We start from the raw sequence: 57671 nt of genomic DNA on the forward strand, positions 1-57671 counted from the left end.
TTCTCAATTTCTAAACTTAATTGGTGAACGGCAAAAGTATCGGCTCCCTTATATTTTTTGGATACACTATGGATATGGATCACCGAATTCTGCATTTTATATCGTTTTCTTTAATTTTTTAAAAAATATCTCTTCCCTATTTGATAAATCTACCAATTGATCCGCCACCTTATTGTAAGCATCTAACTCAGAGCTTCTGTTCTTATAAATTCGGGATGCATCCACAGCGAAATCACGCCAAGAGTCGCCTATTTCGGTAATCTCTAATGATAATTCCTTTAGTTTTGGATTATTTAAAACAACCGCAGCTTCTTGTAAAAATGCTCCATAAATAAAACGAAATCCGCCACCACCAGTGCCAATTTCTTCTTGCATTCTAACCAATTGCCCTAAATAGTGATTGGCAACTTTGATTCCTTTCTTTTTAGGCCACTTCCGTATCAGTTTTGCAATGGTACGCATTCCTCTAACTCCCACATAAGGTACAGGTGCTAGCATATCTCTACAAACGGTTTTAATACCTTTTTTTATGGCATTTTCCAATTTTAGTTCCTCAGGGAATTCAACAGGGTAATACATATGTCCTTTAGGAGCCATTGCCCCTTTAGCAAAACGTACTCTATTTAATTCTTTTTTAGTCAGCGTTGTAGTAGTTTCCATTACAGGATCACTAATTAAATAGGTATCTGCTTCTTTTCCATAAACCACTAAGTTATGGGCATTGAAATGGAAACGGTATTCATCAGGAAAATAGGTTAAATTATAAACCCCAACCTGTAAGCCAACTGGATTTTTACGCTGTAACTCAGTTTCTAAAGCCTTTTCTGCATTGCCTTCATTTCGGAATTTAAATCGTTTTATTTTTATGCCAACGCGTTTTGCAAAACGTTTAAAAATAATACCTGGCATAGGTCTAAAACTTACCACGGGAGCGTGATTCACCTTTAAAAACGGTATATAAACGAAGAAAAGTCCAGAACCAATACCAAAAACCATTGGCTCGCTAATCTGATGTCCTTTGTGCTTAAGTAAATTTGAAACCACTCCATTTTCACAATGTGCAGATTGATGATGTGTAAAGTCTATCTTCATATTTTTTTGATACCTATTTCTTAGGTTGTGATATCTAAATTAACCACCCCGCCCTTTATAATTCTCTAAGATTTAAAATGGCGGCTGGATACCCCTCCTTAAAAAAAGGAGGGGAATTTTCGTTTTACTTTTTATCTTATGCCTTCTAGCCTTTTTCTTACTTAAGTCAAATCTACTTCTCAATATTCTTTAATTGCTCAATGGTAATATCAAAAACATCAGCATATTTCTGCAATAGCGTATTGCTCAATTTTTTAAATATTTTGGGCTTAAAATGCCTTTTTACCCGCCATTGCCAGAGTCCGACATAACTTGCTAAAATGGGCAAATCCATTTTGTGGACTTCCATATAATATTCTATGGGACTTGTCTCATTATTTAAAACACGTTTTTTAGCATTAGCTACACGCTCTTCAATTTCTTTAATGGCATTGTTCAACGCAATGGTCTTGGGATCCCAACCTGAGCTGTTTGCCGTGGTATATTCCCCATTTTCATCAACAGCATAACAGAGCTCCTTAAAATTGGCAGACTCTAAATTACTTTTATCTTGTGGGACTTCACTTTTTTTCATTACTTACCTTTACTTCCTGAATAAACAAATTCATTTCGCATTCCGCTAAAACGGAATTTTCACTTTCGATATTACATTTTATAGCACAGATACTATACCCTTCGGCATCAAATCTTGAAATTAAATTGGCTGTGGTGATAATAGTTTCTTTTAACAATGGCAATTTAATGATATTAAACGACTTAACCCCACTAATAAAACCAACTACTTGATTGTTCTTACCTTCAACATCTTCCTCATCAAAAAAACTTTTACCAACTATTGCTGAACAAGTTTGTGCAGCATTCTCTATTAAGCCAGACTCCGAAAGTCCATCTTCACCCACAAATATACAATCTGACTTTATTAAAAAATTGGTTTTAACACTTTGGTCATCAATAAATAACACATTATCTACCATTAACATAGGTGGTCTATGTGGTAAAAAATTTTTAATATCAATATGCCTGGTGTTATTTTTCAATTATTTAGCAACTACCGTTTTCATTTCGCCGGTAGCTATTGATTTTCCATTTAAAGTTACATCAACAGCAACTAAGGTAACTCCCATTATTTCATGTAAAATAGAAGCCGTTGTTATCAAAGTATCATTTAATTTTGGCAAGTTAACAATTTCTACGCTTTTTATCGAACCAATATATCCGGTAGGTGAAGGTTTGTTCTGTAAGTAATATTTATATCCGGTATGGAGTGCCACGGTTTGAGCCATGTGTTCGATCAAACCAGGTTCAGTGAAGATATTGTTTTTAGTAAAAATATTAAAATCTGTAATGGTAAGTTTTGAGGTAACTTCAGCATCGGAATATCGTAACAGCGTATCTACCATTACAATCGGTGCTTTTTGGGGAATTAAATCTGTAACAGGTATGTCAATTGAACTATTATCCAAATTAACAAACAGTTAAAAGTGCATAATTATAAGCGAATCTGGCACTTTCAGGAACGTGCAACAAAATTTTATCTCCTTTTTTCAACTTTCCAGAATTTACCAATTCTTCTAACATAATATAAATTGATGCCGCCCCAACATTTCCAATTTTGTCTAAATTCATAAACCACTTCTCCAAGGGCACAACAAAATCTTGGTTCACCATTTCTTCATATAATTTATTTTTAAAATAAAAAGAAGAAATATGTGGCAAGTAATAGGTTAAGTCTTCAGGTTTTAAATTATGTTTATTTAATGCCTGTTTTAAACTATCAACACCTTTTATTAAAATATTTTCGCTAAGCAATTTTACATCTTGTTTCATTGCGAATAAAGATTGCTCGCTCCACTCATGAGCCGAAAATTCACTCCATGGTTTTAAATGTCCATTTTCCAACTTATCTCCACCTGCATACATACAGGTTTCCAGTTCATGAGCGTAAGAATATCCCTCAATCCATTCAATCTTAAGAGGTTGTTTTCCTTTGGGTTCACTTTCCAATAAAAAAGCCCCTGCTCCATCCGAAAGCATCCAGCGTAAAAACTCTTTATTAAAAGCAATAATGGGTTGCTCCTCCAAAGATTTTAAGTGATTAACCTCCTCTTCAAAAGTATTTGCCATCATCCAAGAAGATGTGCGTTCTGAACCTGCACAAACTGCATTGTTAACCTGTTTGGCCTTAACGGATAAAAATCCATATTTTAAAGCATTCATACCTGAACAACATGCACCCGAGGGTGAATTAATTTCTAAATTTCTGTTTTTGAGAAAACCATGAACCATTGAGGTATGTGATGGTAAAATTTGATCAGGACTAGAGGTGCCACATGAAAGCAGTTCAATATCTTTTGTGGTAAACTCAGAATCACAAAGTGCTTCAATTGCTTCTTTGGTTAATTGGGCGTTATTATGCGTAATATTTCCATCATCGTCAATTGCATAATATCGAGTTTTTATTTTATTATTGCGTAGTACTACTCCTTTTGCTTTAGAAGATTTTCCGTTTAAGATACCCAACTTTGCTTCCATTTCATCATTTGATATAGGATTGTTAGGTAAGTATTTTGCAATTCTAGTTATGTAAACGTCATTCATCTTTTAAATATACTATTTATGGTTTACAGACGCATAATATTTTTGGTCTTTTTTGATCTTACCAATAAAAGGCAAATAAGTCAGCAAAAATACAATAAAAAGTATAGGACCAAAGCACCAAATGGCAAATTTAAGGTATTTATCAAAAACCCGAACCCATTTTAATCTTTTGCGTTCACCGGGTTTACCCTTTTTTATGATGAATTTAGACCATTTGTCAAAAATAACATTGGCCCTTTTATCCATTGTAATTAAAAATGGTTTTACTTTTACCGCACCTATTTTCAGCAAATTATCTTGTAAATTTTCATAATCATTTTTACAAATACTTTCTAAAATAGGTTTACCAAATCTTATGGATTTGTCAATATCCTTTTGAGAAACCCCTGGTTTTGGAAAAACACCCAAATACTTTTCCTTTTTTCCACTGAACATCCACTTTTCAATGGTTATAACACTTATGTGATTAATATTTCTATCCACCAAAGCAATATTACCTACCAATTTTGCCTGATTTTCCAATAAAAGAACCTTCATTTTTTCCTGAGCTTTTATCCACATATTTCTACAACCAATTACGGTAACTACAGGAGTATCCTTCAATATTTTTTTAGCTTCTTCTGATTTTAAAAATGAGTTTATTGGTATTGAAGGTGTCAAATACCAAACTTGATACGCTATAATAACTAAATCATATTTTTCTGATAAAATTTCTGGATCTGGTTTTACCAATTCGCAAGGAATTTGCAAAAAAGATTCTGGAAAAGCATCAAAAAATTTATCAGCTTTCCAAGGAAACTTATATTCTTCTACTGGTTTTATTTGATGATATGCAACGTTTACATCATCGGCATCTTCAACATCTCGTACCACATTTTGGGCAATTTCCAATAACTGCCCTGATTGTGTATAATATATGATGAGTACGTTTTTCATAGTTAGATATTAGACGTTAGATTTTAGATGTTAGATGTTAGATGTTAGATGTTAGATTAAAAAATTTACTTCCATTAAAGGTTTTCGACATCCTCAAAAAAAAAAAGCGGAAAGGCTATTTTTTCTAGGGCTATCGCCTATAAATAAACTCGAACTTAAACCCGTTTAAAACTTTTACTTTCTTTTTGAATGTCTGTATAATAACTTTTACAACTTCACTTTTACCAAATGCTAAACTTCCGTCTTCGGACTTCTAGCTACTTTTCCTCCCAAAAATCGAAATAGTTGAACCATTGTAATGGATATTGATTCAAAATCCATTCTATACTTTCAGTATAATTCTGTAATAACCCTTGAGCATCTCTTTGCTTTGCGGTTGCCAATCGTGTAAATAAATGATAATGTTTGTTGGTTTCTTTCATTACATAAACGAATGCAACCGGGACTTTAAGTCGCGAAGCCAATAAAAACGGACCCGCTGGGAATTTAGCTTTTTTACCTAATAATTCTTCTTCTAAAAAGCGTGTGCCTTCAAAATACCTATCACCTGTAAAACAAATCAGCTCATTATTGGCTAATGCTGTGTTAATATCAAATATATGTGATAAATCTTCTTTTATCAAAATCAATTTAACACTTGATTTTTGTGAAACTGATTCTAAATATTCTTTAATATCATTATGTTCCTGATCGGTTGTTACAATATTAATCTGTGCGTTAAAATCAACTTCTTTTAAAAAGAAATCGGCTATTTCGAAGTTACCAACATGTGCACTGATTAAAATCCCGCCTTTTTTATCTGCAATCAGTTGTTTGAGCTTATCTATTCCATCAAAATCGTAAGTGAATTTATTCCTTAATCCCGAACGTATAGCAACTTTGTCAATAATAGTTTGACCAAATTTATAATAACTTCGATAAATATTAAAAATACTTTTTAAAGGTGAACAACCCAGTCTTTTTCTAAAGTAATAATAAGATGCCTTCGTGCCTTTGGGCGAGAATAACAAGAAGTAAAAAGCAACAAAGTATAAAATAAAATAAGCCGAGCCCAAGCCCAACTTTTTCATAAAAAAAATAAAAATTTTATAGCCTAAAACGGTACCTCTGGATTTCCCTTCCCATTGAGCCATAGTAGTTTTTTAACCTAGCTTTCTTTCTATAAGATTATAAAAATCTTGAAGTGTAGTAATATTTACAAAATCTTCGCCCACTAATTTTACGCCAAAATTTGATTCGACAGCAACAACTAAATCTACAAAATCCAAGCTATCCAGTTCTAACGTATCCTTTAAATTAGCGTCAGGACTAATATCATCTTCTTCCACTTCAAACTCATCAATAAGGAAGTCATTAATCTTGCTAATGATCTCTTCTTTCTTCAGAACCATAGTTATATTTTTTTAATAATCAATGCAGAGTTTGTTCCACCAAACCCAAAAGAATTCGACAAAAATACATCAATTTTTTTATCTACGGTATGTCTTGCAATGTTTAATTTGGCAGCATCTTCATCAGGTGCTTTCAGATTAATATTGGGAGCCACAAAGGAATGTTGCATCATTAACATGGAATATACAATTTCACTTGCACCAGCCATCCAGCACTCGTGACCCGTCATGGATTTTGTAGAACTCACATGAGGTCCGTTATCTCCGAATATATTATAAATAGCCTTAGCTTCGTTGGCATCACCAACTGGTGTGGAAGTGGCATGAGCATTTACATAATCAATAGCTGACACCTCTATTTTGGCTTCGTCTATTGCTTTTTGCATCGCTTTTGTTGGACCATCTGCATTTGGAGTTGAAATATGATCGCCATTAGATGAAAATCCGTAACCAACTATTTCGCCTAAAATAGGTGCTCCTCTTTTTACAGCCGATTCATAGCTTTCTAAAATAACTGTTGCAGCACCTCCGCTTGGAACCAATCCGTCTCTTTCTGTATCAAAAGGTCTTGACGCTTCGACAGGATTATCCTCTCGAACAGAAAATACGCCCAATCCATCAAAACTTGCCATGGCCAGTTTGTTAATTTCTTGGGCACCGCCACAAATAATAGTGTCTTGTAACCCACTTTTTATAAGATGGTAACCTACACCAATGGCATGAGAACCACTAGCACAAGCTGCACTTATTGTGAAATTAACACCCGTTAATCTAAAAATGGTAGATAAATTCATGTTAACGGTAGAGTTCATTCCTTTAAATATAGCTCCTGAACCTACGAGCGTAGTATCTCTTTTCTCTCTTACAGTGTCAATGGATTCAATAACAGATTTTGCCGTGCTATCGTTACCAAATAAAATCCCTACTTCATTGGAATCTAAAAAATCTTGTGATATTCCCGCATTTTTCAATGCTTCAATCGTGGAAACATAAGCATATTGAGCTTCTTCACCCATGCTGATACGTTGCCTTCTGGAAAGTAATTTTTTCAAATCAGGTTCGGAAACCATACCAGTTAAGGCAGAACGATATCCAAAATCTTTACGTTCGGCATCAAAGACAATTCCTGATTTTCCTTTGTATAAAGATTCTTTTACTTCTTCTAAATTACCCCCAATACAAGAGTATATGCCCATTCCCGTAATTACAACTCTGTTCATGTTTGTTTAAGCGGTTAGGAGTAAATCCCACCATTAATATTTATAACCTCACCTGTAATATAAGAAGATTTTTTTGAAGCTAAAAACGAAACTAAATCGGCCACCTCTTCGGCTTCGCCGAATCTATTAACAGGAATCATTCTTTTTAATTCTTTTTCGTCCAAATCAGCGGTCATATCAGAATTGATAAATCCCGGGGCAACAGCATTAACAGTAATTTTGCGTTTTGCAACTTCTTGTGCCAAGGCTTTGGTAGCCGCAACAATAGCACCTTTGGCAGCGGAATAATTGGTCTGACCGGGCGTACCTTTTACACCTGAAACAGATACCATATTTATGATTCTACCATAACGGTTGCTTAACATTTTCTGAATTAAATGATTTGTTACATTGTAAAAACCATTTAAACTAGTATTAATTACATTGTGCCAATCCTCAGCCGGCATCCACATAAAAAGACCATCTTTGGTAATACCAGCATTGTTTATCAATACTTCAATAATTGAACCTTCATTATTACTCATCCAAGAGTCCAGAGCATTTTTAACAGCATCAGCATCAGCAACATCAAATTGAATTATTTCACCCGTGTTACCAAATTCATTAACTTGCTTTAAAGTATCTAAAGCGGCTTCTTTATTGGAATTGTAATTAATAAGTATATGGTAATCAGAATCTTCTGCCAATTTTTTGCAAATAGCTTTTCCTATTCCCCTTGATCCTCCTGTTACTAAAGCACATTTCATTCAGTTAATAATTATGGTTATTGGGAAGTAAGTTTTTTATTTTTTCGAAAAGCATTATAAAAGTATATATAGTTAGTTAATGTCTACAAAGGCTTCGGCATTATCGAACCATTTCCCATTCAAAGGATTACCGTTTTCGTCAATAAAACCCCATTTTTTGTCTAAACTAACCCTTGCATATCCGTCTATAAAACCTTTTGCTTCGGTTTCTGAAAACATAGCAAAAGGATTAAAACCGGTAATTCTATATTTATCTTCAATAACCAACTTTCCTGTTTTATCTATAAATCCCCAAAGTTTATTCACTTTTACAGGAGCCATTCCGTTGCTGCTAAAAATTTCAGCATCCCTAAACTTCTCAGGTATTACCATCTCACCTTTAGGATTGATATAGCCCCATAATTTACCATCGGTAGAAGCGGGTGCCAATCCGTTGACAAAAGCCTTTACTTTTTTAAATTTTGGCTCAATTACCCATTCACCTTTTCTATTAATAAACCCTGCAATTTTTTCAGAATTGTTGGCATAAGTAAGTTCTTCACCATTTCTAAACGGCCAAATTTTAACGGCACCTTCCACTCTAACAAACTGACCATCTTTTAAAATTCCATGTACATCGTTTTTTTCTGCGGTAATAATTCCATCTGACCAAACGCCCAAACCTTGGTAAATAGGTTCAATGATTTCCTTTCCGGTTTTGTCTATCAACCCCCAACTTTCACCTACTTGTACTTTGGCATATCCATTACGGAATTTCTGTATTTCGTCATATTTAGGTTCAAGAATTATTTCTCCTTTAGGGTTTAACAAACCCACCTTTTCGCCACGTTTTATATACGCCAAACCATCAACAAAGTCAAATAATTTTTCTGAGGATGGCATATCTACTTCTTTTCCTTCTTTATTAATGTAAAACCAGCGTTTGTTGTTTTCTACAAGTGCCAAACCGCTATCAAATGCTTTTACCCTGTCAAATTGAAAATCGATAACCAAATCGCCATTGCCATTAATAAATCCCCATCTTTTATCTTTGTTAACAGGTGCTAGCCCATCAGAAAATTCACCTCCTTTGTCGTAGGTCGGTTCAATAATCCAATCTCCAGAATGGTTTATATAGCCCACTTTTTTATCTTCCGTTATCCTTGCTGCTTTTTGGGCAAAAATAAATTGACTCATTACAGCAAATACAAGTAGAAATACTATTTTTTTCATAGAAATTTTATTTAAAGTTAGAACACAATAAAGTAATTAAAAAAAAGTGAATTTACAAAATGTAAATCTTAATTTGATTTCGTCTCCATTAAATATTCTTTAATGGCTCCGACATAAGGGTACATAATTAAATCTTCCTTAAATGCTGGTACAAGATTTCGAACAGCATCAAACAAGGTTTTGGTAGTTGATGAAACTTTATCTTGAAATTGCAAATATTCAATGGCCTGAATAATGGTAATCATTTCAATAGCAACCACTTCATAGGCATTTTCAATCACTTTTTTGGTCATTAAAGCGGCATTGGTCCCCATGCTAACAATATCTTGATTATCGTTGTTATTCGGAATGCTGTGTACGTACATTGGGTTTGACAAGGTTTGACTTTCAGCAGTTGTAGATGTTGCCGTAAACTGAACACCTTGCATGCCAAAATTTAATCCTAATTGACCTAAATTAACAAACGGTGGTAAAATATCGTTCAGCTTTGAGTTCAACAAATAATTCAATTGACGTTCTGCTAACATTGTCATTTTTGTGGTAACAATTTTGAGTTTGTCCATTTCTAATGAAACATAATCACCGTGAAAATTACCACCATGATATACCTGTTGTTTTTTAACGTCAACAATCGGATTGTCATTAGCTGAATTTACCTCCTCAATCAATATTTTTTGAACGCTTTTTAAAGTATCCAACACAGGGCCTAAAATTTGAGGTACGCAACGCAATGAATAATATTCTTGCACCTTTTCTTTGAATACAGCACTATCGGCATCGCCATTGCCATTGTACAGGTACTCTTCTCTATTTCTTATCAAAGAGCTATCTTTTAAATGCTCCCTCATTTTTTTGGCTACCTCTTGCTGCCCTTTATGCTTTTTGGTGTTATTTAATTCTTCTGATAGATGATCTCCATACGCTTCAACCACTTCGTTTATGGCAGCAGAACATTTTAACACCCAATTTAACAAGCGTTTGGTGTAAATTACGTTTACAATGCCAATACCTGTCATTACCGAAGTACCGTTTATCAATCCCAACCCTTCACGCAGTTCAACGTTTATCGGTTTTAAATCTTCAATTTTAAATACCTCAGCAGTTGGTAATCTTTCTCCCTTATAAAAAACTTCTCCTTCTCCAATTAACACAAGAGCTAAATGTGCCAATTGTACTAAATCACCACTTGCACCTACTCCTCCGTGTTCATAAATTAAAGGTGTAATATCTCTGTTGATAAATGCTGCCATCAATTTAACTACGGAAGGATGTACGCCTGAATTTCCTAAACTCAATGTATTTAACCTGGCCAACATGGCAGCTTTAACATACATTTCAGGAATTGGATTTCCTACACCCGAAGCATGACTTCTAATTAAGTTATACTGAAGTTGAATTCGGTCTTCATCCTTAATTTTGTATTGAGCCATCGGCCCAAACCCCGTATTTACTCCATAAATTACTTTGTTTTCAGAAAATTCTTTGAGAAAATTGAAGCTATCTTCTACTCTTTTTAGTAAGGTTTTGTCAAGCTCAATACTGCTTTTATTAAAAATTACTTCGTAAAAATCTTTTAAATCTAGTTCTCCTTTAATGTTAAGCATTCACTGCAGGTTTATTGGCAAATAATTTACCTTTTTGATATTTTGAAGCGACAAATTTAATACTTTTACAAAGAATTTACCTAATATTAGTGATGATTACTGAAAATGTAGACGTTTTAATAATCGGTGCGGGTCCTTCGGGATGTGTTTCTGCCGCATATTTACATAAAAAAGGGTTTTCGGTTCAAGTAGTAGAAAAGTCAAAATTTCCAAGATTTGTTATCGGTGAAAGTTTGTTGCCAAGGTCAATGGAACACTTTAAAGAAGTGGATTTGTTCGATTGTTTAAATGCAATGAACTTTGAGAAAAAACGGGGGGCTCGATTTATCCGTGGTACAGAGGTTTGCCTTTTTGATTTTAGTAAAAAATACACCGAAGGTTGGAACTGGACTTGGCAAGTGCCCAGGGCAGATTTCGACAAAGCCTTGGCGGATGAAATTATTAAAAAAGGTGTAAATATTGCTTTCGAATGGGCCGTTACAGCTGTTGATTTTGATGGTACACATTCGAAAACCACCATACAAAATGATAATGGAGCAGAAAAAGCCATCAATGCCAAATTTATTATAGATTCCAGTGGATATGGCAGAGTTCTACCGCGATTACTCGATTTAGACAAGCCCTCCACCCTACCCAAACATTCCTCAATATTTACCCATGTAGAAGATATAAATAGACCCGAAGGAACTGAAGGTACGCTTATTACTTTTGATATTGTAAAACCACAAGTTTGGTTATGGGTAATTCCCTTTTCTAATGGAAAAACGAGTATAGGTATTGTTGGGCCCACTGAGTTTATGGAATCATACCAAGGAAATACTTCAGAAATGTTTAGGGAAATGCTTAAACTTTCTACACATTATTACGATAGGTTTAAAGATGTAGATTTTGAATTTGATCCTATATGTATTAAAAACTATTCAAAATCCGTTAAACAATTATATGGCGATGGATATGCCTTGACTGGTAATAGTTCGGAATTTTTAGATCCTGTTTTTTCATCGGGCGTTGCTTTTGCTACAGAATCTTCTTTATTAGCCGCCAAACTTGTAGCTAGACAATTAAATGGTGAAAAAGTTGATTGGGAAAATGAATATACCAATTATATTAAAAGAGGGGTAAATGTATTTTCCACTTATGTAAAAGAATGGTACACGGAAAATTTACAAACTTTATTTTTCCATAGACCTGAAAACCCCGAAGTTAAAGAAAAAATTTGTGCGGTGTTGGCTGGTTATGTTTGGGACGAGACCAATCCGTTTGTAAAAAAGCACGATAGAGCTATTAGTTCTATGGCTCATTTATTAAAGATGGAAAGTTGATACTTCTAAATTTATTAAAGATTTAGAATGCTTTCTTTAAAACTAATTTTGCCAGTGACTTCGCAGTCTTAGCATAACCTTCTCCAACCCTACTCTCATTGCTATAATTATTGCCCCATTGGTCGCCTGGTGCATTTTTGCTACTCACTTCCGCTAGAACGTTATCCTTATTTGCAGTTTCCACAAATTTAAGCTGAGTGGTTACCTTGGCATGTTGTTTCATAATACCGGCATCCCATCCCGGGTAAAGCCATACCGTTTCAACAATAAGGGTGTATTTAGCATCTTCAAGACCCTCCGCGAAATACATATTCTCTTTATCTCCCAAATACTTATTCATCAATTCTAAAAATTTTGGATTCCATATAAGTTCCCTGCTTGAATCTCATTTTTTCTTCCAAACCTCACCTTTCCCTCTTGATTTTTCTTCCAAATCCGCAGAACGTTTTTCAACATATTCATCATTCGTCATTTTTTCTTTCATCAAAGTCATGTTATCATAGACAAACTCTACATTAATCTCTTTTTGATCTTTGATAAAGTCAAAATTCCCTTCTTCAATTTTCATTTTTTGAGAGTGAATTAAGGATACAGTAAATAAAAATGTTAATACTATTGCTATTTTTTTCATGATACAAATTTTATATTATCAAATTTAAGTTTTTATTAATTTAAAATGAGTTTTTTTAGTATCAATTTTCAACTCCAGCCAATACATACCCGGTGACAGAAAAGATAAATCTACCTCAGCTTTTGAGTTATTTAAGGCTTCATCGTGTTCAAAAACCAATCTACCTGTTACATCAAAACATTTAATTTTTAAAATTTCATCCTCAAATAAAGTGTTTTCAATAAAAATTTTATCAAAAAACGGATTTGGATAAATTTTAAAATTTCGTAGAAATTCATCATCAACACCCAACACCGCACAATTATCAATAAGATCTTTTACTCCCGTTCTGATGGCTGGCAACATATCATATACTTTATGCCCAGGGCACTCGGTAGCATTTGGTCCGTCTCTGTGTCCTGAAATCGTTTTTAAATTCAATCCTGAAGAGGCATGATAGGCTGTTGCCGTGGGATCAATATTTTTTACACAGGCTTTCCATGCCAACAAACTTTTTAAAGAATCAATCATTACCGTGGTTGGTGTAACCGTATTGTATGTCCCCATCAACGAAATACCTGAAGTACCACTATTTCTACCAGAAAAATGTGCACCCATCGTATCATCTTCCCTACCTTCATACACATTGCCAGTTTTATCCAGCAAAAAATTATAGCCTATATCTGACCAGCCATTGGTATTTACATGATAATTCCAAATAGAACGCACAACCGCAGCCCAATCTGAAGAAGAATTTGCCCCTGCGGTATGGTGAACTATTAAAAACTTGACATCAGTAGAAGTTGGATTGCTATTTGGCGGACAATTATTAGTTGGGCACCAGGTACTTCTTGTTGTTACGGTAGGTGAAGCACAATTGCAGGATGCCAATGTTTTTGTTTCTACTTTATCAATATTTGCAGTTTTTTTCTCTGCCTCTCGTTTTAAAAACTCCGTTTTGTAAGGGTAATAAAAGTTGAACTTTATATTATCCATCAACACGGGTTTATTAAAAACTATTTTTACTTGTGTTTGTTTAGAGGCTACATCTAAATACGCCAACCCATGCCAATTGTCAACTTCAAAATTGTTTTCACCAACAGGAAATAACTGCCAATTATTTTCAAAATCCTTATAATAAACAGTTTCAATAGCATTGTTTATAGAATTACCCGATACGCGAATAGAAAAAGCAACAAAAGGGTTGTTTGCAACATTTTCCACCTTTAGTATATCCGAAATATAAGTGTGTTGAAATTGTTTTTCAACCTTCAATAGCGTTGTTCTAGATTCTTGAGCGTTAAGCACAAAATGAAACAAGCTCAAAACCCACAATAATTTCTTCATCTAACGAAGATATAAAATAATCTATAAAGCATAAATCGTTTATAAATTCTTATTTTTGTTCAAACCCTAAAACTAACGTCTTGTCAGATTATCAATTAGGATTAGAATACGCCAAAGTACAGGATAAGGAAGATCAATTGGCTCCTTATCGAGATCAGTTTCACATCCCGAAAGATGCAAAAGGAAATGAACTGATTTATTTTACCGGAAACTCATTAGGTTTACAGCCAAAATCAACAAAATCTTATATTGAACAAGAGCTTAAAGATTGGGCTGAATTAGGGGTTGAAGGGCATACCGAAGCTAAAAATCCTTGGTTACATTACCATGAGTTTTTGACCGAAAACATGGCAATGATCGTAGGTGCAAAACCCATTGAAGTTATCGTAATGAATACCTTAACTGCTAATTTGCATTTTATGATGGTTTCGTTTTACAAACCCACCAAAACTAGGTATAAAATAGTGATTGAAGCTGATGCTTTCCCGTCGGATAAATTTGCGGTAGAATCGCAATTACGGCATCACGGATTTGATGACAAAGAGGGTCTGATTTTATGGAAACCCCGCAAAGGGAATGAATTGGCCAGATATGAAGATTTGGAGGCTATTTTTGACCTGCATGGCGATGAAATTGCATTGACGTTAATTGGGGGTGTTAACTATTATACTGGTCAGTTATTTGACTTAAAAAGAATTACAGCATTAGCTCATTTTCACGATTCCATGGTTGGTTTTGACTGTGCACACGGTGCTGGAAATGTAAAACTAAATTTACATGATTCGGGTGCTGACTTTGCCGTTTGGTGTACTTATAAATATTTGAATTCTGGTCCCGGTAGTTTAGCTGGATGTTTTGTACATGAGCGTCATGCGAACGACAGAGAACTCAATCGTTTTACAGGATGGTGGAGCCATAACAAAGAAACACGGTTTAATATGCGTAATGAGTTTGATCAACTTCCCGGTGCAGAAGGTTGGCAATTGAGTAACCCCCCTATTCTATCAATGGCCGCTATCAGAGCATCATTGGATATTTTTGCTGAAGTTGGAATGGATAAATTAGTAGAAAAATCGCAAAAACTAACGGGATATTTTGAATTTTTAATAGAAAAACTAGACAATCCTAATATTAAAATCATAACACCAAAAGATCCGTCAGAACGAGGTTGTCAGCTTTCTATCCAAGTAAAAAATGCCGATAAATCATTACATAAAAAATTAACTAAAAGTGGTGTGATTTGTGATTGGCGTGAACCAGATGTTATACGTTGTGCTCCTGTTCCATTATACAATTCATTTATGGATGTATATACCATGGTTGAACGTCTATCCTCAATCCTTTCCTCAGGAAAAGAGGCTTAAAATAAAAAATATTGAAGTCAAATAAAAGAAATACAAAAAAGAAAGTCCTCCCTATTGTGGAGGATTTAGGAGGGGCTTCTATACTAATAATCGGTGCGGGACTTTGTGGTTCACTCCTAGCCTTACGTTTGGGACAAAGAGGTTATAAAGTTTCTGTATATGAAAAACGTCCAGACCTACGTAAGGTAGATATTAGTGCAGGACGATCTATCAACCTTGCTTTTTCGGATAGGGGGATTAAGGGTATGAAATTGGTTGGTTTGGAAGAAAAAGTCATGTCCTTATGCGTCCCAATGAATGGTAGGATGCTACATGATTTAGAGGGCAATACAGTGTTAGCTCCTTATAGTGGACGTGAACATGAATATATCAATTCCATTTCACGTGGTGATTTAAATGCCTTGTTACTGGATGAAGCTGAGGCATTACCTAATGTCACTATACATTTTAACCATAAATGTACTCATGTAGATTTTGAAAATACTATAGCTTATTTTTTTCAATACGAAACAAAAACTAAGGTTTCAGTTAAAGCCGATGTCATTTTCGGAACCGATGGAGCAGGCTCTTCTTTACGAAAAAGTTACTATTTAGGTAAAAAATTCTTGTTCAGTTTTAGTCAAGATTATTTAACACATGGTTATAAGGAATTAAGTATTCTACCTGAAGAAAATGGTGGATATAAAACCTATAAAAATGCACTTCATATTTGGGGTAGGGATGCTTTTATGCTCATTGCACTTCCAAATTTAGATGGTAGTTTTACGGTAACTTTATTTTTAAGTTATGATGATGGTGAATACAATTTTAACAATCTAACAACTGAAAAAAAAGTATTGGAATTCTTTACCAAATATTTTAAAGATGCATTGGAGTTAATGCCAAATTTAATAGATGATTTTTTTAAGAATCCTACTTCACCCCTCGGAACTGTAAAATGTTCGCCTTGGCACTATAAAGGCAATACACTCTTAATGGGCGATGCCGCTCATGCTATTGTTCCGTTTTATGGACAAGGCATGAATGCTTCGTTTGAAGATGTTGTGGAATTTGACAAGTTTTTAGATGATGATAAGGACCTGTCTGCCGACAAGGCAGGCTGGGAAACCATTTTTAAAGCCTTTGAAAAATCAAGAAAAAAAGATACAGATGCCATTGCCGATTTAGCCATTGATAATTTCCACGAAATGAAAGGGCATGTAAATAATGTAATCTTTAGAGAAAAGAGAAATCTAGAAATGGCATTGGAGAAAAATTTTCCTGAAGAATATTCTTCCAAATATTCTTTGGTTACCTTTAATGAAAATATTGGGTATTATGAGGCAATGACCCGCGGACGTGCACAGGACAAAGCACTTTTAAATATGATTGCGGATCATGACATCTCGACTACGCTCGATATTACAAAAGAAGAATTGGAAACCGTTTTAAAAAAAGTAAAAACCGAAACCGAAGAAATTTTGGAAGAAGACAGAGTTGCGAAGAATTTAAAACATTGAAGCTAGAGAGACCTCACAGGTTTTCAAAACCTGTGAGGTCTTTCATACTCATCAACAATTTATTAAATGAAATATGATTCTCTTACTGCTTCTGGTTACTACCATATTTTTAACAAAGGAAATAATGGTGAAGGTATCTTTATTGAAGAAATGAATTATTTTTATTTCTTAAATTTAATTAAAAAGTATTTGATTCCAGTCGCCGAAATTTGGTCTTACTGTTTGCTTAAAAATCATTTTCATTTATTGGTTCGAATTAAGGATGAACTGGAGGATAAAGATATTTCAAAAGCATTTTCTAATTTATTTAATGCCTACTCAAAATCCATCAACAAAAAATACAACAGAAATGGCAGTCTTTTTACGGACAGATTCAAAAGAATAAAAGTTGAAGATGAAAAATACTTAATAGCAATAATTTTATACATACATTTAAACCCAGTTCATCATGGGTTTGTATCTAATTTGGATAAATATCAACATTCATCCTACAACGCAATAATTTCCGACAAACCAACCTTGATAGAAAGATATGAAGTATTGGAAATGCTAGGTGGTTTGGATAATTTTATCCATGTAATTAAAAATAAGAAATTACAAATAGATGAACAATTAGAATCAATGATTTTCGAATAAAATAAAGACCTCGTCGAAGAGACCTCACAGGTCTTGGAGACCTGTGAGGTCTAATAAACTTGACAAAATGGAACAAAAAGTAACACCAAGAGGAGCTTACCCGCACACCAAAAGTGTAGGCGATTTTATATTTGTATCAGGAGTAAGTTCACGTAGGGCTGACAACACCATTGCAGGTGTAGATGTTATAGACGAAATGGGGACAAAACACCTGAATATTGAAGTACAAACCCGTGAAGTTATAAAAAATATCGAGCGTAATTTAGCCAATGAAGGGGCAACGTTGGCCGATGTGGTGGACGTAACCACTTTTTTAGTAAATATGAATGATTTTTCAGGGTACAATAAAGCTTATGCCGAATTTTTTAATAAGGAAACCGGACCAACAAGAACAACTGTTGCGGTACATCAATTACCGCATCCGGATTTAGTGGTTGAGATTAAGGTGGTAGCCTATAAAAAGATATGAGATTTTAGACTTGAGGTATTAGATGGTTATAATTGGAAGAATTGTCCCCTTGAGTGGACTTCAGGGGTGTAAAAAATAAACTTTTGAAATCAAAAACGCATTTGTCATTGGAACAATTAGAAAATGAAGTTTGGAGTAAACCAAATTACGATTCTAATTTGGTTGTAAAATGTCATGAACTAAGAAAAAAGGCAGTAAGAGACTTTTCTATTGAAGATTTAAGATTAATGATTGGTCAAGAAATTGGACTCAAATACTTGATGCCTTTGGCAATTGAAGAACTTGAAAAGAATATTTTAGCTGAAGGAGATTTATATGAAGGCGATCTTTTGGCAAATGTTTTAGGTGAGCAAACCAAGAAATATTGGAGAAATAATAACTCAGCTTGGAAAAATATAGTAAAATTAATTCATCTCAGTAAAGATAAATTTTCTGAAAGAGATTATGAAAAGATTCAGAATAAAATAACGCTAATAAATGCATAAAATCCAAAACTACATCAACGGCAAATTTTTACCTCCCATAAATGGTGGTTGGCTAGACAACTATTGCCCCGCCAGAGGTGAAGTTTATGGACAACTGCCAAATTCATCTAAAGAAGATATTGACAGGGCTGTTGAAGCCGCAAAAAGAGCATTTTTAACTTGGTCACAAACTAGTTTGGAAGAACGCAGTCGGATTTTGATAAAAATTTCTGAATTATTAGAAAAAAATTTAGAACGTTTTGCAGAAGCCGAAAGTAAAGATAATGGTAAACCCATTAGTTTAGCAAAGTCAGTTGATATACCAAGGGCGGCGAGTAATTTTAGATTTTTTGGCAATGCCATTACACAATTTGCAAGTGAAAGTCACGAGAGTATTGGTCAAAATGCCATCAATTACACCTTACGGCAACCTATTGGAGTGGTGGGCTGTATTTCCCCTTGGAACCTCCCACTCTATCTCTTTACTTGGAAGATTGCCCCTGCCCTAGCCGCTGGTAATTGTGTAATTGCTAAACCTAGTGAAGTTACGCCAATGACTGTTTATTTGTTAGGTGAAATTTGTAATGAAGCAAGATTACCTAAAGGTGTATTAAACATAGTTCACGGATTGGGAACTACTGCAGGTCAAGCCATTGTTGAGCATCCTGAAATTAGAGCGATTTCTTTTACGGGAGGTACTGCAACAGGGGCGGCAATTGCTAAAATTGCAGCACCTTTATTCAAAAAATTATCATTGGAACTTGGAGGTAAAAACCCCAATATCATCTTTGCAGATTGTGATTATGACAACATGTTAGAAACTACCGTTCGTTCCTCATTTGCAAATCAAGGACAAATATGTTTGTGTGGAAGTCGTATTTTTGTGGAAGAAAATATCTATGAGAAATTTAAAACCGATTTCGTTAAAAAAGTAAAAGCGTTGAAGGTAGATCATCCTTCGAAAGATAAAACTGAAATTGGAGCATTGGTTTCGAAACCACATCTTGAAAAAGTGCTAAAGTATATTGATATTGCAAAAAATGAGAATGGCACTATCCTCTGTGGAGGAAAAAGGGTTACTGTCAATAACTTTGAAAATGGGTATTATTTAGAACCAACGGTTATTGAAGTTAAGTCGAACAATTGCCGCATCAATCAAGAAGAAGTATTTGGACCAGTTGTAACTATAATGCCGTTTAAAAATGAAGAAGAAGTCTTGCAACTAGCAAATGATGTAAAATATGGTTTGTCATCAACATTGTGGACAAGCAATTTGGCTAGAACCATGCGAATGACCAAAAAATTAGAAGCGGGAATTGTATGGGTAAATACTTGGATGTTACGCGATTTACGAACACCTTTTGGTGGTATAAAAGCTTCCGGGGTTGGACGAGAAGGCGGATTTGAAGCCTTGCGGTTTTTTACGGAAGCGAAGAATGTGTGTATAAAATACTGACGATTCATCGTCATGCTGAACTTGTTTATTCATCAATTTTCTATTATTTTAAATTGAATTCATGAATCTTCGATTTCAGCATCTCATTACAGAAAGAATCAAGAAGACGAGAATCAAGATTGGTAAAAAAAAGAGAATTGTAGATGATTAGCGAAAATTTTTGTCAAATACTAGAACATAAAATAACACAGACTTTTTCCAATGAAAATGATAGAGAGTTAAAATCTTTTTGGTGTGATGGCGTGGCTAAACCTGAAAATGAAGTAAATTTCAACTCAGAATATGTTGAGCAAAAATCAGAAGTAGAATTGAGAGCATGGTTTGGGGAGACTGGTCAAGAAGTTTATAAAGTAATTCTAAGACTTGGTGAAAATTCAAAAAATAAAATACTCAATAATTCTGAAATAATTGATTGTATACCTGAAGTGAATGAAAATTGGATAGAATTAAATGAGGAAAACAAAACATTAATTATTAATCTTAAATAAAACTCCTTCCCTTAGGGAAGGTTGGGATGGGAATGAACATAAAATTAGAAAACAAGAACGCACTCGTTTGCGGCAGCACACAAGGAATTGGAAAAGCCTGTGCCATGGCATTGGCTGAATTAGGTGCAAATATTACATTGGTTGCCAGAAATGAAGAAAAACTAAAACAGGTATTATCAGAATTGCCAAATACCTATCAAAATCATTCGTACATAGTAGCCGATTTCCAAAACCCCATTGAATTAGGTCAAAAAATTGCCCAAAAACTAACTGAAGTTGATACTTTCCACATTTTGGTCAATAATACTGGTGGTCCTGCAGGTGGAACAGCTTTTTCTGCAAATTTATCTGAATTTGAAAATGCATTTACTCAACATTTAAAAGCTAATCACATGTTGGTGCAAACAGTGGTACCAAAAATGAAAGAGGCTGATTTTGGCAGGATTATCAATATCATTTCTACATCTGTAAAACAACCCTTGGATGGATTGGGTGTAAGCAACACGATAAGGGGTGCAGTCGCCAATTGGAGTAAAACATTGGCCAATGAGTTGGGTGAATACGGGATTACAGTAAATAATGTATTGCCAGGAGCCACAGCCACTACCAGATTAACAGAAATAATCAATAATAAGGCAGAGAAAACCGGTAAATCGGCCGAAGAAATTTCGAGAGCGATGAAAAATGGTATCCCCGCCAAGCGTTTTGCCCAACCCGGTGAAATTGCAAATGCGGTGGCTTTTTTGGCCAGTGAGGCAGCCAGCTATGTTAACGGAATTAATCTTCCTGTAGATGGTGGACGGACTAAAAGTTTGTAAACCCCAATCCTTCATAAGGGACTGAAATAGGAATGTAATAATTCCGTATCTTTATATTTGAAAAATAGTATGTTTAACAGTAACTCAATTCCCCGCATTGAGTTTCTCCCTTAAGGGGAGATTAAGAGGGGCTTTTTATGAGTAAATTAGTTTCCCCCATAAATTTTAAAGAATGGATCGAAGAAAATAGACATTTACTAAAACCACCAGTTGGCAATAAGGTTGTCTGGAAAGATGGCGATTTTATTGTTATGGTTGTTGGAGGGCCAAACAACAGAAAAGATTATCACTATAACGAAACTCCGGAATTTTTCTATCAAGTGGAAGGTGATATTGTCTTAAAAATAATTGATAACGGCACGCCAAAAGATGTCCATATTAAAGAAGGTGATATTTATCTGCTACCACCAAAAGTGCCACATTCCCCTCAACGTGGGACCAATACGGTTGGTTTGGTCATAGAGTACAAGCGTCCCGAAGGTATGCGAGATGCTCTGCTTTGGTTTTGTGAAAATTGTACGACTAAACTCTATGAAGAAGATTTTACCGTAAAGAATATTGAAACTGATATGCCAAAAATATTTGATAAATACTATGGCGATAAAGAAAAAAGACATTGCCCTAATTGTGGTGAAGTAATGGAACCTCCGAAGAAAGTAAAAATTGATTAGGTTCTGCGAAAACAGGAATTTTACAGAATAAATTTAACTAACATTTAAAAGATTCCCGCTGGAGTTTATCCTGAGTGAAGACTAAGGGCGGGGAATGAAATATGGAAAAAAGAAAACTACGTATTAACGGACATTCACATTTATTGCCTTATCCTGAGGAGATACCTCAATACATGAAAGATAAAGGTATTTTTTGGGTGGATAAAGACAGGAAATTTATGCTTCAAAAAGATTGGAGCCGTCCTGTAACGGATTCTAGTTTCTTTTTACATGAAAAATTAGCTTGGATGGAACGTTTTAAAATAGACCATGCGGTGGTGCTGAATTTATCGCAATTGTACGGTAACGGTCTGCGTGTCGAGGAAATGAAACAGGCTTTGCGTTTTCAAAACGATTTTAATGCTAAAATTCAAAGAGAGCACCCCAGTAAATTTACCTGTGGTTTTGTAGTCCATCCTGGTTTTGTAAAAGGTGCATGTTGGGAAATTGAACGTTGTGTTCATGAACTTGGGATGCAATTGCTGTGTTTACCAACCCATTATATGGATACCATTGGCACATGGCGGTGTATTTTTGATGAGGAAAACGAACCCATTTTTGAATTGGCAAGTCAATTGAATTTAGCGGTGGAAATCCACCCTTATGATGGGGAAAAATTTATAAAACTAGAAAATACATCATGGCGTTTTCATCTGATTTGGATGTTGGCCCAATGTGCAGATGCTTACCATTTTTTCACGTTAAACGGTTACCAAGAGCGTTACCCAAACATGCGTACCTGCTTTGCCCATGGTGGGCAATTAGCTCAAATCAATTTAGGTCGTCGTATTCAAGGTTTTGATGGTCGCCCAGATTTATTTGAAGGCAAACATCATCCTAGAAAGGCGGTTGGGCACAAAAATATTTTCTTCGATACACTAGTGCATGACACTGGATCTTTAAAATTACTCATTGAAAATCAAGGATCAAAACAGGTACTTATCGGTTTGGACGACCCTTACCCGTTAGGTGAAATGGAAAGTGTAAAACAATCTTCCTATCCCGGGAAAATATTAGATCTTGCTATTGACAGAAAAATAATTTCCGAGACCGAAAAAGATGCAATGTGGGAAGATAACGTGATACAATGGCTGTGTGGGGAGGATCAAGAAGCTAAGGATAGTTTGGTTAAGAGGATATTAGGTTAAAGAACCGCACCGCCCTGCCCACCAGCAGGCGGGCTTGAAAAAATGAGGGAAATTACTACTTCAAAGATTTTAATTTATTTTTCTTGTACCTTAAAAAAGTGACTGTTGTTCTGGCGGATTTTCATGTTCCAACAGCCAACGTTTACGCCATATACCTCCAGAGTAACCTGTTAATGAACCATCCGAGCCAATTACACGGTGACATGGCACAACAATCCACAACGGATTTTTACCATTGGCAGAAGCTACTGCCCTAATTGCTTTTACATCACCTAAAGCCTCACTTTGCTTTTGGTAAGACCTTGTGGTTCCGTAGGGAATCTGCTGTAAACTTTGCCAAACCTGCTTTTGAAATTCTGTGCCTTGTGGATTTAATTTTAAATTGAAAGTAGTTCGCTTTTTCTGAAAATATTCATCAAGTTGTGTAACGCAATCTTGTAAACTCTTGGGAATATCCGTAGAACTTTTTTCATCTCCATCAATAACCGTTATGGAAGATATACCGTTGCTATCTCCAACAATTCTTGCCATACCTATAGGCGTTTTGTAATATGTTATGCTTTCAAATTCCAAATACTTGTTTTGAGTTTTCGGTAGTTATTGTGGCTATTTCTTCAGGGCTTAAGTTATAAATAGTTACCAGTTTTTCCAAGACATTTATCATATAACTACTTTCGTTGCGTTTACCGCGATAAGGAACCGGTGCCAAATATGGCGAATCGGTTTCCAGCACAATATGTTTTAAGTCAATTTTATTTAAAAATTGATCTATTTTCCCATTTTTAAAAGTTATAACCCCACCAATTCCCAATTTCATATTGTAAGAAATGGCTTTTCCCGCCTGCTCGTGGTTACCCGTAAAACAATGAAAAATGCCATGTAATTTATCATCATTTACATCTTCTAACACTTCAAAAATCTCATCGAAAGAATCCCTGCAATGAATAACTATGGGCAATCCCTTTTGTTTAGCCCATTCAATCTGTGTTTTAAAAGCATCTTGCTGTTGCTGCAGAAAAGATTTATCCCAATATAAATCTATCCCTATTTCGCCTACAGCATAAAAATTTCGTTTGTCAAGCCATTGTTTGACCAAAGCCAATTCTTCTTTATAATTTTCTTTTACACTTGTAGGATGCAGACCCATCATCAAAAAAACATTTTCTGGATAATCTTGCTCTAATTGAAACATGGCATCATTATAACTTGAATCAATTGCAGGAATAAAAAAACGTGAAATACCAGCATCAAAAGCACGTTTCATCATTTCTGGGCGATCATCTTCAAATTGTTCCGAATATAAGTGGGTATGTGTATCGGTTAGTATCATTTATCAACTTTAAGATTGCAAAGATATGATGTTATGTCAGTTTTTAATAGCTTTGCACTTTAAAAAAGTAAACATGAAAATATACCATAACAACCGTTGCAGCAAAAGTAGAAGTGGACTGGAAATTTTAAACAGTTCAAAACAAGATTTTGAAGTTGTGGATTATATTAACAATCCGCTTTCGGAAAAAGAAATCAAAGACCTTTTAAAAAAATTAGACTTTACTCCAATTCAATTGATTAGAAAAAATGAATCTGTTTGGAAAGAAAATTATAAAGGTAAAACCCTTTCCGATGCTGAAATTATCAAAGCAATGTCTAAGCATCCTAAATTAATTGAAAGGCCTATTGTGGTTAAAGGAGATAAAGCGGTTTTAGGCAGACCACCTGAAAATATTAACGTGTTGCTTGATTAATTTTTGTAAAATAATCAAAACTCGAACTACCCAAAAACCACTATTTTTTATTTTATTTTAAACACTTAGCTTTGTAAGCAAAGGGAATTGTATTGAAAAAAATAGGCCTACTTCTTGTTACAATAGCGTTTACCTTGTCATTATATGGGCAAAAAACTCTCGAAAAAATAACGATTACCGGTAAAATAATTGATGCTGCATCAAGTAGCCCTATTGAATTTGCAACTATTTCCTTTAAAAAGGACTCGCTAGTTTTTGGAACAACAAGCGATAAAAAAGGAAATTTTTCAATAGCAATTCCACCGAATAATTATACGATAAAAGCTGAGTTCCTTTCCTTTGATCCTTATATTTTAGCCAATAAAAATTTAACTGAATCTTTAGATTTAGGTACCATCGTTCTATTTTATTCATCCGAAATTTTAAAAGAAGTTGAACTTACCGCTCAACAACGACTTACCGAATTTAAAATAGACCGAAAAATATACTTTTCATCAAAAGATGCGATCAATTATGGAAGTAACGCCTTAGAGGTTTTAGATAACGCACCATCCGTAACTATAGATCAAGATGGTAATGTGACTATGCGAGGGGCTTCCGCTACCATATTGATTGATGGTAAACCCTTGTTTGGTTTGGGTAATGGGTTGGATTTATTAAGTGCCATGCCCTCAAATAATATTGAAAAAATTGAAATAATAACCCGTTCTGCCAAATATAGTGCTGAAGGCGGCGGTGGTATTCTTAATATTGTTACTAAAAAAGGAAAAGGTAATGGACTTAGCGGTTCTATTGATATTCACGGTGGAATACCTGAAAATAATGGTGGTTCTGTATTTTTAAATAAAAGTACGGATCATATAAATTTGTTTAGTACCATCAGTTTTAACAATCAAAAGAAAATTAAACATACTGATATTGACCAAACTTATTTTGACGATTCTTCAAATATTTTAGGTTTTTTTGAACAAAACAGAACAGATGAAAATCAACGAAATAGCTATTTGTTCAATATTGGCAGTGACTTTTATTTGAATGAAAAAAATACAATAACGGCATCATTTTTAATTAATAACCACAATAAAGATTTTCTTTCCAAATTAGATTTGAACGATTTTGATTCACAAAAATCGGTGAAACGAACCGCAAAAAGAAACGTAGATGATCACGATGATATTATCAAAATTGAAACTTTACTGAATTACACCAATAAAATTAGCAAAAAAGGCGAAAGATTATCTTTTGATTTTAAATATAGTAATACTATTTCAGATAATAAAGCCAAAATTTTTGAAAGTGTTTCTGTACCAAATCCTGAAAACATTCAGCAAAAAGTAACCAAAAATCAACACTTAAATGATTATTTATTTCAATTGGATTATACCTTGCCTTTTAAGGAAGATAAAAGACTGGAAGTAGGTTATAAAAGTACATTACGATTCTATAAAAATGATTATAATCTTTCAGAGTTCGATAGCAATAGTGGTAGTTTCACAACCATTGGCGGATATACGGATATAGTTAATTACGATGAAAAAGTTCATGCCTTATTTGCACAATATACTGCAACACATGGTAGTTTTTCTTACGCCCTCGGCTTACGTTCAGAACTTTCTGATGTTACTATCGGAACAGACTCCAACAATGAGAATTCTAAAAATTATACAGATTTTTTTCCGTCAGCATCATTTGGTTATGAATTTGAAAATGAAAATTATCTGTCTTTAAATTATAGCAGGTCTATCAATAGACCAGAAATCTATCAAATTAATCCGTTCATATCGTTAAATGACGAACGTTACCAATCGGTTGGAAATCCAAATTTAGACCCCTATTACACTAATTTCTTTGAGTTATTGTATGATATGAGTTTTGAGAAATTACTAATAACCTCATCGTTATACGCAACTTATGCTGAAAATCAGTTTTTAACCGTTTTACAAAGTGCGGGACAAAATACTAATGGTTTGGAAATTTTTAAAAGAACACCTATAAATAGCGGAAACAAATTAAGCATAGGTGTTGATGTTGATTTGACATATACACCTTTTAAGTGGCTTAGATTGAATACTTATATAAGCCCGTACAGAGAGGAAACTAAAAAGGCTTTAGATGAAGCTTACAACGTTTCAAATACGGTTTGGTATGCAGAAGCTTCGGCATTAGTAACCTTAAATAATGGTTTACGTTTTAGGGCTCAACATTATTATCAATCGCCAATGATAGATGGTTTAGCAAAATATGAGACTATAAACTTTACCAATTTAATGGTTAGTGTACCGCTTTTAAAAAAGAAAGCCTATTTAACTTTTAAAGTTACTGATGTTTTTAATACCAAAAATTTTACTACACGGTCTTTAGAAGCCGATAGTAATACATACCGACAAGTAAGATTTGATCAGCAGTTTTCGTTGGTATTTACCTATCAATTTAAACAACAAAGTAAAAATAATAAAGATAGAAGTACTGATATTAATAAAGATGAATTAGAAGATAAACAGGATATTAAAATGTAAAAAAAAATAAATTTACGCATAAAAAAAGGTTGACAAAAGTCAACCTTATTTATTTCCACTTATAAATTATAACTATTATTTTTTATTCTTTTTAGCTTCACGCTTTAATTTCATATTTTCCATAATGGTTCCAAAAAGCCAATAAGGCACAATAAAAGCCAACGAAAAAATCAACAACCAAAACCCCATGGTAAATACCCCTAAGAAAATTAAAAATCCTATAAATTGCTGAAATTCCATTTTAATGTTGATTTATATTAATGGGTCAAAAATAATAATTTTTTTCGATTATTATGTTCTCAATATTGTATTTCTTATTTTTTTTAAACTAATTTAGAAAATAATTAAACCTTTTTTATTTTTTGAAGTCATAATATATGCTATGAGCTCAAAAAAACAAAGAAAAGCATTATGAAAATTACAAGATTATTTTCAATATTCCTACTATTAACAACTGTATTGCTGTGCCAGTATAGCTATGCTCAAAAAGAAGAAAATACGGATAAACATCTCCAATATTTAACCAAAGAGCAAAAGCAATTGTTAAAAGAACAGCAGGAATTATTAGATAAGACCAGAGCCATTTTTAAAGAAAATTTGACCGAAGCCCAATTAAAAATTTTACGAAATAAAAGTCTTAGCAAAGAAAAAAGAACAGAACTGCTCAGAAAAACCATATCTAAAAAACAATTGGATATTATAAGTGCTAATCAGAATTTATTAAAACGAAAAAAAGATGTTTTTAAAAAATCTTTAACTAAAAGACAAAAATTAAGATTGCGAAAGTTTATAAACAAAAGAAACATAAATGATAGAAAGCGATTGGTTAGAAGGTTAAGAAGACTTATCCGTGATAATATGGATAGATAGTATAAAAAATTTCTTGAAACCGAATATCCTCTATTTCTATTGAGGTATTTCACCAATTAAGTTTTGGTCTTTAAACCTAAAAACTGAAATTTTTTATTTTACCTCACCCAGAACTACCAAAAAATGTAGTTCTGACCTCTCCGAAGGAGAGGTAAACTCGTAACCCCGAGGCTGAGCCTTCGGGGAATATTTTAGATTGAATAAAAAAATAATATGAATCGAATTTTAGTTGTACTTGCTTTTATCTTCATCAATCAACTACTGTTTTCGCAAGAAGACCCTGAAGTTGATAAAGAAATTGATGAAATAATTGATAATTTAATAACTCTTGATGATGCTTACCTCATCGACCTGATTAATGAGGTCAATAACTATAAAATTATAATAGCTTCTTTGGATTTTAATGATAAAACTTATTTTTTAGGTCGTGATTTAGGCATTAATCAATTTAGTATATCACCTCAATTGATGTATAAAAATTCCAATGGGATTTATGCAGGAGTAGCTGGAGCATATTATGACAAATTTGACCCAAAATGGGACTTGACCATACTTACCGCTGGTTATGGGAAGTTTTTCGGGAAACATAAAAATCTAAAGGGGGAATTGGGGTACAGTAGGTATATTTTTTCAGATACCGATTCCAATGATTTTGAAAATAGTATTGACGGAAGTTTTAGTATACGTAACAAGAACGATTATTACGGGTCTATAATTGATGCCTCTTATTTATTTGGTAAAAGAACCGGTTTCCAAACCAATATTGCGGTGTACGGCACTATTAAGTTATTCGATTTGGGTACAACATCAGATGCTGAATTTGTGCTAGTTCCAAATGTCTCTTTTTTACTAGCCAGCGAAAATATCGACACTTCAAGAATCGATAGGCTTGGCATCGATTTACCTTATATAAATAGGGTGGTAAATTCTTTTGAAAAATTTAGTTTAAGAAATGTTCAGTTAAACCTTCCAATTCAATTAGATTACGATAACTTCTTATTAGAATTAGGCTATAATTTCAATTTCCCCAGTAGTTTTGAATTTGAAAGAGAAGTTAAAAACACCTCTTTTTTTAATCTTGGGTTTACTTATTTTTTTGACCTCAACTAATCCCTAACCTTTTAACTTTTATTTAACGGTGGTACAATATTAACTTTATTGGCCCAATACCCTACTCATCAATCTTTATCAATCCGCCAAGGCCTTATAAAATAAAAACCTCATTAACAATCGTTAACACAAATTAACCCTTGCTCAAGCTTTAAGTGCTTATTTTTGTCAAAACATAATTAAGGATTATAAATCACCATAAAGCACATGAAAAATTTCATATTATTAATAATTTTAAGTTTTATCTCATTAACTTTAAATGCCCAAAAATTTGAAATTTCGGGTACCGTAATTGATCAAGAAACCAATCAACCTTTAGAGTATGCAACAATCGTATTAAGACCAACTAATGGAGATCAAGTTGATGGTGGATTAACAGATGCCGAGGGAAAATTTAATATTGATGTAAAAAAAGGAACTTATAATATATCTGTGGAATTCATTTCTTTTGAGTCATATAAACTTCCCAACAAAGAAATAACCAGTAATTTGAACTTAGGGAAAATTGTACTACATGCAGCCGCTGAAGCATTAGATGAAGTTGAAATTATTGCTGAAAAAACCACGGTAGAAATTAAACTTGATAAAAAAATATACAATGTTGGTAAAGACTTAACAGTAAGAGGTGGTACAGTAAGTGATGTTTTAGATAACGTCCCTTCAGTTTCCGTCGATGTTGAAGGCAATGTGGCTTTACGTGGTAATGAAAGTGTTACCATATTAATTAACGGTAAACCATCCGGGTTGGTTGGTTTAAACTCAACAGATGCTTTGCGTCAGTTGCCTGCAGATGCTATAGAAAAGGTTGAAGTTATTACCTCGCCATCGGCCAGGTACAATGCTGAAGGTACCGGTGGAATTTTAAATATTATTTTACGCCGTAGCAAACTACAAGGATTTAATGGAGCAATAACAACAAATGTAGGCTACCCATTTCAAGCTGGTATTTCAGGAAATATTAATTATAGAACGGGCGACTTTAACTTTTTTAATACCACAAGTTATGGTTATAGAGAATCACCGGGATTGTCAACAACTGAAACGCAATACTTTAATAAAGAATTTGATGATGATGGAAATTTACTTTTTGACAACCCTGATACTTTTTTGAATGAAAGAAGGGAAACAGAAAGAAAAGGGAATAGTTTCAATACAAATTTTGGTGTAGAATACTATATCAATGAGTCTACCTCAGTAACTGCTGCCGTATTATTAGGTAATAGAGACAGTGATAGCGAAACAACCAACTCCATTAAAGAATATAACGCAAACGGAGATTTAATAAAGGAATCCTCACGTTTTGATCCAGAGAATGACATAGATAAAACAACGGAGTTTTCATTCAATTTTAATAAAGATTTTAAAACAGATGGGCATAAACTAACTGCAGATTTTCAGTACTCAGATGCCAGTGAAGATGAAAACTCACTAATTAGTGAAGATGGTGAAGACGCAGAAAAAGTACGAACATTTGAAATTCAAAAAGAAATTCTTATTAAAACCGATTATGTTTTGCCTATTGGAGAAAAAAGTCAATTTGAATTTGGATACCGAGGTGAATTTAATGATTTAGATACAGATTATACATTAGCCTTTAATGAAAATGGTACGTTTGTAACGGACACTGATGTAAGTAATAATTTATTGTATAAAGAAAATGTAAATGCCCTTTACACACAATATGGAAGTAAAATAAAAGACAAGTTTTCTTATTTATTGGGCTTACGATTTGAAACTACAGATGTTACAATAGATCAAAGAACGAGCAACGATTTTCAGAATCAAAATTACTCAGGTTTTTTTCCAACTCTAAATTTAGGTTATGAACTTAATGAAAAACAGAGTTTAACTTTTGGGTATAACCGTCGGATTAGAAGGCCTCGCTCTCGATATATTAATCCTTTTCCTTCAAGGAGCAGTGCCACAAGTTTGTTTCAAGGAAACCCGAATTTAAAACCGAGTTATTCTAATAGTGTTGATTTCGGTTATCTGAATAGATTTGGAAAATTAACATTAAATTCTTCAATTTATTACCAAAAAGCAACAGATGTCTTTACTTTTATAAGCGAAGATACAGGTGGAACGGCTACTGTTGGAGGTACTGAAATTCCTGTAATTAGACGTACACCTATTAATCTGGCTACAGAAAACAGATTCGGGTTTGAATTTACGGTAACCTATAGGCCTACACAAAAATGGAATCTGAACGGTAACTTTAATTTCTTTTCGAATGAAACCATCGGTGAGTACAATGATGTTGATTATGGGGCAAATAACTTAAGTTGGTTTGTAAGGTTAAACAATAAAGTAACTTTACCAGCCCAAATTGATTGGCAAACGCGTTTATTTTATATGGGCCCAACTGAAGATGCCCAAAATATAAGAAAAGGAATGTTTTCTACGGACTTAGCCTTTAGTAAAGACCTTTTCAATGAAAGGGCTTCTATCACATTTAATATTAGTGATGTGTTTAACTCTCGTAAACGTTCAATGGAATCTTTCACCCCCACATTTAATAGTGACAGTGAGTTCCAATGGAGACAACGTAGCTTTAATTTAGCTTTTACCTATAGGTTTAATCAGAAAAAGAAAAGGCAAGAAGGGCGTCAAGAAGGTTTTGACGATGATGAAGGCTTTGGAGGATAAATTCTGAAACGGAAAATAGTTTAAAGGTTGGCAAATGCTGACCTTTTTTTATACGTTTAAGGTACATATTTTGTACCTTTGTATACCAATTTATTAATCATTATCAATGGAATACAGAATAGAAAAAGATACTATGGGCGAGGTAAAAGTACCTGCCGGCAACTATTGGGGAGCACAAACCGAACGTTCAAGAAATAACTTTAAAATAGGCCCATCGGGTTCCATGCCCTTAGAAATAGTTTATGGTTTTGCCTACCTCAAAAAAGCGGCAGCCCATGCCAATTGTGAATTAGGTGTCTTGTCCGAAGAAAAACGCGATCTTATTTCCAAAGTCTGTGATGAAATTTTAGCTGGCAAATTAGACGACCAATTTCCCTTGGTTATTTGGCAAACTGGTAGCGGTACACAAAGTAATATGAATGTTAACGAGGTTATTGCCAACCGTGCCCACGAAATTGCGGGCAAAAAAATTGGTGAAGGTGAAAAAACAATTCAACCGAACGACGATGTGAACAAATCGCAATCGTCTAATGATACTTTTCCTACAGGAATGCACATTGCCTGTTATAAAATGATTGTTGAAACTACCATTCCTGGCGTTGAGCAATTAAGAAATACCTTAGATAAAAAAGCCAAAGACTTTGCAGGTGTGGTTAAAATTGGCCGTACCCATTTAATGGATGCTACGCCCTTAACCGTTGGTCAAGAATTTTCAGGATATGTTTCACAACTAGATCATGGATTAAAAGCATTAAAAAACACCTTGGCACATCTTTCTGAACTTGCTTTGGGTGGAACAGCAGTAGGAACTGGATTAAATACTCCAAAAGGATATGATGTTTTAGTGGCCAAAAAAATAGCTGAATTTACTGGACTACCTTTTATAACAGCTGAAAATAAATTTGAAGCCTTGGCGGCTCATGATGCACTGGTAGAATCGCATGGTGCTTTAAAGCAATTGGCGGTATCTTTGAATAAAATTGCCAATGACATTAGGTTAATGGCTTCGGGTCCTAGAAGTGGCATTGGAGAATTGATTATTCCCGCTAACGAGCCTGGTAGTTCCATAATGCCCGGCAAGGTAAATCCAACACAGGCAGAGGCTTTAACTATGGTTTGTGCCCAAGTAATCGGTAACGATGTTGCTGTTACCGTAGGTGGTATGCAAGGACATTACGAACTTAATGTTTTTAAACCCGTTATGGCAAATAACGTATTGCAATCCGCTAGGTTATTAGGTGATGCTTGTGCCTCGTTTGATGAACATTGTGCCACGGGAATTGAACCAAATAAACCAAGAATTGAAGAGTTGGTAAATAATTCTCTTATGTTGATTACTGCCTTAAATACTAAGATAGGATATTATAAAGCTGCCGAAATAGCAAATACCGCTCATAAAAATGGAACAACTTTAAAAGAGGAAGCTATCCGCTTAGGATATGTTACCGCTGAGCAGTATGACGAATGGGTAAAACCCGAGGAAATGACTAGTGGACTTTAATTAGATGTGAGATGTTAGACATTAGATATTAGAAGTTTTTATGTTTAAAATTTTACGTCTCAAATCTAATATCTACCAATAGTCTAACGACCAAAGACCACCGACTAAAGACTAAAAAATGTGTAACCAATTCAACAAAAAATTTCTGGATGAAGCCGCAAAGGCTCAATCAGATAATGAAAATTTATCTGATCATGAACTTTTTATGAACGAGGCCATACAATTGGCTATTGATGGAATGAATGCCAATGAAGGTGGTCCTTTTGGTTGTGTAATTGTTAAAGATGGTAAAATTGTTGGTCGTGGAAATAATAAAGTTACTTCGAATAACGATCCCACAGCTCATGCGGAAGTTACTGCCATAAGAGATGCTTGTCAACATTTGAAATCTTTTCAATTAGAGGGCTGCACTATTTATACTTCTTGCGAACCTTGCCCTATGTGTTTGGGTGCTATTTACTGGGCAAGACCTGATAAAGTTTATTTTGGTTGCAATCATGCTGATGCTGCCAAAGTTGGCTTTGACGACTCTTTTATCTATAAAGAATTGGACTTAGATTTTGATAAGCGAAGTATTCCGTTTCAACAAATTTCTCGAAATGATGCTTTAACTGCCTTTAAAAAATGGTCTGAAAAAGAAGACAAAACCGTTTATTAATTATTTTTTATCGGTTCATTTTGCTTTTGCCATTGTTTAATTATACGACGATTTTGATACGTATTCCATATAAAATGATTCGTATTTCTAGTAACATCATATTTATTTAACTCAGCCTTATTATAATTGTCCGTTATATCTTCAAAAGAAGCGTATCTTCCAAAATTCCGTGTATCTATGGAGATGGAATTCATATGGTTATAGGAAAAATCATTGTTAAAAAAATCAACAATTAAAAATTTATACCCTGTTAAACGTAAAGGACCGACTACCTCGTTATTTTGTTGGTAATTTAGAGACCCAACTGCAAATATACTTGTAGGTACTGCAACGCTATCCTTACTGACAACATTTTCTTGTTGTGAAAAAACTGTAAGTGTAACTAAAAAACAAGTTATTATAAATATATTTCGCATAATTGAAAAATTAAATTACGAACTGATTTAATTTTTTCGCATTTAAGCGAAAATTAATTTTTTTTTTAACGAATGGAAAAAGTTTAAATCAGTTCTGTACTCAAATATAAGAAATATTATTGAAAATCTAAATGATTGTTTCCCTTACTGAACAATTCAATATTATTTAGGTAATTTTCGTACTCGATTAATTTAGATAAAGCGTATTTATCTTTTTTGTGAGGTCTAATATTCTTTTTTCTTCTTTTTTTGCGACGGAAAGATTCGTCGTTCTCAGCATCGTAGTTTTTATTCATGTCTAGCGTATTTTTACTAAATAACGTAAACAACAGACTAATTATTATCTCTAAATTAAATACCTATCTTCTATTATTTTTAAATGATGTAATAAATGACCCGAAATAATATATCCTAAAACATTGACTGATATTGTTTTACCACTTGCCGTTCCTTTACTTATTAAATCTGATTCACCAAAACTTTTAAATAGCAAAACCGTTGAAGCCCTTACCAATTTTAATTCTTCCAATAATTCTTTGTAACCTCTATCATTGGCATTTGAGTGTAAAACGTAATTGTTCTCGTCAAAACCAGGTAACGGCGTCGTATCTTTTCTAGCAAAGGTCAACGCTCTGTAACCAAACACGCGTTCAGAATCAATAATATGCTGAACTAATTCTTTAATAGTCCATTTACCCTCAGCGTAACGATAAAGTTGTTTTTCTTCTGATGCGTCAGATAATAAATTTAGAGATTTCTCTAAACTACTTTCTAAATGCGTTACAATAGATTTTACTTCCGTACCCAATATTTCTACGTAAGGTTTAAAGTATGCGGGATATTGGCTTTCTGTTAATTTCGACATTTTTGATTTATCTTTACCGTAAATATAGTCATTTATGCCCACATTAATTACTAATATAAAGGAGTTGCTACAAATAAGAGAAAGTTCTGTCAGCATGGTTTCAGGTGCTGAAATGAAAATTCTACCCACGTTAAAAAATGCTTATGTAATAGTGGAAAACGATACTATTAAAGATTTTGGTAAAATGGAAGACCTTAATGGAATTGTAGTAAATGAGGTAATTGATGCCAAAGGAAAAATGGTATTGCCCGCTTGGTGCGATAGCCATACACATATTGTTTATGCCGGAAATAGAGAAGGTGAATTTGTTGACCGAATCAATGGACTTACCTATGAAGAAATTGCAGCAAAAGGCGGCGGTATTTTAAATTCTGCCAAAAAGTTACAAGAAACAAATGAAGAGGAACTATATAAACAGTCCGCCAAGCGATTAGAAGAAATTATAGCTTTGGGTACAGGTGCGGTCGAAATAAAATCAGGCTACGGATTAACGGTTGAAGCCGAATTAAAAATGCTACGTGTTATTAAAAAATTAGCAGAAAATTATTCCATAACCATTAAAGCCACATTTTTAGGAGCACATGCTTTTCCAGATGAATATAAAAATAATAAAGAAGTATATATTGATTTGATAATCAACCAAATGCTACCTAAAATAGCCAACGAAAATTTAGCGGAATTTATAGATGTTTTTTGCGAAAAAAGCTATTTTTCGGTAGCACAAACAGAAAAAATCTTAGAGGCTGCCAAAAAGTATGGATTAACACCAAAAATACATGTTAATCAATTTAATAGTATAGGTGGGGTTCAAATAGGCGTGAAATACAATGCCTTGTCCGTTGACCATCTTGAGGTTATGACCCCTCAAGATTTGGAAGCCCTAAAAAATACCAAAACAATGCCCGTGGCACTTCCCTCCTGCTCATTTTTTTTGGGGATACCTTATACACCTGCGAGACAAATCGTAGATTCGGGACTGCCTTTAGCTTTAGCCACCGATTACAACCCAGGTTCTACGCCTAGTGGCAATATGAATTTTGTAATTAGCACTGCATGCATCAAAATGAAAATGACACCTGAAGAAGCCATTAATGCTGCCACCATTAATGGAGCGTATGCCATGAACTTGTCTAAAACCCATGGAAGCATCACCAAAGGAAAAAAAGCGAATTTGATAATTACCAAAGAAATTCCTTCTTATGGATTTTTACCATATGCTTTTGGCAGTAATTTGATTAAGAAAGTTATAATTAACGGAAAGATAATTTAAAATTAAGCTAATGAAGATTCATGGTGAATGGTATTTCCCAGATTTAAGTAATAAAAGATTTTACGGAACACTTGACTCTGAACATAAAAACATTTTCAAATTAAATCTTTTAGCTAACTTACCAAAATTCAAGGATACAATCAAATTTCCCATCGTTTATGGAAAAACTGCTGAAGGCAATATCACTTTATTGGATTGTCTATGGAAAGGAGGTTATAAAGCTAACTATGAAAGCGGTATAGTTGAGAACAAACTTTCTTGTAGATCTATTATAAGAGAACATTGTTTTACAACCGTAGAGGATTTAAAGTTCAATGATTTTAAATTTAATTTTGATGGATTAAAAGAATGGATGGATTCACCTTCCTTATCCGAATCTTATGGCCATAATGTAATATCTGCCAAATATGAAAATCCAGAAACTATTCATATAGAAATTAGAAATGGTATGCACCTAACAGTTGAATTCGAAATGGATTCGTATTCAGCTGAAAAAAATGATGTAATCTTCCAGATTAATCAATCCGTCTATTTAAAAATTCATAATGAAAGACCTAAAGAAATTGATTGTTTTCTTACATTAAGAAACCAAATAATAAATTTTTTCTCGCTAGTAATAAATAGGAATATTGAATCATATATTCAACGCTTTTTCAGTAACTCTATTTTAATTAATCCTAATTCCGAAATCAAAAAAGAACTAGTATTTTTTGAAAATACTAAAGCGAAAATTAATGAATTCCCTAAAAATCATATTTTCCCTTTTAAATATAACGATATCAATAATTTAAATGAAACATTAAATTTATGGTTTGAAAAATATGAAGATTTAAAGCCTGCTATTAATATTTTTCAATATTTCTTAAAGGAAAACTTAAATGTTGAAAATAAATTCATTCTAGTTTGTCAAGCATTAGAAACCTTTCATGCTAGATTCATGGAGGAAAATGAAGAATATAGTGATACTGAGACAGGTCTTTTTGGCTCACACTTTAAGGTAAGAATAAAGAGATTATTACGATTTTATTATTGCAACATTACGGTGAAAACTTTTTCTAAATCTGACTTACAAGAATTTCCAGAAAAAATAATGAATACTAGACATTATTTTACTCATTTTTCAAGAAAGCGAGAATCCAAAAAGTGGAATAGAACTAGTCTATACACAAACACTCCCAAATTAATATTATTGTTACATTCATTATTGTTAAATGAGATAGGAGTTTCAACGGATGTTATTAAAGGATACTCGGAAAAAATGTATTTTGGAGAATATAAAAAGATTAAGGATATATCAAATTATAATGATTGTAGTTAAGCTAGGGTGCTCTTTACAGTTTATGTCCATTTATGATTCTTAACAAAAATTATTAAAATAAAAAGCCTTTTCATCATAAGAATTTTACCATATGCTTTTGGCAGTAATTTGATAGACAAGGTTTTAATTGATGGAGAAATAGTTTAGTTGTTTAAAATAAATGGTATCTCATTCATACAACTATTGATTCTATAAAAATTGCTAATTTCGCTTCATAATAATTTTAATTAAAAAAGTCATTTTATAAATGTCTAAAAAAATATTCTGCTTCTCTTTTTTCCTTTTTTTAAATAGTTTAGTTTTTGCTCAAACACCTCAAAAAACGGTTATCGCCGTCAACGGTGATGGTGTTTATTCAATTCTTCGCAAAAATGGTTTGGAACCAACAAAATACTTTAAAGAATTTATTAAACTTAATAAGAAAAAGCTAAAATCCAATAATGGTTTAATTATTGGCAGAGCATATATCCTACCTACAGTTGTAGAAGAAGCTATAATTAAAACAGAAACCCTTGCTACCGTTGATAGTATTCAACCTAAAGCAATAGAAAAACCTACAGATACTCTGACTACAATTGAAAAACATTACGACCCTATTTTTGGCGAAAAATACAATTCAATTGTATTGGAGAATGACAATCTAAAAGGTGCCGTTTACTATTTAATTTCCGGTCATGGTGGTCCAGACCCTGGTGCTACCACAACTTATAACGGCAAACTAATATCGGAAGATGAATATGCCTATGATGTAACTTTACGGCTTGCTCGTATGCTAATAGCCAATGGTGCAAAAGTTTACATCATTATAAAAGATAAAAATGATGGAATTCGTGATGATAAAATTTTAGAAGTAGATCATGATGAATTTTGTCACCCCAACGAGCCTATTCCCCTAGACCAAAATTTAAGATTAAAACAACGTACAAAGGCAGTAAACAATTTATATTTAAAACATAAAGGTGCCTATCAAAGATTAATTGTAACGCATGTTGACAGCCGAAATAAAGGTAAAAATATTGATGTATTTTTCTATCATGATAGCAAAAGTAAAAGTGGAAAAAAGTTGGCCGAAAACATTCTAAATTCATTTAAAGATAAATATAACGAACACCAACCAAATAGAATATACGATGGTTCGGTAAGCTCTAGGGGGTTGTATTTAATAAAAAAGACTTTTCCAGCTATGGTTTATATCGAATTGGGCAATATAAAAAATAAAAAAGACCAAAGACGAATTTTAAATTATGAAAACAGAGAAGCCTTGGCCAGTTGGATCCATAACGGGCTTTTAGTTGATTATAATCAGAGCAAAAAGTAATTAAAAGTTATTAACTTAGCTTAATTTGTAAAAAAACAGTAACAGATGAAAGACACTAGCCACCACGACGAGCGTATAGCAAAAATGACATTTGCTTCCGTCTATCCACATTACGTTACAAAAGTAGAAAAGAAAGACAGAACTGAAGCAGAATTACATCTGGTAATAGAAGGTTAAACGGCTATGACAAAAAAAAGCTACAAAAACTTATAAAAAGTATAATCTGTGGCTATAGGGTAGAGGAAATTGAAAACCCGCTAACGCAACAGGTAAGATATTTAGATAAGTTGGTAGATGAATTAGCAAAAGGGCGTAATATGGAAAAGATTTTACGGGTTGCATAAAACGATTAATAGTTTATAGACCAATTATTAAAATAATTAACTTGTAGACATAAACGATATAACCACAATGTGGTTATACGAGATCGTTGTACGCAAGCTGAAAGACTATTTCAAATCATTATTAATCCAAAAACCTCGACACGTCCTTTGTCAATGTAAACTTAAAATTCCCTATTGTGTAGTATAACATTCCAATTGTTACTCCTATAAGTGCATATTCAATTTTTGGAAGAAACGTTGAACCCACTGTTATAAAAACACAAATAAGTGTATTGATAACTATAGGTTTTCTAAAAGGTGGTAAAAATTTAAAATATATGGTTTGTTTTCCTACATAAAAGAAACACATTCCTACTATTGCCAGTACCCTAAAATCGTTTTGGTTTAAATCATTCAAAATAGCATGTCTGATGACATTAGCTAATATCACAAATCCCATAGCAAGAAAGAAGTGAGAATAAATAAGAGTAAAACCATTCTTCATTGCTTTTAATCTTTCCATTACATGAAAGCTATCATAATAAATCCACCAGATTAATCCTATCATTATAAATCCAGTTACGGCAGCAATGACACTCAATGCATCCCAATTAATATCTCTTAAGGCTGTTGTTAAACTAATAATAGATTCACCTAAAAGTATAATGGAAAGAAGACCAATTCTTTCAACTAAATGTTCTTTATGAACTGGAGGTACGTTCTTGTTTTTGCTTACAAGAACAAAAGCTATCATTTCAAAGACGATTCCTAAAACTAAAGTAATTTCTCTGTAAGGATCAGGGAAGAGGAATGAAGTACCAATAATAATTGTTCCAATAATTATAATTATACCGCATTTATTAGCATACTCTTTTGACTCATTAAGTGCTTTAGTAGAATTAATATACAAGCCCGCAATAATTATTTGAATAACTGCATAAAAGCCAATAAACAACCCATAGTTTTCAAATAAATCACTACCTAAAAAGGCAGTCATTGTTATCATTAAAAACATGATAGCCAAACTTGAAATTCTATGGTACCTACTATCTGTATCAAAACGATTAGCGAATAAGGTATGTAGCGTCCAAATCCACCAAATAGATAGGAATTGAAGAGGAAACATCCAAATTTGTTTAGGGTCTATATGATTATGATGCGTATGTGCAAGTTGATGCGTAACAATACCTATACTGGACACAAAAACCAAATCAAAAAAAAGCTCCAACCATGTGGCATGCCTATTTTGAACTAAATATTTGAATGTTTTCTTCAACAGAAACTATATTTTGACATATACAAAATTATAACATTTCCCCACGAGCCGGATAATGTGCCGTAACAATGTAGTCTACAGCTTTTACAAAAGATGGCAAATATGGTCTTCCCCATGGATTACTGTTTATAGCAGAATAATAAACTTGGTTATTATGGTCAATTAAAAATAATCCTGGTTCACTAAAAACATTGGGTTCTCCATCTTTTACACCTGCACTTAAATACAAAGCCCAATCTCTTGCAGATTTTTCTGATAAGCTATAACCCAAAGTAAGATTAGGTAATTCCCACTTTTGACGAGAAAGTCTTGCTCTCTTTTCAGTATCCATACTTACAGCTACTACATTAACGCCTCTTTGCTCAAATTTGGGTAACAATTCCTGTAATTGTTGTAAATACTTTTTACAAATAGGACAATGTAAACCTCGGTAAAAAACAACTAAGGTAAAGTTGTCTGGTTTTTGGTCCGCTAAATTCCATTGTTTTCCATCTAATAATGGAAACCGTAAATCTGGTGCTGTGTGTTTTGGTGTTGGTCTATTCATAGTCAAAGTTTTAAAAGTTATTTTCTAAATGTTTTTCGAATCTCTCAAAATCCTTATCTATTTCGGGATTTTTCATTACATCATATGCCATAAACGTTGGTAATGGTTCAAATCCAAACCATTTAAAATTTAAGTGCATTGGTTTTAGCAAATCATCTTCACTCATTCCATTAAAAAATGTTTCCTCTGGATTATTAAAAGCTTCTTTTGGTGCATTAGCTGTTACTGACATCATATACTTTCCTTTTAACTTTCCACCTAACCCATAATTTTTCTTTGGTGCCTCTTTACTTCTACCATCACCATCAGACATTTCACCCATCATACCCATAGAAAACACTTCATCAATATATTTTTTAAATGACCAACTTACCCCCATCCAATTTAAAGGCGTTTGAAAAAAGATAATATCTGCCCATTTAAATTTTTCGATTTCCTCATTTACATCATAATTATCTTCCATTGTAGTTTTCTTAACTAGAAATTCTTTACTGTTAAAAAATGTTTCAGCTTTATCAACGAAACTTGTATTTAGTTTTCCTTCTGAAAATGGATATTTCTGATGACCGTTGATTATAAAAATATTTTTCATTTTAAATTATTAATTATATTTGTATCGCAAAGAAACTAATATTAGTTTAAAAAATAAACCATTAAACTGTTCATTTGAACAAATAGTGGTAACCAAAAAGTAACTAATGGCAAGAAAATATATAGAAAATCCAAATGCTTGTTCCCTTGTGCATACGATGAACATAATTGGCAATAAATGGAAACCGATTATTTTATACTTATTATCAAATGGTTCTATGCGATTTGGAATGTTAAATGCACTTATCCCAACAATCTCAAAAAAAGTACTGACTAATCAATTGAAAGAATTGGAAAATGATGGATTACTTTTAAGACAGGCTTTTGCTGAAATTCCACCAAGAGTTGAATATTCATTAACCGAAAAAGCAGTTGGACTTTTACCCGTTTTAAAGTTGTTAAGTGATTGGGCAAATGAAACTTATCCCGGAATGGAATTTGAACAATGTAGAATAATAGCAAATGGAAAAAAGCCAGCTTAAGACGTATAAAATTAATTGCTACTGAACAATTGGTTCGCTTCTTTTTGCTAACTTAGTTCTCACACAACGAAATTATACATGAAAATACATTAGCATCAATAAATTACAAGTCATGGCAGAAGTAACCGCAGAAAAAAATGAGCAAATCGCAAAAATGAATTTTGGGTCTATTTATCCTCATTACCTTAATAGAATAGAAAAACACGGTAGAACCAAAGAAGAACTCGATCAAGTTATTTTGTGGTTAACGGGTTATAATCAGGATATATTAGAATCATTTATTAGTGGTAACGGAACTTTTAGAGATTTTTTTGAAGGAGCCAAAATCCATAAAAATGCACATATGATTAAAGGTGTAGTATGCGGATATCGTATTGAAGAAATATCTGAAGAATTTACCTTGTATCGCGATTGCAGACGAATGGAAAAGTTGATTGATGAATTAGCTAAAGGGCGTAAAATGGAAAAGATTTTGCGTGAAGAAAAGAAGTAGAAGCTGATACTAACAAAACCTGAACTGTATTAAAACGCAACTTAGCTAGACCGTTACCACTAATTATCACTACCATGAAATACATTCAAAAACAATTCGTAATCTTAATTCAATTAATTTTTTATTTGACTCTTTCCTTTTCGTGTAGTGTTGATAAACATAAAATTGAAAAACCAAACATTGTTTGGATAATATCAGAGGACAATTCAAAGCATTATTTGAAAATGTTTGATGATAATGGTATTTCAACACCCAACATTGAATCACTTGCAGATCATGGAATAATTTACAGTCGGGCATTTTCTAATGCACCTGTCTGTAGTGTTGCCCGTTCAACAATAATTTCCGGAAGTTACGCCCCAAGATTAGCTGCTCAGTTTCATAGAAAAATAACAAAAGTTCCTATGCCCGATTCGTTGATGATGTTCCCTGCCTATTTACGCGAAGTGGGTTACTATACAACCAATAACAGCAAGGAAGATTACAACATAGTTAAAGGAGATAACGTCTGGGATGAGTCTTCTAGAAATGCTTCGTGGAAAAATAGAACTCTAGGGCAGCCGTTTTTCCATGTCTTTAATATTAGTACTACTCATGAAGGAGGGCTTCATTTTACAGAAAAGGAAATGAATCAGGTTGTTACTAAGACTGATGAAAATAGCTTTAAAGTACAATCGAATCATCCAGACACTAAGATTTTTAGATATACCAATGCATTTTATCGTGATAAGATTCAGGAAATGGATTATAAGGTAGGTGAAGTTATTAAAGAACTCGAAAAAGACAGTTTACTCGAAAACACGTTTATATTTTATTTTGGAGATCACGGGGGAGTGTTGCCAGGAAGCAAAGGATACCTTTATGAAACAGGACTACATGTACCTCTTGTTGTCCATGTACCTCAAAAATATGAACATTTGATAGATGTTAAAAAAGGAAGTACCGTTAATGGGTTTGTGAGTTTCATTGACTTAGCACCAACTGTATTAAACTTAGCTGGAGCCAAAATTCCGAAAGGCATAGACGGAAGAGCCTTCTTGGGGAAGAATATTAGTAACGAAGAAGTGAATGCTAGAGATGAGACATTCGGTTATGCCGATAGATTTGACGAAAAATATGACCATGTAAGATCTATAAGAAAAGGGAAATATAAATACATCAGAAGTTATCAGCCATTTAATTATGATGGCTTAATGAATAACTATCGCTATAAACAGCTCGCTTATCAAGAATGGCAGTCAATGTATAAAGACGGTAAATTAAATAAAGAACAATCTGCTTTCTACAAAGATCGTGTACCAGAAATGCTTTTTGATATTGAATCTGATCCTTTTGAGACTAAAAATCTTATTGCAGACCCAAAGTATCTTGATATTACTATTGACCTGCGACAACGTCTAAACACATGGGTTAAAAAAATGCCGGATTTGTCTTTTTACCCAGAACATTTCTTAATTGAAAATGCTTTTTACAACCCTGTTGAATTTGGAAGATTACACAAGGGAGAAATTAAGAAATATGTAGATATTTCAAATTTGTGCCTGTCAGAGTATAAAAGTGTAAAAGAGGAAATAATCAATAGTTTAAATTCTGAAGACCCATGGGAAAGGTATTGGGGATTAATAACATGTAGTATCTTTAAAGAAAGTGCTAAGCCGTTAGAAAAAATAATACGAGCTATTGCCTACAATGATACAGAAAATTTAAATCGTATGCGGGCAGCCGAATATTTGGGAATAACAAAGATTGAGGATCCTTCATCTGTTATGATAGATGCGTTATACAATTCTAAAAAACCTGCGGAAGCTCTGCTGATATTAAATTCAATTGTTTTGATGCAATCCAACCAACATAAATATAAATTTGATATTCAACTTAAAAATATTTCTGCAACTGTTGTTGAAAACCTTGAAGTTAAACGTAGGCTAGATTATTTAAATATTTTATAATTAGAATATATTGGTAGTAGCACCGTAAATAATTAATTGTTCGGTTTTTGCCATCTTCTGAATCTTTATACCTAGCGAAACTCGCGGAATTTCTACCTGCCTGTCGGCAGACAGGTTCGGTTTGTATTTGCTGTATTATTGCTGAAACCAGATAACCAGTCATACTCAAACAATTAAGAAAAAATCCTATTTTTTTTTAAGACTCAATTCAGATTACTAAAATCTTTGATAGGCTGTAAAATATGATGATGGTCAAACTTTTTCTTGTAAAAATTCCTTGAAATAGGATACGCTTCAAAATCCATTTTATCTTGGCTGGCCAACATCATCTGAATAGCATCTAAAGATAAATTGTCTTGTAGCCAATATTTATAGTTTTTGGGTTCAAGAATTACAGGCAACTTTGAGCTAATATGTGGTATGTTCTTTAAGTATGGAACTGTCTTTGATATTAAAATAGAGCATGTCAAAAATCCATCATCCAATTCATTATAAATTCCTGCAAAACAGAATGGCTTTTCATCGGGTAAGTGAATATAATACGGAAACACCTTGCCATTAAACAAATAAGAGGTAAAAAATCCCGTAGCAATTATTAGGCAGCGTTTGTGGGCCAAAGATTTTGTGTAGAGTTCGTTTCTGTCTTCAACCTGCTCTAAATCAGTATTTAAAGTATTGGTAACATCCTGAAAAACGCTCCAATTGTCATCAAATTCCTCAGGTAGCAATCCCCAAATTGCATAACTAATTTGGTCAGGGTTTTCTTGGGTTACTACTGATAAGTTGGATTCTTTTAGTCCGTTAATTACAGATTCCTGTTTATAAATTTCGGGGAATTTGTACCGTATTTCCAGTTCTTCTTCTATTATTTTTTTATTCGCAATATTGGATATTTTATAAAACATTTTTATGCTTTTTCATCATTATTCTTCATATAGCTTTGATAACTTTTGGCAAGGTCTTTTTTTTGAGCTTCTGAAAAAACCTTACCGGCCAATTGAAAAAAAGCATGTTCCTCATCTTTTAAATGATGTTCTACCTTTTCCTTTAAATCTTTAGCAATTTTTAACCAGGCAGATGAATCGTAGTCCGTTTTTTCTAAATCTTCTATCAATTCATCTATTTCATGATGCTCTGCAATTCCATGTCTAGAATGTTCTTGCGTCATATCAACAGAAATAAGGGGTTTATAAAAGAAGCGTTCTTCGGCATCGGCATGTATTTCCAGTTCTTTTTTTACCGCTTTAAAAATTTCATCTCTTTTTTTGGTATCTCCAGAGGTTTTTATTAATTTTTTTAATAAGTCACGTTGGGTATCGTGGTCTTTTCTTAAGGCTTCAAAAATATTCATGTTTATTGTTTTTTATAAAGCTAAAACTAAAAACTTTTCTAACCAAAGGTGTGCTGTAACACTTTTAAAATTAACGCAAAACATAAAATCCCAATTTTCAGGGGAATATATTTACCCATTTCCGTGTAATTTTAATCGATCAATCGTTGAGTATTTTGTCTTGACATATTAAAATAAAACTATATTCTTAAAAAAAACGTTTAATGATTTATAATTAATTTATGGAAAAAATAAAAAAAATAGGAATATCCTTTTTAGTTATTTTTGCCTTTCTTTTGGCATTGGTTAACTATTATGAGTATGACATGATGGGCTTTCCAGATGGATATTTATCTGAATTAGAACATACCCAAGAGAAATATTTCCCCATTTTTATTGGATTGAACATTATTTTTTCAATAATATTTATCTATGTTTTAATAGTTTATAATCAAATTAAAAAGAGCAGAATCAACTTGCTGATTTTTCTGTTTTCTGCGATATTTATTTCGTTTTATGTGTTGAATTTTTATTTAGCAACTATATTAAATCATGGTCAAGGCGGATAGTAAATAAAGTCCATAAAAAAAGGAGCAAAAATTGCTCCTTTTTAATTTTATGTTTAAGGTAAGTACCTACTTCTGGATTATCTCTAACAATTCAACTTCAAAAATAAGTGTTGAAAATGGTTTGATTGGCCCGCCTGGTCTTGGAAAAGCTCCATAAGCTAAATCAGAAGGTATAAAGAACTTATATTTGGCACCTTCTTTCATTAATGGAATACCTTCGATCCAACCTTTAATCATTTGATTAATTACTGGCGAATAAGGCTCTCCTTTTTCTACAGAACTGTCAAAAACAGTTCCATCTATTGTAGTTCCATGATAATGTACTTTTACTTTAGAAGTAGGCAAAGGTTTTTCTCCTGTACCCTCTTTTAGCACAATATATTGCAAACCACTATCAGTAGTAACAACGCCTTCCTTTGATTTATTTTCTTCTAAAAATTTTTCGCTGGCAGCTTTATTATCTGCAAATTCTTCTTCGGCTTTTGCTAAAGCTTCCTCTTGTTGCTTTTTCTGATCTGCAATTTGTTTTTTCTGAAAATAAGCTCTTAAGATGCTGTCGGTTTTATTAACCGGCACTAGCATATTTGTTGAATCCATCCCGTTTATGTAACCCTGAACAAATAAATCATTATCTATTTCCTCAAAATTTTGCTTTAGGTTGTTGGCCATATTTAAGCCTATAGCATAACTGACCGAATCAATTTCACTATTTAAAGACTTTTTTGTAACGCCTTGACTGTTACAAGAAAAAAGTACGGCCGACATAAATATAACTGTAAAAAATTTTACTATTTTCATTCTTATTTGTTTTTAAATTCGCGGCAAAACTAAGGAATTTTAACCAGTTATTTTCTTAATTTTTTAACAAAATATAACTTATTCAAAAAACAAAATATAACTTTGAGTTTTTTAAAACTGAAAACCCCGATCAAATGCAAAAAAAATTGATAGAATGTGTGCCTAATATTAGTGAAGGTCGTGATAATGAAAAAATTAATACCATAGCAAAAGTTGTTGAAACGGTTGAGGGCGTAAAATTGCTCGAAGTTGATCCTGGAAAAGCCACCAACCGCACCGTAATTACTTTTGTAGGCGAACCAGAACCCGTTATAGAAGCAGCTTTCAGATTGATAAAAAAAGCTGCGGAACTTATTGATATGCGTAAACATTCAGGTGAACATCCACGTTTTGGAGCTACCGATGTTTGTCCTTTAGTTCCTATTTCTGGGATTAGCCTTGAAGAAACGGCAAAATATGCCCATCAATTGGGTGAGCGTGTAGGAAATGAACTCGGTATTCCCGGATATTTTTATGAAACCGCTGCTAAAGAAACGAAGCGAAAAAACTTGGCCAATTGTCGAGCGGGGGAATATGAGGGTTTACCCAAAAAATTGACAAACACCGAATGGAAACCTGATTTTGGTCCAGCTGAATTTAACGAAAGTGTAGCAAGAACTGGGGCCATTGCCATTTCAGCACGTGATTTTCTAATAGCCTACAACATCAATTTGAACACCACCTCAACTAGAAGGGCTAATGCCATTGCATTTGACATGCGTGAAGCGGGTAGGATTAAAAGAGAAGGCAATCCTATAACCGGTAAAAAAGTATTGGATAGTAACGGTATGCCTGTTCGCATTCCGGGGAAATTGAAATCGGTTAAAGGGATTGGTTGGTATATTGAGGAATACGGTATAGCCCAAATATCGTATAACTTGACCAACATATCTATTACACCAATGCACATTGCTTTTGATGAAACCCTTAAAGCTGCTGACGAACGTGGATTGAGAGTAACTGGGTCTGAACTAGTAGGCCTTATTCCGCTTAAAGCCATGTTAGCAGCTGCCGATTATTTTTTGGAAAAACAACAACGTTCTTTAGGAATAACAGAAAGTGAAAAAATAAAAATAGCCGTAAAATCTTTGGGGCTGGATGATTTAAAACCTTTCAATCCACAAGAAAAAATTATTGAGTATGTGTTGAACAAGGATGCCGAAAAAAAATTAATTGATTTATCCTTAACGGATTTTGCAGATGTTACCGCAAGTGAATCCGTTGCTCCCGGTGGAGGCTCAATCTCTGCTTATACTGGAGCCTTAGGTGCAGCTTTAGGCACAATGGTCGCTAATTTGTCTTCGCACAAGGCAGGTTGGGACGATAAATGGAAATATTATTCCGATTGGGCAGAAAAAGGACAAGCATTTAAAGAAAAATTACTTTTTTTAGTTGACGAAGATACCAATGCCTTTGGTAAAATTATTGATGGTTTTAGAATGCCAAAAGGAACTGACGAAGAGAAAGAACTCAGAAAACAAGCTATTGAAGATGCTACCAAATATGCAACCGAAATTCCGTTTCAAGTTATGGAGACCGCTTATAATTCCATGGAGGTAATGCAGGCCATGGTTAAAGAAGGTTTGCCCAGTTCACTTTCCGATGCTGCCGTTGGAGCATTATGTGCTAGAACCGCAGTAATTGGTGCATACTTTAACGTTCGCATCAATGCCAAAGATTTAAAAGACAGAAAATTTGCGGAAGAAATTATCTCGAAAGCCGAAAAAATATATCAAAATGCTTTGAAAGCGGAAAAAGAAGTAATTGAATTTGTAAATAGTAAGATGTAGCAAATGGAAATTAAGATTGTTCCTTATTCGGATAAATATGCTTCTAAATTTAAAGATTTAAACATAGCTTGGTTAAAGAAATACTTTTATGTAGAAGCACACGATAAAGAAGTTTTAGAAAACGCAAAAGACTATATTATTAATAAAGGCGGTTTTATCTTCTTTGCCCTAGTAAACAATAAAGTTGCCGGAACAGTAGCCTTAATGAACGAAAAGGAAGGGTTTGAATTAAGTAAAATGGCAGTTGTTCCAGAGTTTCAAGGGCATAAAATTGGACAGCAACTTCTGCAATATTGTATAGATTTTGCAAAACAGAAAGATTGGGAAAAACTCATTATATATTCAAGCACCATTTTAGAAAATGCCATATATATTTATAGAAAATATGGCTTTAAGGAAGTTGAATTAGAAAAAGATAGTCCTTACCAACGAAGTAATATTAAAATGGTACTTTATCTTTAAGAGGAATTTGTTTTATAATAATTTATCTCTTGATTACTTTCTTTCTGCCAAAATTCAAAAGATTAGTAATATGTACCCAACAAATACATAAAAATATACCTAAATAACTTACAAACAAAAACCATAGTATTGGTATAGAAATAAAATTTGTAATTGCTTTAGGAAAAACTAGTGCTATTTCAGAACTAAATAATGCCAAACCATATAACCACCATACCAGAGGATGAACTTTTTTGGACAAAGACAACCAAATAAACGGCGTATAAATACCCAAAAACAACAAATGAAGCCAAGCAATTAGTATAAAACGGCTTTCAACTAATAAGTTGGCTATTGGAGGGACACTTCCTATTATATTAAAAAAAGCAATAATTAGAACACCTAAATAAATGAGCTTATATCCATTATTTAATACATTAAACCGTTTAACAAAATTTAGTAATAATAAAAACAATCCGACCGAACCAATGCTTCCAAAAAACTGAATTGACCAATGGTTAAAACTAAAATCCAAAGAATGTGCAAAAAGAAAGATTAGACTAACCGCAAGTGCTATTGATTCCTTTTTCGTTAAACTAATTTCTACTTTTTTAAATAACACAGCCAACATCCAGACAAAAAACACCCCAAAATATTGAAAGTGCAAATAAAAAAATATGGCTTGTTGATACCAAGGGGAAGTTTGCATTTCCATTGCCATTAATGATCCTAACATATAAGGTCCTAAACTGGAAAGGAAATGGAAAATAATCCCTAGCCTTATTAATTTATGTTGCGGATTATCTTCCGAAACCTGTTTCCAGAGTCTGATTAACAAAATATAACTTATCCATAAATGAGTAGTAGAAAACAGTATAGAAAAAAGAGCATACCCCTGTAGTACAAATGCTACTGAGAATAGGGCTATACAAAGTTGCAGCATTAAAAATAAGCGGAAAGTTATTTTGTCAATATGGGATGTGAAATTAGACCATACAATTACCAACAGCCCATTAAAAACAAATCCCAATAGCATTACATGGCTATGCGAATGTAATACGTTTTTAAAAGGAAAACCGTTAATGGCTCCGGTGTAAGCGTAGCGTAAAATTAGTCCTAATAAAGCTCCGAGTATTCCGAATAAAAGTGGGTATGTCCAAAATTTTTTAAAGTTCATATCAAGTAAGATAAAAACGCCCCCACTAATCAGTGGAGGCGTTTTACTTATTTATGCTTGACCCGTCGATCCAAAGTTCATTGAAATTGGAGGTTGCTAAAAAAAACATTTCGAGCAACCTTAAAAACCAATCAACGTATCAATTTTTTTGGTCTAGTTTACGCCTGCCCCGTCGGTCCAAAATTCATTGGAATTGGCGGTTGCTCGTAATCTTTAATTTCACCATGGGCCTTTTCAAATCTGCTTACATTTTCAGCCAACGCCTTTGTTAAACGTTTTGCGTGTTGCGGCGTTAATATAATTCTTGATTTAACTTTAGCTTTTGGTGTTCCTGGCATAACATTTACAAAGTCAACAACAAACTCAGATACTGAATGATTGATTATTGCCAGATTAGCATAAGTGCCATCTGCAATACTCTCATCCAATTCAATATTTAATTGATGGTCTTTATTTTTATCTTCTGCCATAAATATAAAATTTAAAATCAAACTATTTTAAAACTAAGCGGTTGAGCGAGGTATTCTCCTGTTAGTTTTAATTTTATAGTCAATGAATTTTATATTTTACCTCACCCTGAACTGCCAAAAGCAGTTCCGACCTCTCCCAAGGAGAGGTAAAACCAGAAACCCTGAGGCAAAAGCCATCAGGGAATCATTTTTTAGTTCTCTTCCATTTCTGCCTTTGAGCCTACAATCATATTATCGTAGAAACGCATACCTGTACCTGCTGGTATTTTCTTACCAACAATAACATTTTCTTTTAGACCTTCTAAGGTATCAACTTTACCACTAACCGCAGCTTCATTTAATACTTTAGTAGTCTCTTGGAAAGATGCCGCTGAAATAAACGATTTGGTCTGTAACGACGCTCTTGTAATACCCTGTAAGATAGGTTCTGCTGTTGCAGGAACTGCCTCTCTTGCTACTACTAAGTTCTTATCAGCTCTACGTAAAATCGAGTTTTCATCCCTTAATTTACGTGCAGAAACAATCATACCTGCTTTTAGGTTTTCAGAATCACCAGCATCATCAACCACTTTCATTCCGTAAATTTCATCATTTTCTTCAATAAAGTCATTTTTATGAATCAATTGATTTTCTAAGAAAATAGTATCTCCAGAATCAATAATTCTAACTTTACGCATCATTTGACGTACTACCACCTCAAAGTGTTTATCATTTATCTTAACCCCTTGAAGCCTATATACTTCTTGGATTTCGTTTACTAAATACTCTTGAACCGCACCAGGCCCTTTAATATTTAAAATATCGGTTGGTGTTACAGCTCCATCGGATAATGGCATCCCTGCTTTAATAAAGTCATTTTCTTGAACTAAGATTTGATTAGAAAGTTTTACTAAATATTTTCTAATGTCACCTAATTTAGACTCAACAATTATCTCACGGTTACCACGCTTAATTTTACCAAAAGAAACCACACCGTCAATTTCAGAAACTACTGAAGGGTTAGATGGATTACGAGCCTCAAACAATTCCGTTACTCTTGGAAGACCCCCTGTGATATCACCAGCTTTACCAGATTTTCTAGGTATTTTAACCAACACTTTACCAGCATCAATTTTTTCTCCTTCTTCAACCATCAAGTGGGCACCTACAGGTAAACTGTAAGACCTGATTTCTTCACCTTTAGAATCCAATATTAATAAAGTAGGAACTACTTTTTTATTCTTTGATTCGGAAATTACTTTTTCTTGGAAACCAGTTTGTTCATCTATCTCAACTTGATAAGTAATACCTTGATCTATATTTTCAAATCCGATTTTACCTTTAAATTCAGAAACAATTACACCATTGTAAGGATCCCATTGACAAATAACATCACCTTTCTTAATGGTTTTAGCATCTTTTACAAAAAGATACGAACCATAAGGAATATTATTATTGCTTAATGTAATACCAGTTTTCTTATCGATAATTTTAATCTCAGAAGTTCTAGAAATTACAATATCAACTTTATTACCATCATTGTCAAGACCTTGAACCGTATTTAAATCTTCAATCTCAACATCTCCATCAAACTTGGCCACTAATTTGTTATCCTCAGAAATGTTACCAGCAATACCACCTACGTGGAACGTACGCAATGTTAACTGTGTACCAGGTTCTCCAATAGATTGTGCAGCGATAACTCCTACAGCTTCACCGATTTGAACCATTTTACGGGTTGACAAACTATTACCATAACATTTTGCACAAATACCTTTAGCAGATTCACAGGTTAATGCTGAACGCACCTCTACACTTTCAATAGGTAATGATTCAATAATTGCTACAACATCTTCATCAATTTGCTCACCCTCACCAACTATAATTTCATCTGTTAACGGATTTCTGACATTGTTTAAAGAAGTTCTACCAAAAATTCGTTCACCTAAAGACTCTACAATTTCTTCGTTTTTCTTTAATGGGAATACTTCAAGACCTCTCAACGTTCCACAATCGTGTTCGTTAATGATAACATCTTGAGAAACATCAACCAGACGACGGGTTAAATAACCTGCATCAGCCGTTTTTAAAGCGGTATCTGCAAGACCTTTACGAGCACCGTGCGTAGAGATAAAGTATTCTAGAATAGATAATCCTTCTTTAAAGTTAGAAAGAATCGGGTTTTCAATAATCTCTCCACCACCTGCTGTAGATTTTTTTGGTTTCGCCATTAATCCACGCATACCTGTTAACTGACGGATTTGTTCTTTAGAACCCCTTGCACCAGAATCAAGCATCATATATACAGAGTTAAACCCTTGTTGGTCTTCTCTTAAACGTTTCATGGAAAGCTCTGTCAACTTGTTGTTTGTAGAACTCCAAATATCAATTACTTGGTTATAGCGTTCCTTATTAGTTAACATACCCATATTATAACTAGAAGTAATGGTGTCAACTTGCTCGTTTGCAGAATCTATCATTGAAGTTTTTTCTTTAGGAATAATTATATCACCTAAGCTAAACGACAATCCACCTCTAAATGCAAATTGATATCCCATACCTTTAATTGCATCTAAAAACTCACCTGTTGTTGGAACATCAGTCACTTTTAAGATACGACCAATAATATCTCTCAATGATTTTTTAGTTAAAACTTCATTAACAAATCCTGCTTCTTCAGGAACAACCTCGTTGAATAAAACCCTACCTACCGTAGTTTCAACGATCTGAGTTGTTAATTCACCTTTTTCATTAAAATCTTTCGTTCTAACTTTTATACCAGCATTAAGATCTACTTTCTTTTCGTTAAAAGCAATATTTACTTCCTCGGGAGAGTAAAAAATACTTCCTTCACCTTTTACTGTATAATCTTTATCTGTTTTACGCTCTTTGGTCATGTAATACAAACCTAATACCATATCCTGAGAAGGTACAGTAATTGGGGAACCATTAGCAGGATTCAAAATACTATGCGAAGCCAGCATTAACAACTGAGCTTCCAAGATAGCTTCTGGACCTAACGGTAAATGAACAGCCATTTGGTCACCATCAAAATCCGCATTAAAGGCGGTACATACCAATGGGTGTAATTGTATTGCTTTACCCTCAATTAATTTTGGTTGAAAAGCTTGAATACCTAAACGGTGTAATGTTGGAGCACGATTCAGTAGTACAGGATGTCCTTTTAAGACATTCTCTAAAATATCCCAAACTACAGGTTCTCTTTTATCTATAATTTTCTTAGCGGATTTTACCGTTTTTACGATTCCTCTTTCAATTAATTTTCTAATTACAAAAGGTTTGTACAATTCGGCTGCCATATCTTTTGGCAATCCACACTCGTATAATTTTAACTCAGGCCCAACAACAATTACCGAACGAGCAGAATAATCAACACGCTTACCCAGTAAGTTTTGACGAAAACGTCCTTGTTTACCTTTTAATGAATCTGATAATGATTTTAATGGTCTGTTAGATTCTGTTTTTACTGCTGAAGATTTACGAGTATTGTCAAATAACGAATCTACCGATTCTTGCAACATACGCTTCTCATTACGCAAAATAACTTCAGGAGCTTTAATCTCCATTAACCTTTTTAAACGGTTGTTTCTAATGATTACACGGCGATAAAGATCATTTAAATCAGAAGTTGCAAAACGACCACCATCTAACGGTACTAATGGACGTAATTCTGGTGGAATAACAGGTACCACCTTCATAATCATCCACTCTGGTTTGTTTTCCCTATTTAAATTGGCATCTCTAAATGCCTCAACAACATTTAATCTTTTTAAAGCCTCGGTTTTACGTTGTTTTGAAGTTTCAGTATTTGCTTTGTGCCTCAATTCATAAGAAAGTGCATCTAGATCAATCCTAGCCAATAGCTCAATCAAACACTCCGCACCCATTTTAGCGATAAACTTGTTTGGATCCTCATCATCTAAATATTGATTATCTTGAGGTAAAGATTCTAAAACATCCAAATATTCTTCTTCGGTTAAGAAGTCCATTTTTTCTAACGATTCCCCTTCTGCATTTTTAGCATTACCAGGTTGAATTACTACGTAGCGTTCATAGTAAATAATCATATCTAATTTCTTAGAGGGTAATCCTAGCAAATAACCCATTTTATTTGGCAATGATCTAAAATACCAAATATGGGCAATAGGTACGACTAAATTAATATGACCTACTCTATCTCTACGAACTTTCTTTTCAGTAACCTCTACTCCACAACGGTCACAAATAATTCCTTTATATCTAATTCTTTTGTACTTACCACAAGCACACTCATAATCTTTAATAGGGCCAAAAATACGCTCACAAAATAAACCATCTCTTTCTGGTTTATGAGTACGGTAATTAATGGTTTCAGGTTTTAAAACTTCACCTCTAGATTTTTCTAGAATTGATTCTGGCGAAGCCAAACCAATAGAAATTTTATTGAATTTTTTTACAGTGTATTTTTCTCTTTGTTTTGCCATGATTTTGTAAGTGTTCAGTTGGCAGTGTTCAGTATTCAGGGCAACTGCCAACTGAATACTGAACACTGCTTACTTTTTTTGTTATTCCTCTAATCTAACGTCTAATCCAAGTCCTTTTAACTCGTGCATCAATACGTTAAATGATTCTGGTAAACCAGGTTCTGGCATTGGCTCTCCTTTTACGATAGATTCGTAAGTTTTGGCCCTACCTAATACGTCATCCGATTTTACAGTTAAGATTTCCCTTAACGTAGCAGATGCTCCATAAGCTTCTAATGCCCAAACTTCCATCTCACCAAAACGTTGACCACCAAACTGTGCTTTACCACCCAATGGTTGTTGTGTGATTAATGAGTATGGTCCAATAGAACGTGCGTGCATTTTATCCTCAATCATGTGACCTAATTTAATCATATAGATAACACCCACAGTTGCAGGTTGGTCAAAACGTTCACCTGTTCCTCCATCATATAAGTAAGTGTGTCCAAATTCAGGTACACCTGCCTTGTTGGTTAATTCTGTAATTTGGTCTATTGATGCACCATCAAAAATTGGCGTTGCATATTTTTGACCTAATTTCTGACCAGCCCAACCCAATACGGTTTCATAAATCTGACCGATGTTCATTCGAGATGGTACACCCAACGGATTTAATACAATATCAACTGGTGTTCCGTCTTCTAAGAAAGGCATATCTTCTGCACGTACAATACGAGCTACAATACCTTTGTTACCGTGACGACCTGCCATTTTATCACCTACTTTAAGCTTACGTTTTTTAGCAATATAAACTTTAGCTAGTTTTACAATACCTGCTGGCAATTCATCACCTACGGTAATTGTAAATTTCTCTCTACGCAATGCACCCTGAATATCATTCACTTTAATTTTATAATTATGAATTAATTCAGTGATTAATTTATTTAAATGGTCATCGGTTGTCCAAGTACCTTTGGTTAGGTATTCAAAATCGTTAATGGCATTTAACATTTTTAAGGTATATTTTTTCCCTTTAGGGAAAACTTCTTCACCTAAATCGTTCAATACCCCTTGTGCGGTTTTACCGTTGACCAAACTAAAAAGTTTTTCAACTAAACGCTCTCTGATTTCATCAAATTTAAGCGTAAATTCAGCCTCAAGTTTTGCTATATCTTCTTTGTCTTGACTTCTTTTCGCTTTATCTTTAATAGTTCTTTGGAACAGCTTTTTATCGATAACAACACCATTTAATGATGGAGACGCCTTCAAAGAAGCATCCTTTACATCACCAGCATTATCACCAAAAATAGCTCGTAATAACTTTTCTTCTGGAGTTGGATCCGATTCCCCTTTTGGAGTAATCTTACCAATAAGAATATCGCCAGGTTTTATCTCTGCACCAATTCTTATCATTCCATTTTCATCCAAATCTTTAGTAGCTTCTTCGCTAACATTTGGTATATCATTTGTCAGCTCTTCCGCACCTAATTTAGTATCTCTAACATCTAAAGAATACTCATCAATATGGATAGAAGTAAAAATATCTTCACGAACTACTTTTTCAGAAATTACGATAGCATCCTCAAAGTTG

59 protein-coding genes and 1 pseudogene (2 of these 60 cut by a window edge) are annotated in these 57671 nt (G+C 33.6%); 28 read left to right on the top strand and 32 right to left on the bottom strand.

Features of this window, described 5'->3' with window-relative positions; genetic code table 11:
- The 13 genes from UMM65_RS01410 to flxA form a co-directional block, all read right to left on the bottom strand.
- A protein-coding gene (locus tag UMM65_RS01410) for an ABC transporter ATP-binding protein (protein WP_321974673.1) crosses the window boundary here: on the bottom strand, positions 1-95 show its start. It extends 661 nt beyond the left edge of the window; 95 of the gene's 756 nt are visible here — the first part of the coding sequence; its start codon is at positions 93-95; its stop codon lies off the left edge, out of view.
- Position 96: 1 nt separating this feature from the next.
- Positions 97-1092 (bottom strand): BtrH-related acyltransferase DarH, encoded by a 996-nt coding sequence (darH, locus tag UMM65_RS01415; RefSeq protein ID WP_321974674.1) that lies wholly within the window; start codon positions 1090-1092, stop codon positions 97-99.
- A 172-nt stretch (positions 1093-1264) separates the two neighbouring features.
- Entirely contained in the window at positions 1265-1666 is a 402-nt protein-coding gene (gene DarG / locus UMM65_RS01420; protein WP_321974675.1) for a flexirubin biosynthesis protein DarG, read from the bottom strand.
- A complete protein-coding gene (locus UMM65_RS01425; protein ID WP_321974676.1) occupies positions 1653-2129 on the bottom strand; it encodes an ABC transporter permease in 477 nt (158 codons plus the stop codon). Before UMM65_RS01425 ends, DarG begins: the two co-directional genes overlap by 14 nt.
- The gene (locus UMM65_RS01430; RefSeq protein ID WP_321974677.1) at positions 2130-2555 is read right to left on the bottom strand and encodes a hypothetical protein; all 426 of its coding nucleotides are present in this window, start codon (positions 2553-2555) and stop codon (positions 2130-2132) included.
- Position 2556: 1 nt separating this feature from the next.
- The gene (darB, locus tag UMM65_RS01435; protein WP_321974678.1) at positions 2557-3690 is read right to left on the bottom strand and encodes a dialkylresorcinol biosynthesis protein DarB; all 1134 of its coding nucleotides are present in this window, start codon (positions 3688-3690) and stop codon (positions 2557-2559) included.
- 12 nt (positions 3691-3702) lie between these two features.
- Positions 3703-4626: a dialkylrecorsinol condensing enzyme DarA gene (locus tag UMM65_RS01440; protein ID WP_321974679.1), complete on the bottom strand. Its 924-nt coding sequence runs from the start codon at positions 4624-4626 to the stop codon at positions 3703-3705.
- Between the two features lie 257 nt (positions 4627-4883).
- Positions 4884-5759: an LpxL/LpxP family acyltransferase gene (locus tag UMM65_RS01445; RefSeq protein WP_321974680.1), complete on the bottom strand. Its 876-nt coding sequence runs from the start codon at positions 5757-5759 to the stop codon at positions 4884-4886.
- Positions 5760-5768: 9 nt separating this feature from the next.
- A complete protein-coding gene (locus UMM65_RS01450; RefSeq protein WP_321974794.1) occupies positions 5769-6011 on the bottom strand; it encodes an acyl carrier protein in 243 nt (80 codons plus the stop codon).
- An 8-nt stretch (positions 6012-6019) separates the two neighbouring features.
- Positions 6020-7237, bottom strand: coding sequence for a beta-ketoacyl-[acyl-carrier-protein] synthase family protein (locus UMM65_RS01455; RefSeq protein WP_321974681.1), 1218 nt, complete (start codon positions 7235-7237; stop codon positions 6020-6022).
- Between the two features lie 14 nt (positions 7238-7251).
- Positions 7252-7983 carry a flexirubin biosynthesis SDR family reductase FlxB gene (gene flxB / locus UMM65_RS01460; protein ID WP_321974682.1) on the bottom strand — a complete coding sequence of 244 codons (732 nt, stop codon included), beginning with the start codon at positions 7981-7983 and terminating at the stop codon, positions 7252-7254.
- Between the two features lie 72 nt (positions 7984-8055).
- Positions 8056-9195, bottom strand: a complete 1140-nt coding sequence (locus UMM65_RS01465; protein ID WP_321974683.1) for a WG repeat-containing protein — start codon at positions 9193-9195, stop codon at positions 8056-8058.
- A gap of 68 nt (positions 9196-9263) precedes the next feature.
- On the bottom strand, positions 9264-10799 hold the full coding sequence (flxA, locus tag UMM65_RS01470; protein ID WP_321974685.1) for a flexirubin biosynthesis tyrosine ammonia-lyase FlxA: 1536 nt from the start codon (positions 10797-10799) through the stop codon (positions 9264-9266).
- A gap of 92 nt (positions 10800-10891) precedes the next feature.
- On the opposite strand from flxA, the gene UMM65_RS01475 reads away from it, so the two are divergent.
- A complete protein-coding gene (locus UMM65_RS01475; protein WP_321974686.1) occupies positions 10892-12121 on the top strand; it encodes an NAD(P)/FAD-dependent oxidoreductase in 1230 nt (409 codons plus the stop codon).
- Between the two features lie 22 nt (positions 12122-12143).
- On the opposite strand, the gene UMM65_RS01480 is transcribed toward UMM65_RS01475, so the two are convergent.
- The 3 genes from UMM65_RS01480 to UMM65_RS01490 are packed head-to-tail and all read right to left on the bottom strand — an operon-like array spanning position 12144 to position 14078.
- Positions 12144-12461, bottom strand: a complete 318-nt coding sequence (locus UMM65_RS01480; protein WP_321974687.1) for a hypothetical protein — start codon at positions 12459-12461, stop codon at positions 12144-12146.
- A 45-nt stretch (positions 12462-12506) separates the two neighbouring features.
- Positions 12507-12752 (bottom strand): hypothetical protein, encoded by a 246-nt coding sequence (locus UMM65_RS01485; protein ID WP_321974688.1) that lies wholly within the window; start codon positions 12750-12752, stop codon positions 12507-12509.
- Positions 12753-12776: 24 nt separating this feature from the next.
- On the bottom strand, positions 12777-14078 hold the full coding sequence (locus tag UMM65_RS01490) for an N-acetylmuramoyl-L-alanine amidase (protein WP_321974689.1): 1302 nt from the start codon (positions 14076-14078) through the stop codon (positions 12777-12779).
- Positions 14079-14158: 80 nt separating this feature from the next.
- Here UMM65_RS01490 and kynU point away from each other — a divergent pair, with 80 nt between their 5' ends.
- From kynU to UMM65_RS01540, 10 genes are all read left to right on the top strand, one after another.
- Complete coding sequence (kynU, locus tag UMM65_RS01495) at positions 14159-15442, top strand: kynureninase (RefSeq protein WP_321974690.1); 1284 nt, start codon at positions 14159-14161, stop codon at positions 15440-15442.
- Between the two features lie 56 nt (positions 15443-15498).
- Positions 15499-16941 carry an FAD-dependent oxidoreductase gene (locus UMM65_RS01500; protein ID WP_321974795.1) on the top strand — a complete coding sequence of 481 codons (1443 nt, stop codon included), beginning with the start codon at positions 15499-15501 and terminating at the stop codon, positions 16939-16941.
- A gap of 66 nt (positions 16942-17007) precedes the next feature.
- On the top strand, positions 17008-17577 hold the full coding sequence (locus UMM65_RS01505; protein WP_321974691.1) for a transposase: 570 nt from the start codon (positions 17008-17010) through the stop codon (positions 17575-17577).
- 67 nt (positions 17578-17644) lie between these two features.
- On the top strand, positions 17645-18046 hold the full coding sequence (locus UMM65_RS01510; protein ID WP_321974692.1) for a RidA family protein: 402 nt from the start codon (positions 17645-17647) through the stop codon (positions 18044-18046).
- A gap of 83 nt (positions 18047-18129) precedes the next feature.
- Entirely contained in the window at positions 18130-18531 is a 402-nt protein-coding gene (locus UMM65_RS01515) for a contact-dependent growth inhibition system immunity protein (RefSeq protein ID WP_321974693.1), read from the top strand.
- Complete coding sequence (locus tag UMM65_RS01520) at positions 18524-19966, top strand: aldehyde dehydrogenase (RefSeq protein ID WP_321974694.1); 1443 nt, start codon at positions 18524-18526, stop codon at positions 19964-19966. Before UMM65_RS01515 ends, UMM65_RS01520 begins: the two co-directional genes overlap by 8 nt.
- A gap of 143 nt (positions 19967-20109) precedes the next feature.
- The gene (locus UMM65_RS01525; RefSeq protein ID WP_321974695.1) at positions 20110-20454 is read left to right on the top strand and encodes a hypothetical protein; all 345 of its coding nucleotides are present in this window, start codon (positions 20110-20112) and stop codon (positions 20452-20454) included.
- Positions 20455-20486: 32 nt separating this feature from the next.
- On the top strand, positions 20487-21272 hold the full coding sequence (locus tag UMM65_RS01530) for an SDR family oxidoreductase (RefSeq protein WP_321974696.1): 786 nt from the start codon (positions 20487-20489) through the stop codon (positions 21270-21272).
- A 137-nt stretch (positions 21273-21409) separates the two neighbouring features.
- Complete coding sequence (locus UMM65_RS01535) at positions 21410-21943, top strand: 3-hydroxyanthranilate 3,4-dioxygenase (RefSeq protein ID WP_321974697.1); 534 nt, start codon at positions 21410-21412, stop codon at positions 21941-21943.
- A gap of 101 nt (positions 21944-22044) precedes the next feature.
- Positions 22045-23130, top strand: a complete 1086-nt coding sequence (locus tag UMM65_RS01540; protein ID WP_321974698.1) for an amidohydrolase family protein — start codon at positions 22045-22047, stop codon at positions 23128-23130.
- Between the two features lie 90 nt (positions 23131-23220).
- On the opposite strand, the gene UMM65_RS01545 is transcribed toward UMM65_RS01540, so the two are convergent.
- Both UMM65_RS01545 and UMM65_RS01550 read right to left on the bottom strand, forming a co-directional pair.
- A complete protein-coding gene (locus UMM65_RS01545; RefSeq protein ID WP_415859538.1) occupies positions 23221-23703 on the bottom strand; it encodes a methylated-DNA--[protein]-cysteine S-methyltransferase in 483 nt (160 codons plus the stop codon).
- Positions 23693-24460, bottom strand: coding sequence for a TatD family hydrolase (locus tag UMM65_RS01550; RefSeq protein WP_321974700.1), 768 nt, complete (start codon positions 24458-24460; stop codon positions 23693-23695). Before UMM65_RS01550 ends, UMM65_RS01545 begins: the two co-directional genes overlap by 11 nt.
- Positions 24461-24533: 73 nt before the next feature.
- Here UMM65_RS01550 and arsC point away from each other — a divergent pair, with 73 nt between their 5' ends.
- On the top strand, positions 24534-24875 hold the full coding sequence (arsC, locus tag UMM65_RS01555; protein ID WP_321974701.1) for an arsenate reductase (glutaredoxin): 342 nt from the start codon (positions 24534-24536) through the stop codon (positions 24873-24875).
- Positions 24876-24967: 92 nt separating this feature from the next.
- Positions 24968-27391 carry a TonB-dependent receptor gene (locus tag UMM65_RS01560; RefSeq protein WP_321974702.1) on the top strand — a complete coding sequence of 808 codons (2424 nt, stop codon included), beginning with the start codon at positions 24968-24970 and terminating at the stop codon, positions 27389-27391.
- Positions 27392-27466: 75 nt separating this feature from the next.
- On the opposite strand, the gene UMM65_RS01565 is transcribed toward UMM65_RS01560, so the two are convergent.
- Positions 27467-27631, bottom strand: coding sequence for a hypothetical protein (locus UMM65_RS01565; RefSeq protein ID WP_321974704.1), 165 nt, complete (start codon positions 27629-27631; stop codon positions 27467-27469).
- Positions 27632-27802: 171 nt separating this feature from the next.
- Here UMM65_RS01565 and UMM65_RS01570 point away from each other — a divergent pair, with 171 nt between their 5' ends.
- From UMM65_RS01570 to UMM65_RS01590, 5 genes are all read left to right on the top strand, one after another.
- Positions 27803-28261, top strand: coding sequence for a hypothetical protein (locus UMM65_RS01570; protein WP_321974705.1), 459 nt, complete (start codon positions 27803-27805; stop codon positions 28259-28261).
- Positions 28262-28474: 213 nt separating this feature from the next.
- Complete coding sequence (locus UMM65_RS01575) at positions 28475-29371, top strand: hypothetical protein (RefSeq protein ID WP_321974706.1); 897 nt, start codon at positions 28475-28477, stop codon at positions 29369-29371.
- 207 nt (positions 29372-29578) lie between these two features.
- Positions 29579-32017: a TonB-dependent receptor gene (locus UMM65_RS01580; RefSeq protein ID WP_321974707.1), complete on the top strand. Its 2439-nt coding sequence runs from the start codon at positions 29579-29581 to the stop codon at positions 32015-32017.
- A gap of 106 nt (positions 32018-32123) precedes the next feature.
- Complete coding sequence (fumC, locus tag UMM65_RS01585) at positions 32124-33518, top strand: class II fumarate hydratase (protein ID WP_321974708.1); 1395 nt, start codon at positions 32124-32126, stop codon at positions 33516-33518.
- Positions 33519-33636: 118 nt separating this feature from the next.
- Positions 33637-34176: a nucleoside deaminase gene (locus UMM65_RS01590; protein ID WP_321974709.1), complete on the top strand. Its 540-nt coding sequence runs from the start codon at positions 33637-33639 to the stop codon at positions 34174-34176.
- On the opposite strand, the gene UMM65_RS01595 is transcribed toward UMM65_RS01590, so the two are convergent.
- From UMM65_RS01595 to UMM65_RS01605, 3 genes are all read right to left on the bottom strand, one after another.
- Entirely contained in the window at positions 34173-34592 is a 420-nt protein-coding gene (locus UMM65_RS01595; RefSeq protein ID WP_321974710.1) for a hypothetical protein, read from the bottom strand. The genes UMM65_RS01590 and UMM65_RS01595 overlap by 4 nt on opposite strands.
- Positions 34593-34708: 116 nt before the next feature.
- Positions 34709-34888, bottom strand: a complete 180-nt coding sequence (locus UMM65_RS01600; protein WP_321974711.1) for a hypothetical protein — start codon at positions 34886-34888, stop codon at positions 34709-34711.
- 50 nt (positions 34889-34938) lie between these two features.
- Positions 34939-35457 carry a DinB family protein gene (locus UMM65_RS01605; protein ID WP_321974712.1) on the bottom strand — a complete coding sequence of 173 codons (519 nt, stop codon included), beginning with the start codon at positions 35455-35457 and terminating at the stop codon, positions 34939-34941.
- Between the two features lie 34 nt (positions 35458-35491).
- On the opposite strand from UMM65_RS01605, the gene hutI reads away from it, so the two are divergent.
- From hutI to UMM65_RS01625, 4 genes and pseudogenes are all read left to right on the top strand, one after another.
- Positions 35492-36727: an imidazolonepropionase gene (gene hutI, locus UMM65_RS01610; protein WP_321974713.1), complete on the top strand. Its 1236-nt coding sequence runs from the start codon at positions 35492-35494 to the stop codon at positions 36725-36727.
- A gap of 10 nt (positions 36728-36737) precedes the next feature.
- On the top strand, positions 36738-38045 hold the full coding sequence (locus UMM65_RS01615; RefSeq protein WP_321974714.1) for an ApeA N-terminal domain 1-containing protein: 1308 nt from the start codon (positions 36738-36740) through the stop codon (positions 38043-38045).
- A 247-nt stretch (positions 38046-38292) separates the two neighbouring features.
- Entirely contained in the window at positions 38293-39363 is a 1071-nt protein-coding gene (locus UMM65_RS01620) for an N-acetylmuramoyl-L-alanine amidase family protein (protein WP_321974715.1), read from the top strand.
- A 45-nt stretch (positions 39364-39408) separates the two neighbouring features.
- Positions 39409-39707 (top strand): annotated as a pseudogene (locus UMM65_RS01625) (DUF2200 family protein).
- 121 nt (positions 39708-39828) lie between these two features.
- Here UMM65_RS01625 and UMM65_RS01630 read toward each other — a convergent pair.
- From UMM65_RS01630 to UMM65_RS01640, 3 genes are read right to left on the bottom strand one after another with little or no spacing between them, the layout of a single operon-like run.
- Positions 39829-40962 (bottom strand): low temperature requirement protein A, encoded by a 1134-nt coding sequence (locus UMM65_RS01630; protein WP_321974716.1) that lies wholly within the window; start codon positions 40960-40962, stop codon positions 39829-39831.
- A gap of 28 nt (positions 40963-40990) precedes the next feature.
- The gene (locus UMM65_RS01635; RefSeq protein ID WP_321974717.1) at positions 40991-41509 is read right to left on the bottom strand and encodes a peroxiredoxin-like family protein; all 519 of its coding nucleotides are present in this window, start codon (positions 41507-41509) and stop codon (positions 40991-40993) included.
- Positions 41510-41519: 10 nt separating this feature from the next.
- Positions 41520-42101, bottom strand: a complete 582-nt coding sequence (locus tag UMM65_RS01640) for an NAD(P)H-dependent oxidoreductase (RefSeq protein WP_321974718.1) — start codon at positions 42099-42101, stop codon at positions 41520-41522.
- 106 nt (positions 42102-42207) lie between these two features.
- Here UMM65_RS01640 and UMM65_RS01645 point away from each other — a divergent pair, with 106 nt between their 5' ends.
- The 3 genes from UMM65_RS01645 to UMM65_RS01655 all read left to right on the top strand — a co-directional run bounded on the left by UMM65_RS01645 (position 42208) and on the right by UMM65_RS01655 (position 45024).
- Positions 42208-42582 (top strand): winged helix-turn-helix transcriptional regulator, encoded by a 375-nt coding sequence (locus tag UMM65_RS01645; RefSeq protein ID WP_321974719.1) that lies wholly within the window; start codon positions 42208-42210, stop codon positions 42580-42582.
- Between the two features lie 112 nt (positions 42583-42694).
- Entirely contained in the window at positions 42695-43075 is a 381-nt protein-coding gene (locus UMM65_RS01650) for a DUF2200 domain-containing protein (RefSeq protein WP_321974720.1), read from the top strand.
- 74 nt (positions 43076-43149) lie between these two features.
- Positions 43150-45024 carry a sulfatase family protein gene (locus UMM65_RS01655; RefSeq protein ID WP_321974721.1) on the top strand — a complete coding sequence of 625 codons (1875 nt, stop codon included), beginning with the start codon at positions 43150-43152 and terminating at the stop codon, positions 45022-45024.
- 203 nt (positions 45025-45227) lie between these two features.
- On the opposite strand, the gene UMM65_RS01660 is transcribed toward UMM65_RS01655, so the two are convergent.
- A complete protein-coding gene (locus UMM65_RS01660; protein ID WP_321974722.1) occupies positions 45228-45929 on the bottom strand; it encodes an SOS response-associated peptidase in 702 nt (233 codons plus the stop codon).
- A gap of 2 nt (positions 45930-45931) precedes the next feature.
- Positions 45932-46375, bottom strand: a complete 444-nt coding sequence (locus UMM65_RS01665) for a hemerythrin domain-containing protein (protein ID WP_321974723.1) — start codon at positions 46373-46375, stop codon at positions 45932-45934.
- A gap of 221 nt (positions 46376-46596) precedes the next feature.
- Here UMM65_RS01665 and UMM65_RS01670 point away from each other — a divergent pair, with 221 nt between their 5' ends.
- Positions 46597-46923, top strand: coding sequence for a hypothetical protein (locus UMM65_RS01670; RefSeq protein WP_321974724.1), 327 nt, complete (start codon positions 46597-46599; stop codon positions 46921-46923).
- Positions 46924-46989: 66 nt separating this feature from the next.
- On the opposite strand, the gene UMM65_RS01675 is transcribed toward UMM65_RS01670, so the two are convergent.
- Positions 46990-47721, bottom strand: coding sequence for an FKBP-type peptidyl-prolyl cis-trans isomerase (locus UMM65_RS01675; RefSeq protein WP_321974725.1), 732 nt, complete (start codon positions 47719-47721; stop codon positions 46990-46992).
- 134 nt (positions 47722-47855) lie between these two features.
- Between UMM65_RS01675 and ftcD the strand changes: the two genes are divergently transcribed.
- Together ftcD and UMM65_RS01685 are read left to right on the top strand one after the other, a co-directional pair.
- The gene (ftcD, locus tag UMM65_RS01680; protein WP_321974726.1) at positions 47856-49550 is read left to right on the top strand and encodes a glutamate formimidoyltransferase; all 1695 of its coding nucleotides are present in this window, start codon (positions 47856-47858) and stop codon (positions 49548-49550) included.
- A gap of 3 nt (positions 49551-49553) precedes the next feature.
- On the top strand, positions 49554-50012 hold the full coding sequence (locus UMM65_RS01685) for a GNAT family N-acetyltransferase (RefSeq protein WP_321974727.1): 459 nt from the start codon (positions 49554-49556) through the stop codon (positions 50010-50012).
- A 22-nt stretch (positions 50013-50034) separates the two neighbouring features.
- On the opposite strand, the gene UMM65_RS01690 is transcribed toward UMM65_RS01685, so the two are convergent.
- The 4 genes from UMM65_RS01690 to rpoB form a co-directional block, all read right to left on the bottom strand.
- On the bottom strand, positions 50035-51168 hold the full coding sequence (locus tag UMM65_RS01690) for a hypothetical protein (protein WP_321974728.1): 1134 nt from the start codon (positions 51166-51168) through the stop codon (positions 50035-50037).
- Between the two features lie 158 nt (positions 51169-51326).
- The gene (locus tag UMM65_RS01695) at positions 51327-51638 is read right to left on the bottom strand and encodes a DUF3467 domain-containing protein (protein WP_321974729.1); all 312 of its coding nucleotides are present in this window, start codon (positions 51636-51638) and stop codon (positions 51327-51329) included.
- A gap of 191 nt (positions 51639-51829) precedes the next feature.
- Positions 51830-56101 carry a DNA-directed RNA polymerase subunit beta' gene (gene rpoC / locus UMM65_RS01700; RefSeq protein WP_321974730.1) on the bottom strand — a complete coding sequence of 1424 codons (4272 nt, stop codon included), beginning with the start codon at positions 56099-56101 and terminating at the stop codon, positions 51830-51832.
- 81 nt (positions 56102-56182) lie between these two features.
- Positions 56183-57671 carry the end of a DNA-directed RNA polymerase subunit beta gene (gene rpoB, locus UMM65_RS01705; protein WP_321974731.1) on the bottom strand. 2327 nt of this gene lie beyond the right edge of the window, so only the last 1489 of its 3816 coding nucleotides appear in the window; its start codon lies beyond the right edge, outside the window; its stop codon occupies positions 56183-56185.

This window comes from Aureibaculum koreense (assembly GCF_034296135.1).
Lineage (GTDB): Bacteria > Bacteroidota > Bacteroidia > Flavobacteriales > Flavobacteriaceae > Aureibaculum.

Bases quoted from the DNA above. Each gene is read 5' to 3' on its own strand.
- darH (WP_321974674.1), bottom strand. From the start codon at position 1,092: ATGAAGATAGACTTTACACATCATCAATCTGCACATTGTGAAAATGGA.
- DarG (WP_321974675.1), bottom strand. From the start codon at position 1,666: ATGAAAAAAAGTGAAGTCCCACAAGATAAAAGTAATTTAGAGTCTGCC.
- darB (WP_321974678.1), bottom strand. From the start codon at position 3,690: ATGAATGACGTTTACATAACTAGAATTGCAAAATACTTACCTAACAAT.
- UMM65_RS01440 (WP_321974679.1), bottom strand. From the start codon at position 4,626: ATGAAAAACGTACTCATCATATATTATACACAATCAGGGCAGTTATTG.
- UMM65_RS01445 (WP_321974680.1), bottom strand. From the start codon at position 5,759: ATGGCTCAATGGGAAGGGAAATCCAGAGGTACCGTTTTAGGCTATAAA.
- UMM65_RS01455 (WP_321974681.1), bottom strand. From the start codon at position 7,237: ATGAACAGAGTTGTAATTACGGGAATGGGCATATACTCTTGTATTGGG.
- flxB (WP_321974682.1), bottom strand. From the start codon at position 7,983: ATGAAATGTGCTTTAGTAACAGGAGGATCAAGGGGAATAGGAAAAGCT.
- UMM65_RS01465 (WP_321974683.1), bottom strand. From the start codon at position 9,195: ATGAAAAAAATAGTATTTCTACTTGTATTTGCTGTAATGAGTCAATTT.
- flxA (WP_321974685.1), bottom strand. From the start codon at position 10,799: ATGCTTAACATTAAAGGAGAACTAGATTTAAAAGATTTTTACGAAGTA.
- UMM65_RS01475 (WP_321974686.1), top strand. From the start codon at position 10,892: ATGATTACTGAAAATGTAGACGTTTTAATAATCGGTGCGGGTCCTTCG.
- UMM65_RS01480 (WP_321974687.1), bottom strand. From the start codon at position 12,461: ATGAATAAGTATTTGGGAGATAAAGAGAATATGTATTTCGCGGAGGGT.
- UMM65_RS01485 (WP_321974688.1), bottom strand. From the start codon at position 12,752: ATGAAAAAAATAGCAATAGTATTAACATTTTTATTTACTGTATCCTTA.
- UMM65_RS01490 (WP_321974689.1), bottom strand. From the start codon at position 14,078: ATGAAGAAATTATTGTGGGTTTTGAGCTTGTTTCATTTTGTGCTTAAC.
- UMM65_RS01505 (WP_321974691.1), top strand. From the start codon at position 17,008: ATGAAATATGATTCTCTTACTGCTTCTGGTTACTACCATATTTTTAAC.
- UMM65_RS01510 (WP_321974692.1), top strand. From the start codon at position 17,645: ATGGAACAAAAAGTAACACCAAGAGGAGCTTACCCGCACACCAAAAGT.
- UMM65_RS01520 (WP_321974694.1), top strand. From the start codon at position 18,524: ATGCATAAAATCCAAAACTACATCAACGGCAAATTTTTACCTCCCATA.
- UMM65_RS01525 (WP_321974695.1), top strand. From the start codon at position 20,110: ATGATTAGCGAAAATTTTTGTCAAATACTAGAACATAAAATAACACAG.
- UMM65_RS01530 (WP_321974696.1), top strand. From the start codon at position 20,487: ATGAACATAAAATTAGAAAACAAGAACGCACTCGTTTGCGGCAGCACA.
- UMM65_RS01535 (WP_321974697.1), top strand. From the start codon at position 21,410: ATGAGTAAATTAGTTTCCCCCATAAATTTTAAAGAATGGATCGAAGAA.
- UMM65_RS01540 (WP_321974698.1), top strand. From the start codon at position 22,045: ATGGAAAAAAGAAAACTACGTATTAACGGACATTCACATTTATTGCCT.
- UMM65_RS01550 (WP_321974700.1), bottom strand. From the start codon at position 24,460: ATGATACTAACCGATACACATACCCACTTATATTCGGAACAATTTGAA.
- arsC (WP_321974701.1), top strand. From the start codon at position 24,534: ATGAAAATATACCATAACAACCGTTGCAGCAAAAGTAGAAGTGGACTG.
- UMM65_RS01565 (WP_321974704.1), bottom strand. From the start codon at position 27,631: ATGGAATTTCAGCAATTTATAGGATTTTTAATTTTCTTAGGGGTATTT.
- UMM65_RS01570 (WP_321974705.1), top strand. From the start codon at position 27,803: ATGAAAATTACAAGATTATTTTCAATATTCCTACTATTAACAACTGTA.
- UMM65_RS01575 (WP_321974706.1), top strand. From the start codon at position 28,475: ATGAATCGAATTTTAGTTGTACTTGCTTTTATCTTCATCAATCAACTA.
- UMM65_RS01580 (WP_321974707.1), top strand. From the start codon at position 29,579: ATGAAAAATTTCATATTATTAATAATTTTAAGTTTTATCTCATTAACT.
- fumC (WP_321974708.1), top strand. From the start codon at position 32,124: ATGGAATACAGAATAGAAAAAGATACTATGGGCGAGGTAAAAGTACCT.
- UMM65_RS01590 (WP_321974709.1), top strand. From the start codon at position 33,637: ATGTGTAACCAATTCAACAAAAAATTTCTGGATGAAGCCGCAAAGGCT.
- UMM65_RS01595 (WP_321974710.1), bottom strand. From the start codon at position 34,592: ATGCGAAATATATTTATAATAACTTGTTTTTTAGTTACACTTACAGTT.
- UMM65_RS01600 (WP_321974711.1), bottom strand. From the start codon at position 34,888: ATGAATAAAAACTACGATGCTGAGAACGACGAATCTTTCCGTCGCAAA.
- UMM65_RS01605 (WP_321974712.1), bottom strand. From the start codon at position 35,457: ATGTCGAAATTAACAGAAAGCCAATATCCCGCATACTTTAAACCTTAC.
- hutI (WP_321974713.1), top strand. From the start codon at position 35,492: ATGCCCACATTAATTACTAATATAAAGGAGTTGCTACAAATAAGAGAA.
- UMM65_RS01615 (WP_321974714.1), top strand. From the start codon at position 36,738: ATGAAGATTCATGGTGAATGGTATTTCCCAGATTTAAGTAATAAAAGA.
- UMM65_RS01620 (WP_321974715.1), top strand. From the start codon at position 38,293: ATGTCTAAAAAAATATTCTGCTTCTCTTTTTTCCTTTTTTTAAATAGT.
- UMM65_RS01635 (WP_321974717.1), bottom strand. From the start codon at position 41,509: ATGAATAGACCAACACCAAAACACACAGCACCAGATTTACGGTTTCCA.
- UMM65_RS01640 (WP_321974718.1), bottom strand. From the start codon at position 42,101: ATGAAAAATATTTTTATAATCAACGGTCATCAGAAATATCCATTTTCA.
- UMM65_RS01645 (WP_321974719.1), top strand. From the start codon at position 42,208: ATGGCAAGAAAATATATAGAAAATCCAAATGCTTGTTCCCTTGTGCAT.
- UMM65_RS01650 (WP_321974720.1), top strand. From the start codon at position 42,695: ATGGCAGAAGTAACCGCAGAAAAAAATGAGCAAATCGCAAAAATGAAT.
- UMM65_RS01655 (WP_321974721.1), top strand. From the start codon at position 43,150: ATGAAATACATTCAAAAACAATTCGTAATCTTAATTCAATTAATTTTT.
- UMM65_RS01660 (WP_321974722.1), bottom strand. From the start codon at position 45,929: ATGTTTTATAAAATATCCAATATTGCGAATAAAAAAATAATAGAAGAA.
- UMM65_RS01665 (WP_321974723.1), bottom strand. From the start codon at position 46,375: ATGAATATTTTTGAAGCCTTAAGAAAAGACCACGATACCCAACGTGAC.
- UMM65_RS01670 (WP_321974724.1), top strand. From the start codon at position 46,597: ATGGAAAAAATAAAAAAAATAGGAATATCCTTTTTAGTTATTTTTGCC.
- UMM65_RS01675 (WP_321974725.1), bottom strand. From the start codon at position 47,721: ATGAAAATAGTAAAATTTTTTACAGTTATATTTATGTCGGCCGTACTT.
- ftcD (WP_321974726.1), top strand. From the start codon at position 47,856: ATGCAAAAAAAATTGATAGAATGTGTGCCTAATATTAGTGAAGGTCGT.
- UMM65_RS01685 (WP_321974727.1), top strand. From the start codon at position 49,554: ATGGAAATTAAGATTGTTCCTTATTCGGATAAATATGCTTCTAAATTT.
- UMM65_RS01690 (WP_321974728.1), bottom strand. From the start codon at position 51,168: ATGAACTTTAAAAAATTTTGGACATACCCACTTTTATTCGGAATACTC.
- UMM65_RS01695 (WP_321974729.1), bottom strand. From the start codon at position 51,638: ATGGCAGAAGATAAAAATAAAGACCATCAATTAAATATTGAATTGGAT.
- rpoC (WP_321974730.1), bottom strand. From the start codon at position 56,101: ATGGCAAAACAAAGAGAAAAATACACTGTAAAAAAATTCAATAAAATT.